The sequence below is a fragment of the Rhizobium sp. BT-226 genome (genome assembly GCF_025847085.2).
GTDB lineage: Bacteria > Pseudomonadota > Alphaproteobacteria > Rhizobiales > Rhizobiaceae > Rhizobium > Rhizobium sophorae.
In genome coordinates this window covers 224,815-281,003 of the sequence record NZ_JAOYTI010000002.1, presented here as the reverse complement: position 1 = coordinate 281,003, position 56,189 = coordinate 224,815, and the positions used below count along the sequence as shown (strand labels likewise).

55 protein-coding genes (2 of these 55 only partly in view) are annotated in these 56,189 nt (G+C 61.7%); 21 read left to right on the top strand and 34 right to left on the bottom strand.

Going from position 1 to position 56,189, the window contains the following annotated elements:
* On the top strand, positions 1-235 hold the end of the coding sequence (locus tag OIU37_RS11490) for a LysE family translocator (protein ID WP_264257550.1). Its footprint begins 401 nt before the window's first position; the window shows 235 of its 636 coding nt (coding positions 402-636); its start codon lies off the left edge, out of view; it ends in the stop codon at positions 233-235.
* A gap of 9 nt (positions 236-244) precedes the next feature.
* On the opposite strand, the gene alr is transcribed toward OIU37_RS11490, so the two are convergent.
* The 7 genes from alr to OIU37_RS11455 all read right to left on the bottom strand — a co-directional run bounded on the left by alr (position 245) and on the right by OIU37_RS11455 (position 7,209).
* Positions 245-1,414, bottom strand: coding sequence for an alanine racemase (gene alr, locus OIU37_RS11485; protein WP_264258463.1), 1,170 nt, complete (start codon positions 1,412-1,414; stop codon positions 245-247).
* Positions 1,415-1,503: 89 nt separating this feature from the next.
* Positions 1,504-3,000, bottom strand: coding sequence for a replicative DNA helicase (locus tag OIU37_RS11480; protein WP_180694226.1), 1,497 nt, complete (start codon positions 2,998-3,000; stop codon positions 1,504-1,506).
* Positions 3,001-3,374: 374 nt separating this feature from the next.
* A complete protein-coding gene (gene rplI / locus OIU37_RS11475; protein ID WP_017990922.1) occupies positions 3,375-3,953 on the bottom strand; it encodes a 50S ribosomal protein L9 in 579 nt (192 codons plus the stop codon).
* Positions 3,954-3,975: 22 nt separating this feature from the next.
* A complete protein-coding gene (locus OIU37_RS11470) occupies positions 3,976-4,962 on the bottom strand; it encodes a DUF2232 domain-containing protein (protein ID WP_264257549.1) in 987 nt (328 codons plus the stop codon).
* Between the two features lie 157 nt (positions 4,963-5,119).
* On the bottom strand, positions 5,120-5,368 hold the full coding sequence (gene rpsR, locus OIU37_RS11465; protein ID WP_168309793.1) for a 30S ribosomal protein S18: 249 nt from the start codon (positions 5,366-5,368) through the stop codon (positions 5,120-5,122).
* A 14-nt stretch (positions 5,369-5,382) separates the two neighbouring features.
* On the bottom strand, positions 5,383-5,850 hold the full coding sequence (gene rpsF, locus OIU37_RS11460; protein WP_003547040.1) for a 30S ribosomal protein S6: 468 nt from the start codon (positions 5,848-5,850) through the stop codon (positions 5,383-5,385).
* A gap of 315 nt (positions 5,851-6,165) precedes the next feature.
* Entirely contained in the window at positions 6,166-7,209 is a 1,044-nt protein-coding gene (locus tag OIU37_RS11455; protein WP_264257548.1) for an aldo/keto reductase, read from the bottom strand.
* A 213-nt stretch (positions 7,210-7,422) separates the two neighbouring features.
* Here OIU37_RS11455 and fabD point away from each other — a divergent pair, with 213 nt between their 5' ends.
* The 7 genes from fabD to gmk all read left to right on the top strand — a co-directional run bounded on the left by fabD (position 7,423) and on the right by gmk (position 13,986).
* Entirely contained in the window at positions 7,423-8,367 is a 945-nt protein-coding gene (gene fabD, locus OIU37_RS11450; protein ID WP_264257547.1) for an ACP S-malonyltransferase, read from the top strand.
* A 30-nt stretch (positions 8,368-8,397) separates the two neighbouring features.
* The gene (fabG, locus tag OIU37_RS11445; RefSeq protein WP_264257546.1) at positions 8,398-9,135 is read left to right on the top strand and encodes a 3-oxoacyl-[acyl-carrier-protein] reductase; all 738 of its coding nucleotides are present in this window, start codon (positions 8,398-8,400) and stop codon (positions 9,133-9,135) included.
* A gap of 286 nt (positions 9,136-9,421) precedes the next feature.
* On the top strand, positions 9,422-9,658 hold the full coding sequence (locus OIU37_RS11440; RefSeq protein ID WP_003547058.1) for an acyl carrier protein: 237 nt from the start codon (positions 9,422-9,424) through the stop codon (positions 9,656-9,658).
* A 93-nt stretch (positions 9,659-9,751) separates the two neighbouring features.
* A complete protein-coding gene (fabF, locus tag OIU37_RS11435; protein WP_018447415.1) occupies positions 9,752-11,014 on the top strand; it encodes a beta-ketoacyl-ACP synthase II in 1,263 nt (420 codons plus the stop codon).
* 182 nt (positions 11,015-11,196) lie between these two features.
* The gene (gene mltG / locus OIU37_RS11430; protein WP_171600974.1) at positions 11,197-12,414 is read left to right on the top strand and encodes an endolytic transglycosylase MltG; all 1,218 of its coding nucleotides are present in this window, start codon (positions 11,197-11,199) and stop codon (positions 12,412-12,414) included.
* A gap of 18 nt (positions 12,415-12,432) precedes the next feature.
* The gene (locus OIU37_RS11425; RefSeq protein ID WP_171600973.1) at positions 12,433-13,320 is read left to right on the top strand and encodes a YicC/YloC family endoribonuclease; all 888 of its coding nucleotides are present in this window, start codon (positions 12,433-12,435) and stop codon (positions 13,318-13,320) included.
* A gap of 3 nt (positions 13,321-13,323) precedes the next feature.
* Positions 13,324-13,986: a guanylate kinase gene (gene gmk, locus OIU37_RS11420; RefSeq protein ID WP_171600972.1), complete on the top strand. Its 663-nt coding sequence runs from the start codon at positions 13,324-13,326 to the stop codon at positions 13,984-13,986.
* Positions 13,987-14,033: 47 nt separating this feature from the next.
* Here gmk and rsmA read toward each other — a convergent pair whose 3' ends face one another.
* The 7 genes from rsmA to OIU37_RS11385 all read right to left on the bottom strand — a co-directional run bounded on the left by rsmA (position 14,034) and on the right by OIU37_RS11385 (position 22,492).
* Positions 14,034-14,861 (bottom strand): 16S rRNA (adenine(1518)-N(6)/adenine(1519)-N(6))-dimethyltransferase RsmA, encoded by an 828-nt coding sequence (rsmA, locus tag OIU37_RS11415; RefSeq protein WP_264257545.1) that lies wholly within the window; start codon positions 14,859-14,861, stop codon positions 14,034-14,036.
* Positions 14,861-15,889, bottom strand: coding sequence for a 4-hydroxythreonine-4-phosphate dehydrogenase PdxA (pdxA, locus tag OIU37_RS11410; protein ID WP_264257544.1), 1,029 nt, complete (start codon positions 15,887-15,889; stop codon positions 14,861-14,863). The genes rsmA and pdxA overlap by 1 nt, the downstream gene beginning before the upstream one ends.
* A 6-nt stretch (positions 15,890-15,895) precedes the next feature.
* On the bottom strand, positions 15,896-16,840 hold the full coding sequence (locus OIU37_RS11405; RefSeq protein ID WP_168309802.1) for a peptidylprolyl isomerase: 945 nt from the start codon (positions 16,838-16,840) through the stop codon (positions 15,896-15,898).
* Positions 16,841-17,024: 184 nt separating this feature from the next.
* A complete protein-coding gene (locus OIU37_RS11400) occupies positions 17,025-19,352 on the bottom strand; it encodes an LPS-assembly protein LptD (protein WP_180693289.1) in 2,328 nt (775 codons plus the stop codon).
* Entirely contained in the window at positions 19,352-20,440 is a 1,089-nt protein-coding gene (lptG, locus tag OIU37_RS11395) for an LPS export ABC transporter permease LptG (RefSeq protein ID WP_171600968.1), read from the bottom strand. Before lptG ends, OIU37_RS11400 begins: the two co-directional genes overlap by 1 nt.
* Positions 20,437-21,618, bottom strand: coding sequence for an LPS export ABC transporter permease LptF (gene lptF, locus OIU37_RS11390; RefSeq protein WP_171600967.1), 1,182 nt, complete (start codon positions 21,616-21,618; stop codon positions 20,437-20,439). Before lptF ends, lptG begins: the two co-directional genes overlap by 4 nt.
* A 100-nt stretch (positions 21,619-21,718) precedes the next feature.
* On the bottom strand, positions 21,719-22,492 hold the full coding sequence (locus tag OIU37_RS11385) for a phosphatase PAP2 family protein (RefSeq protein ID WP_180693288.1): 774 nt from the start codon (positions 22,490-22,492) through the stop codon (positions 21,719-21,721).
* A 144-nt stretch (positions 22,493-22,636) separates the two neighbouring features.
* On the opposite strand from OIU37_RS11385, the gene OIU37_RS11380 reads away from it, so the two are divergent.
* On the top strand, positions 22,637-24,127 hold the full coding sequence (locus OIU37_RS11380) for a leucyl aminopeptidase (protein WP_264257543.1): 1,491 nt from the start codon (positions 22,637-22,639) through the stop codon (positions 24,125-24,127).
* Positions 24,127-24,576 (top strand): DNA polymerase III subunit chi, encoded by a 450-nt coding sequence (locus OIU37_RS11375; protein ID WP_171600964.1) that lies wholly within the window; start codon positions 24,127-24,129, stop codon positions 24,574-24,576. The genes OIU37_RS11380 and OIU37_RS11375 overlap by 1 nt, the downstream gene beginning before the upstream one ends.
* Positions 24,577-24,691: 115 nt before the next feature.
* Here OIU37_RS11375 and OIU37_RS11370 read toward each other — a convergent pair whose 3' ends face one another.
* From OIU37_RS11370 to OIU37_RS11345, 6 genes are all read right to left on the bottom strand, one after another.
* Positions 24,692-25,195: a hypothetical protein gene (locus OIU37_RS11370; RefSeq protein ID WP_240602448.1), complete on the bottom strand. Its 504-nt coding sequence runs from the start codon at positions 25,193-25,195 to the stop codon at positions 24,692-24,694.
* Positions 25,196-25,267: 72 nt separating this feature from the next.
* Positions 25,268-26,194, bottom strand: a complete 927-nt coding sequence (locus tag OIU37_RS11365) for a Gfo/Idh/MocA family protein (RefSeq protein ID WP_180693285.1) — start codon at positions 26,192-26,194, stop codon at positions 25,268-25,270.
* Between the two features lie 98 nt (positions 26,195-26,292).
* The gene (locus tag OIU37_RS11360; RefSeq protein ID WP_264257542.1) at positions 26,293-28,335 is read right to left on the bottom strand and encodes a prolyl oligopeptidase family serine peptidase; all 2,043 of its coding nucleotides are present in this window, start codon (positions 28,333-28,335) and stop codon (positions 26,293-26,295) included.
* A 149-nt stretch (positions 28,336-28,484) separates the two neighbouring features.
* Entirely contained in the window at positions 28,485-30,368 is a 1,884-nt protein-coding gene (abc-f, locus tag OIU37_RS11355) for a ribosomal protection-like ABC-F family protein (protein WP_180693283.1), read from the bottom strand.
* 136 nt (positions 30,369-30,504) lie between these two features.
* A complete protein-coding gene (locus tag OIU37_RS11350; RefSeq protein ID WP_182209691.1) occupies positions 30,505-31,554 on the bottom strand; it encodes a GGDEF domain-containing protein in 1,050 nt (349 codons plus the stop codon).
* A 190-nt stretch (positions 31,555-31,744) separates the two neighbouring features.
* Positions 31,745-32,254 (bottom strand): DinB family protein, encoded by a 510-nt coding sequence (locus OIU37_RS11345; protein ID WP_182209692.1) that lies wholly within the window; start codon positions 32,252-32,254, stop codon positions 31,745-31,747.
* Positions 32,255-32,394: 140 nt separating this feature from the next.
* Here OIU37_RS11345 and OIU37_RS11340 point away from each other — a divergent pair, with 140 nt between their 5' ends.
* Both OIU37_RS11340 and ndk read left to right on the top strand, forming a co-directional pair.
* On the top strand, positions 32,395-33,084 hold the full coding sequence (locus OIU37_RS11340) for a glutathione S-transferase family protein (protein WP_264257541.1): 690 nt from the start codon (positions 32,395-32,397) through the stop codon (positions 33,082-33,084).
* 81 nt (positions 33,085-33,165) lie between these two features.
* Complete coding sequence (gene ndk / locus OIU37_RS11335) at positions 33,166-33,588, top strand: nucleoside-diphosphate kinase (RefSeq protein WP_003547097.1); 423 nt, start codon at positions 33,166-33,168, stop codon at positions 33,586-33,588.
* An 84-nt stretch (positions 33,589-33,672) separates the two neighbouring features.
* Here the strand turns inward: ndk and OIU37_RS11330 are convergent, their stop codons facing one another.
* Positions 33,673-34,278 (bottom strand): hypothetical protein, encoded by a 606-nt coding sequence (locus OIU37_RS11330; RefSeq protein ID WP_264257540.1) that lies wholly within the window; start codon positions 34,276-34,278, stop codon positions 33,673-33,675.
* Complete coding sequence (locus OIU37_RS11325; RefSeq protein ID WP_264257539.1) at positions 34,275-34,820, bottom strand: CGNR zinc finger domain-containing protein; 546 nt, start codon at positions 34,818-34,820, stop codon at positions 34,275-34,277. Before OIU37_RS11325 ends, OIU37_RS11330 begins: the two co-directional genes overlap by 4 nt.
* A gap of 65 nt (positions 34,821-34,885) precedes the next feature.
* On the opposite strand from OIU37_RS11325, the gene OIU37_RS11320 reads away from it, so the two are divergent.
* Positions 34,886-35,782, top strand: coding sequence for a branched-chain amino acid ABC transporter permease (locus tag OIU37_RS11320; RefSeq protein WP_264257538.1), 897 nt, complete (start codon positions 34,886-34,888; stop codon positions 35,780-35,782).
* A gap of 1 nt (position 35,783) precedes the next feature.
* On the opposite strand, the gene OIU37_RS11315 is transcribed toward OIU37_RS11320, so the two are convergent.
* The 5 genes from OIU37_RS11315 to OIU37_RS11295 all read right to left on the bottom strand — a co-directional run bounded on the left by OIU37_RS11315 (position 35,784) and on the right by OIU37_RS11295 (position 40,347).
* Positions 35,784-36,245 (bottom strand): molybdenum cofactor biosynthesis protein MoaE, encoded by a 462-nt coding sequence (locus tag OIU37_RS11315; RefSeq protein WP_264257537.1) that lies wholly within the window; start codon positions 36,243-36,245, stop codon positions 35,784-35,786.
* A 261-nt stretch (positions 36,246-36,506) separates the two neighbouring features.
* Positions 36,507-36,761 (bottom strand): molybdopterin converting factor subunit 1, encoded by a 255-nt coding sequence (gene moaD, locus OIU37_RS11310; protein ID WP_017959832.1) that lies wholly within the window; start codon positions 36,759-36,761, stop codon positions 36,507-36,509.
* On the bottom strand, positions 36,758-37,348 hold the full coding sequence (gene pgsA / locus OIU37_RS11305) for a CDP-diacylglycerol--glycerol-3-phosphate 3-phosphatidyltransferase (RefSeq protein ID WP_003547103.1): 591 nt from the start codon (positions 37,346-37,348) through the stop codon (positions 36,758-36,760). The genes moaD and pgsA overlap by 4 nt, the downstream gene beginning before the upstream one ends.
* Before the next feature lie 192 nt (positions 37,349-37,540).
* Positions 37,541-39,583, bottom strand: a complete 2,043-nt coding sequence (gene uvrC, locus OIU37_RS11300; protein ID WP_264257536.1) for an excinuclease ABC subunit UvrC — start codon at positions 39,581-39,583, stop codon at positions 37,541-37,543.
* The gene (locus OIU37_RS11295; RefSeq protein WP_264257535.1) at positions 39,580-40,347 is read right to left on the bottom strand and encodes an SDR family oxidoreductase; all 768 of its coding nucleotides are present in this window, start codon (positions 40,345-40,347) and stop codon (positions 39,580-39,582) included. The genes uvrC and OIU37_RS11295 overlap by 4 nt, the downstream gene beginning before the upstream one ends.
* 364 nt (positions 40,348-40,711) lie before the next feature.
* On the opposite strand from OIU37_RS11295, the gene OIU37_RS11290 reads away from it, so the two are divergent.
* Positions 40,712-41,347: an outer membrane protein gene (locus OIU37_RS11290; RefSeq protein ID WP_025570209.1), complete on the top strand. Its 636-nt coding sequence runs from the start codon at positions 40,712-40,714 to the stop codon at positions 41,345-41,347.
* Positions 41,348-41,595: 248 nt separating this feature from the next.
* Here OIU37_RS11290 and OIU37_RS11285 read toward each other — a convergent pair whose 3' ends face one another.
* Together OIU37_RS11285 and OIU37_RS11280 are read right to left on the bottom strand one after the other, a co-directional pair.
* A complete protein-coding gene (locus OIU37_RS11285; RefSeq protein WP_182209699.1) occupies positions 41,596-42,192 on the bottom strand; it encodes a glutathione S-transferase in 597 nt (198 codons plus the stop codon).
* A gap of 60 nt (positions 42,193-42,252) precedes the next feature.
* On the bottom strand, positions 42,253-43,122 hold the full coding sequence (locus tag OIU37_RS11280) for a 23S rRNA (adenine(2030)-N(6))-methyltransferase RlmJ (protein ID WP_240602467.1): 870 nt from the start codon (positions 43,120-43,122) through the stop codon (positions 42,253-42,255).
* A gap of 16 nt (positions 43,123-43,138) precedes the next feature.
* Here OIU37_RS11280 and OIU37_RS11275 point away from each other — a divergent pair, with 16 nt between their 5' ends.
* Positions 43,139-45,343, top strand: coding sequence for a molybdopterin oxidoreductase family protein (locus tag OIU37_RS11275; protein WP_182209700.1), 2,205 nt, complete (start codon positions 43,139-43,141; stop codon positions 45,341-45,343).
* Positions 45,340-45,930 carry an NUDIX domain-containing protein gene (locus OIU37_RS11270; protein ID WP_182209701.1) on the top strand — a complete coding sequence of 197 codons (591 nt, stop codon included), beginning with the start codon at positions 45,340-45,342 and terminating at the stop codon, positions 45,928-45,930. The genes OIU37_RS11275 and OIU37_RS11270 overlap by 4 nt, the downstream gene beginning before the upstream one ends.
* Here OIU37_RS11270 and OIU37_RS11265 read toward each other — a convergent pair.
* Positions 45,927-46,331, bottom strand: coding sequence for a type II toxin-antitoxin system VapC family toxin (locus tag OIU37_RS11265; protein ID WP_182209702.1), 405 nt, complete (start codon positions 46,329-46,331; stop codon positions 45,927-45,929). The genes OIU37_RS11270 and OIU37_RS11265 overlap by 4 nt on opposite strands.
* Complete coding sequence (locus OIU37_RS11260) at positions 46,331-46,570, bottom strand: type II toxin-antitoxin system Phd/YefM family antitoxin (protein ID WP_182209703.1); 240 nt, start codon at positions 46,568-46,570, stop codon at positions 46,331-46,333. Before OIU37_RS11260 ends, OIU37_RS11265 begins: the two co-directional genes overlap by 1 nt.
* Positions 46,571-46,751: 181 nt before the next feature.
* Between OIU37_RS11260 and OIU37_RS11255 the strand changes: the two genes are divergently transcribed.
* Complete coding sequence (locus OIU37_RS11255; protein ID WP_264257534.1) at positions 46,752-47,921, top strand: alpha-D-ribose 1-methylphosphonate 5-triphosphate diphosphatase; 1,170 nt, start codon at positions 46,752-46,754, stop codon at positions 47,919-47,921.
* On the opposite strand, the gene purN is transcribed toward OIU37_RS11255, so the two are convergent.
* Complete coding sequence (gene purN / locus OIU37_RS11250; RefSeq protein ID WP_182209705.1) at positions 47,918-48,589, bottom strand: phosphoribosylglycinamide formyltransferase; 672 nt, start codon at positions 48,587-48,589, stop codon at positions 47,918-47,920. The genes OIU37_RS11255 and purN overlap by 4 nt on opposite strands.
* Positions 48,586-49,659: a phosphoribosylformylglycinamidine cyclo-ligase gene (gene purM / locus OIU37_RS11245; RefSeq protein WP_182209706.1), complete on the bottom strand. Its 1,074-nt coding sequence runs from the start codon at positions 49,657-49,659 to the stop codon at positions 48,586-48,588. Before purM ends, purN begins: the two co-directional genes overlap by 4 nt.
* Before the next feature lie 245 nt (positions 49,660-49,904).
* On the opposite strand from purM, the gene OIU37_RS11240 reads away from it, so the two are divergent.
* The 4 genes from OIU37_RS11240 (at position 49,905) to ppx (ending at position 55,539) form a co-directional block, all read left to right on the top strand.
* Positions 49,905-51,029, top strand: coding sequence for an AI-2E family transporter (locus OIU37_RS11240; RefSeq protein ID WP_182209707.1), 1,125 nt, complete (start codon positions 49,905-49,907; stop codon positions 51,027-51,029).
* Complete coding sequence (gene hdaA, locus OIU37_RS11235; protein WP_018241492.1) at positions 51,022-51,735, top strand: DnaA regulatory inactivator HdaA; 714 nt, start codon at positions 51,022-51,024, stop codon at positions 51,733-51,735. The genes OIU37_RS11240 and hdaA overlap by 8 nt, the downstream gene beginning before the upstream one ends.
* Before the next feature lie 66 nt (positions 51,736-51,801).
* Positions 51,802-54,006 (top strand): RNA degradosome polyphosphate kinase, encoded by a 2,205-nt coding sequence (locus OIU37_RS11230; RefSeq protein ID WP_182209708.1) that lies wholly within the window; start codon positions 51,802-51,804, stop codon positions 54,004-54,006.
* Positions 54,007-54,018: 12 nt separating this feature from the next.
* Positions 54,019-55,539: an exopolyphosphatase gene (gene ppx, locus OIU37_RS11225; RefSeq protein ID WP_180693270.1), complete on the top strand. Its 1,521-nt coding sequence runs from the start codon at positions 54,019-54,021 to the stop codon at positions 55,537-55,539.
* A 122-nt stretch (positions 55,540-55,661) separates the two neighbouring features.
* On the opposite strand, the gene OIU37_RS11220 is transcribed toward ppx, so the two are convergent.
* A protein-coding gene (locus OIU37_RS11220; protein WP_182209709.1) for an esterase-like activity of phytase family protein crosses the window boundary here: on the bottom strand, positions 55,662-56,189 show its 3' end. 831 nt of this gene lie beyond the right edge of the window; 528 of the gene's 1,359 nt are visible here — the last part of the coding sequence; its start codon lies off the right edge, out of view — the gene reads right to left on this strand; it ends in the stop codon at positions 55,662-55,664.

The window sequence follows — 56,189 nt, the reverse complement described above, 5'->3', positions numbered from 1 at the left end:
GGCCTTCCTGCCGCAATTCGTCGTCGAAGGGGCAGGGCCGGCATGGGCGCAGCTCATGCTGCATGGCGGGCTTATCATCGTCGTCGCCGCCTTCATCGAACCGCCGCTCGTCCTTCTCGGCGGGCGCCTTGCGGATGCAATCAGGCATAATCAAAAAATCGGCCTCTGGCTCGATCGCGGCCTCGGTGCACTTTTCGTGGCGCTCGGCGTCCGTCTCGCCCTCAGCAGCCGCTGAATAGGAAGGCTATTCCTCGGCCAGGTAGCGCCGCTCGTGGCGCAGCCCCATGCTGGTCAGGATCTCATATCCGATTGTGCCGGATGTCCGCGCCACATCGTCCACCGGCAGGTTCTTTCCGAACAGCTCGACATAATCCCCGGCGCGCACGGCATTGTCAGGCAGGTCGGTGATATCGAAGATGGTCAGGTCCATGGTGATCCGGCCGGCAACTGGAACCGTGCGTCCGGCGATGAAACCTTGCCCGCCTTGCGGCACCACCTGGCGCAGCGGCACGCCGCCGCTCGACTGGCTGCGCATGTAGCCGTCGGCATAACCGGCAGAGGCGATCGCCAGCCGGCTTTCACGGCGAAGCTGCAGCGCTCGCCCATAGCTGACAGTCTCGCCGGCTTCGACGCTGCGCACCTGGATGATACGCGCTTCCGCCGTCGCCACCGGCCGCATCGGGTTCGCCATGCCGCAGACCGCTTCGCCGCCATAGAGCGCGATGCCGGGGCGGGTCAGGTCGAAGTGATAATCCTCGCCGAGAAAGATGCCGGCCGAGGCGGCAAGGCTTGAATCGATGCCTTCATAAGCGGCGCTAACCCTGTGGAATGATTCGAGCTGCTGCCGGTTCATCGCATGGGTGGGATCGTCGGCACAGGCGAGGTGGCTCATGACAAGCACGGGCGCGAAGCTCGCCGGCCGCGAGACGTCGTCGGCGAGCGCGATCGCATCGTCGATATGCAGTCCGAGCCGATTGAAGCCGGTATCGACATGCAGCGCGCAGGGGTAGTCGCCGTAATCGGCAAGCACCGCCATCCAGAAGGCGAGCTGTTCGTCGGAGGAAATCACCGGCACCAGATCATTGTCGAAGAAGCGCCGCTCGGTGCCCGGCCAGATTCCGGAAAGCACGAAGATGCGCGCCTCGGGCGCATAGAGGCGAAGCGTCACGCCCTCGTCGACGGTCGCGACGAAGAAGTCGCGCGCGCCTGCCATATAGAGCGCTTCGCCGGCATCCTCGATGCCCATGCCATAGGCATCCGCCTTGACGACCGCAGAGGTGCGCGCCGCACCGGAGCGGCGCGCCATGTCGTGCCAGTTCTCCGTCAGGGCGGTCAGGTCGACGGTCAGCCGCAGGCCTGCCGAGGCAAAATTGTCATCTTCGGGGGCGTCGAAAAATTCGCTCATGATCCGCATCGAAAAGAGGCCGGAGAAGGATTCTCCGGCCAGTTTAAAGGTCAACTATGTCAAGGGAAAGCCCGGCGCTGCACGCAGCATCCGCGCGATCAGTGCTCTTCATATTGGGTGAAGGAGGGATCGGCGAGATCGGCAAAGCGCGTGAATTCCGACTGGAAGGCGAGCTTCACGGTGCCCGTCGGCCCGTGGCGCTGCTTGGCGATGATGACGTCGGCCGTGCCCTTGACCTTGTCGAACAGCGCTTCCCATTCCGGATATTTGGGATCGTGGATGTCGCGCGGCTCCGAATTCTTGACGTAATATTCCTCGCGGAACACGAAGAGCACGACGTCGGCGTCCTGCTCGATCGAGCCGGATTCGCGAAGGTCGGAAAGCTGCGGCCGCTTGTCGTCGCGGCTTTCAACCTGGCGCGAGAGCTGAGACAGCGCGATGATCGGAACGTTGAGCTCCTTGCCGAGCGCCTTCAGGCCGGTGGTGATCTGGGTGATTTCCTGCACGCGGTTGTCGCTGGATTTGCCCGAGCCGGTCATCAGCTGAATGTAGTCGACCACAAGCACGTCGAGGCCGCGCTGGCGCTTCAGACGGCGCGCGCGGGCCGAAAGCTGGGCAATCGAGATACCGCCGGTCTGGTCGATATAAAGCGGCACCTTCTGCATCATCATCGAGCAGGCGACGAGCTTTTCGAAATCGGCATCGTTGATATCGCCGCGGCGGATCTTCGAGGAGGAGACTTCGGTCTGCTCGGAGATGATACGTGTGGCGAGCTGTTCGGACGACATTTCGAGCGAATAGAAGCCGACGACGCCGCCGTTCTTCGCCTTCATGGTGCCGTCCGACTGGACTTCGCCTTCGTAGGCGGCGGCGATATTGTAGGCGATGTTGGTGGCAAGCGAGGTCTTGCCCATGCCGGGGCGTCCGGCAAGCACGATCAAGTCCGACCGCTGCAGGCCGCCCATCTTGGAATCCAGCGAATGGATGCCGGTGGAAATGCCGGAAAGCCCGCCGTCACGTTCCTTGGCGACGGCCGCCATGTCGATCGCCAGCGCAACCGCATCGTTGAAGGCTTGGAAGCCGCCGTCGTAGCGGCCGTTTTCCGCCAGTTCGAAGAGGCGGCGTTCGGTATCCTCGATCTGCGACTGCGGCGGCATGTCGAGCGGCGCGTCATAGGCGATGTTGACGACGTCCTCGCCGATGGTGATCAGCGCCCGGCGCAGCGCCAGGTCGTAGATCGCCCGGCCGTAATCCTCGGCATTGATGACGGTGACGGCATTGCTGACCAGGCTCGCCAGATATTGCGAAACCGTCATGTCGCCGACCTTCTCGTCGGCCTTCAGGAAGGTCTTGATCGTCACCGGATTGGCGATCTTGCCCATGCGGATGATATCGCCGGCAACCTCGAAGATCTTCCGATGCAGCGGTTCATAGAGATGGATCGGCTTCAGGAAATCCGACACCCGGTAATAGGCGTCGTTGTTCATCAGGATCGCACCCAGAAGCGCCTGCTCGGCTTCGATATTGTTGGGTGCTTCGCGATAATGCTGCTCCGACGGGGCAACAGCTGTAATCTTTCGAGCGGCGTCGTTCATCATCATCCGTTCTGTCTTTTTCCAGCTCCGGATTTGCAATTCCGGACGCGAAAATCAAGAGGCTACGAAAGGAGCGGGGGCTCGCTTCGCCTAAATCCTGAACGCTGTGCACGTTGTTCGACTTCTCCACAGTCTTGGGCGACACAAAGGAGAAATACTGGCAGTGTCACCCGCACGACACGGTATGGCGCCGACTCAGCCCATCCGTTTCGGAGAATGTCATTTTAGCGCGATGCGATAAGGCACGCAGCAAAAACATCCGGAAGATCCCCTTAAAAAAGCGAACCGATCGGCAGCTCATATCGAAGGGTTGGAAACGAAAAAGCCCGGCGCGGTGGCCGGGCTTTCCTTCACGCGGATCGCTCCGACGAGAATTATGCTTCGTCTTCGTCGACGCCGTCAGCTTCCGGATCGAAGAAGTCTTCCGGACGCAGCGCGTCTTCGTCGACGCCGTAGATCGCGTCGACCGAGGTGAGTTCTTCGCCCTTGGACTGGCGCTCTGCCTCTTCGGCAGAACGCGCAACGTTCAGCTCGACGTGGATTTCGACTTCGGCATGCAGCTGCAGCTCGACCTTGTGCAGGCCGATCGACTTGATCGGCGTGTTGAGGTGAACCTGGTTGCGGCCGATGTTGAAGCCTTCGGCGGCGAGAATCTCGACGACGTCACGGGCAGCAACCGAACCGTAGAGCTGGCCGGTTTCGCCGGCGGAACGCACGACGATGAAGGACTTGCCGTCGAGAACGTCGGCGACCGTCTGGGCTTCCGACTTGCGCTCGAGATTGCGGGCTTCGAGTGTCGCGCGCTCGGCTTCGAAGCGGGTCTTGTTGGCGGCGTTGGCGCGTAGCGCCTTGCCGAGCGGCAGCAGGTAGTTGCGGGCAAAGCCGTCGCGAACCTTTACGGTTTCGCCCATCTGGCCGAGCTTGGAGATGCGTTCGAGAAGGATGACTTCCATTTTCTTTTTCCTTTCTTGTGTCTCAGATTTTCGTATCGGATTGTTTGGGGGCGTCAGCATCTTTCGTCGGGGTCAGTGCGATCGCCTTGCGCGTATCGCTGAGACCGAGGACGAGGATGAGCAGAGCTGGCAGCAGCATGAGCGTCGAGGCCAGATAGCAGAGGATGAGGGCCGGTATGCGCCAATCCTTGCCGCGCGTGCGGAAATGCAGCGAGGCGAAACCGGAAAGCATGAAACCGGCGCCGAAGGCGCCGATCACGGTCGCACCGACCAGCGCCGGGACGCCGCCGAAGAAGCAGGCGGCAAGCCCGGCCAGGAAGATGAAGATCGAGTTGCGGTTCATCCGCAGCGACGAGGGAATATCCTCGCGCGGACGAAGGCCGCGGCCGGAGGCTGCAACGATGCGCACGGCAAAATAATAGGCGGCAAACAGCGTGCTGACCCACATGCCGCCCTGCAAAGCCGGCAGCATCAGCAGGATCAGCGACTTGGTCTGCGCGGTCGCTGCCGGATCGGGCATGAATTCCGGCTGCTGCTGCTTAAGCGAGGTGATCAGCAGATCGACGATCGGATCGGTGATCTCAGGTCCGTAGCCGATGATCACACCGATGACGATGACGGCGAGCGTCACCAGACCGCAAAGATGCAGCAGGATATCGGAGAGCGGGTACCAGGCAAGCAGATGGTCGGGTCCGCCGAGTTCGGCGGCCGGACGCGCCAGATTGGCGAGATGGCTGAGCCAACCGGCCGGCAGCAGCGTCACCATCGTCATGATCAGCGCGAAGGAAGGCGAGATCAAGATCGCGCCGAGTGCTGCGGCGCTGACGACGGCCGAGACCGCGGCGGTATTGCCCCAGCCAAGCCCGACGATCAGGATCGGCAGAGCCGAGGCGGTGTAGAGAAGCGCGCTGAAAAACGACGGCTGCATGCTCGCGCCCAGCACCAGCAGGGCGGCGGTCAATCCGGCGAGTGCGCCGATCAGCAGCGTTTTAATGTTCGGTCGTTTCAAGGTCGCTGTCCTGCTTCATCAAGCAGTTAGAGGATGTTGCTGAATCGAATTCAGAAACGTCTCAACATGGGTTTTAAGAGTTCCGATCCGCGCCCATCGCGGAAGGGAGAAGGGAAGGCACGAGTGCCTTCCCTCATGACTTGGTCACGTCAGCCGATCAGGCGACGACGTAGGGCAGCAGGCCGAGGAAACGGGCGCGCTTGATCGCCTGGGCGAGTTCGCGCTGCTTCTTCTGGGAAACGGCCGTGATGCGGGACGGAACGATCTTGCCGCGCTCGGAAATGTAGCGCTGCAGCAGGCGTACGTCCTTGTAGTCGATCCGCGGCGCGTTGGCGCCGGAGAACGGGCACGTCTTGCGGCGGCGATGGAACGGGCGGCGAACCTGAGCGGAGGAAGTTTCAGACATATCTCAGATCTCCCTTATACACGGTCTTCGCGCGGACGGCGCGGACGGTCGTCGCGGTCGCCGAAGCCACCTTCACGCGGCGGACGCGGGCCGCGGTCACGATCGCCGAAGCCGCCTTCACGCGGGCCACGGCCGCCTTCGCGCGGACGGTCGTCACGGTCGCGCTTCTGCATCATGGCAGACGGACCTTCTTCATGCTTCTCGACGGCAATGGTCATGTAGCGAAGAACGTCTTCGCTGATGCGCATCTGACGTTCCATTTCCTGGACGGCAGCAGCCGGTGCATCGATGTCCATCAGGGCGTAGTGCGCCTTGCGGTTCTTCTTGATGCGGTAGGTGAGGGACTTGAGGCCCCAGTTCTCGATACGCCCGACCTTACCGCCATTCGCTTCGATCACACCCTTGTACTGTTCTACGAGGGCATCGACCTGCTGAGCGGAAATATCCTGCCGGGCAAGGAATACATGTTCATAAAGAGCCATGACAGCTTTGCCTTTCTTGCGTTTGGTTCAACCCGATATTCGGCGGCTAAGCCTCAACGACTGCTCCTGATTGGGCGGGCCCAGGCAAGAAAGCGTTTCCGAGACGGTCGAGAGCGGAGACACGGGAGGCTGGAACGCTTCCGTTCCGAACGATTTCCGTGAGGAAACCGGCCCTCCGTTCAGCCACCAGCCAGAAGACCGGGTTAACGAACAGGGCGGCTTATACGGATTTTTTGGGCAAAGGCAAGCGCAATCGGACACCCGAACCCGATGCAGGCCAATGGTCGGCATCGGGCAGGCGCCAAACAAATATGATCAAAGCGTCAGCGGATACTGCCGGTGCACCTTGGCGATTTCCGCCAGGATCTCGTTCGAAAGCGTAATGTCGGCCGCGCCGATATCGATTTTCAACTGCTCCATCGAGGTGGCGCCGATGATGACCGAGGCCATGAAGGGACGTGACAGGCAGAAGGCCAGCGCCATTGCTGCCGGGTCGAGGCCATATGTTGCGGCGATCTCCAGATAGGCTTTAGTCGCGGGCTCCTGCAGCGGCTGCAGGCGACCGCCGATATCGTGGTTGATCGAGCCGCGCGAACCTTTCGGCCTGCCGCCGTCGATATATTTGCCGGACAGGATGCCGCCGGCGAGCGGCGAATAGGCGAGCAGCCCGACATCCTCGTGATGCGAGAGTTCGGCGAGATCGAGATCGAAATGGCGGTAGAGCAGGTTGTATTCGTTCTGGACGCTGGCGACCCGCGGCAGGCTCTTCTGTTCGGAGAGCGTCAGATATTTCTGTATGCCCCAGGTGGTTTCGTTGGAAAGGCCGATCGCGCGGATCTTGCCTTCCTTCACCAGAGCGCCGAGTGTTTCCAGGATGTCGAGCATATTGGCGACGGCCTTGTCGCGATCCTGGGTGAACGGATTGTAGCTCCAGTTCTGGCGGAAATGGAAATGGCCGCGGTTCGGCCAGTGGATCTGGTAGAGGTCGACATAGTCCGTCTTCAGCCGCGTCAGGCTGGCCTCGAGCGCCAGGCGGATATTCTTCGCATCGGCACCTTCGCCGCCGCGCAGATAATCGCGGCCGCGGCCGGCGACCTTGGTGGCGAGCACGATATCGCCGCGCTTGCCGGTCTTCTCGAACCAGCTGCCGATATAGTCTTCCGTCCAGCCCTGTGTCGCGGCCGAAACCGGGGTCGTCGGATAAAGTTCGGCCGTATCGAAGAAATTGACGCCCTTTTCGACGGCGTAATCCATCTGCGCATGGGCATCGGCTTCGCTGTTCTGCGAGCCCCAGGTCATGGTGCCAAGGCAAATCTCTGAAACGGAAATCTCGGTGCGGCCTAGTGAATTGTACTTCATGGAGAAACCTTGGGAGAGAGGTGAAAGCCTTGGGAAGGTCTGCGCAAATCTAGGCTGGATTTGGCGGAGCGCAAGAGCAAAAACCGGGCTTTCGCGCGCGCGCGAAAGGCTTTGCGGAGAATGAGCCGCCACTTGACTCTGCCGGAAAGAATGTCAATTGGAGGCAAAACAGCCTTAAGGGGCGCAATCAGGGCATCAGCCAGGGACATGAGAATGACCATTGCTTTCACTTTTCCCGGTCAGGGCAGCCAGGCCGTCGGCATGGGCAAGGATCTCGCCGAAAATTTTACCGAAGCCCACGCCGTTTTCCAAGAGGTCGATGAGGCGCTTGGTGAAAAGCTATCGGACGTCATGTTCAACGGTCCCGAGGATACGTTGACCTTGACGGCGAACGCCCAGCCGGCGCTGATGGCCGTCTCCATCGCCGTTATCCGCGTTCTCGAAGCCAAAGGGCTGGATCTGAAGTCCAAGGTCGCCTACGTCGCCGGCCACTCGCTCGGCGAATATTCGGCACTTTGCGCCGCCGGCACCTTTTCGCTCGCCGACACCGCGCGGCTGTTGCGCATCCGCGGCAATGCCATGCAGGCCGCCGTCCCCGTCGGCGTCGGCGCCATGGCCGCGATCATCGGCCTCGAACATGCCGACGTCGTTGCCGTCTGCGAGGCAGCGGCCGCCGTCGGCGCCTGCCAGATCGCCAACGACAATGGCGGCGGCCAGATTGTCATCTCGGGCGAGAAGGCAGCCGTCGAAAAGGCGGCGGCCCTTGCGACCGACAAGGGCGCCAAGCGCGCCATTCTGTTGCCGGTCTCTGCTCCGTTCCATTCGACGCTGATGGCGCCCGCCGCCGATGCCATGCGCGAAGCGCTGGCAAAGGTCGCCAAGTCCGATCCCGTCGTGCCCGTCATCGCCAATGTCCGTGCCGCCCCGGTGACCGGCGCCGACGAGATCGCCGGCCTGCTGGTCGAGCAGGTGACCGGTCAGGTCCGCTGGCGCGAGACGGTGGAATGGTTCGCCGGAAATGGCGTGACGACGCTTTATGAACTCGGTTCCGGCAAGGTGCTGACCGGCCTTGCCCGCCGCATCGACAAGACGATCAACGGCATCTCCGTCAACGGTCCGGCGGATATCGACGCGGCCATCGCCGCCCTCATGGCCTGATTGGTATCTCCAGATATAAGGAACGTTTCTATGTTCGATCTTTCCGGCCGCAAGGCTCTCGTCACCGGCGCATCGGGCGGTATCGGCGAGGAAATCGCCCGCCTTCTTCATAAGCAGGGGGCCGTCGTTGGCCTGCACGGTACCCGCGTCGAAAAGCTGGAAGCGCTGGCCGCCGATCTCGGCGAGCGCGTCAAGATCTTCCCGGCCAACCTCTCCGACCGCGACGAGGTCAAGGCGCTCGGTCAGAAGGCCGAAGCCGACCTCGAAGGCGTCGACATCCTCGTCAACAATGCCGGCATCACCCGCGACGGCCTGTTCGTGCGCATGAACGACGAGGATTGGGACAGCGTCATCGAGGTGAACCTGACGTCGACCTTCCGCCTGACGCGCGAATTGACGCATCCGATGATGCGCCGCCGCTATGGCCGCATCATCAACATCACCTCCGTCGTCGGCGTCACCGGCAATCCGGGCCAGGCCAATTACTGCGCCTCCAAGGCCGGCATGATCGGCTTCACCAAGTCCCTGGCGCAGGAGATCGCCACCCGCAACGTGACGGTCAATTGCGTGGCGCCCGGTTTCATCGAAAGCGCCATGACCGGCAAGCTGAACGACAAGCAGAAGGAAGCGATCATGGGAGCGATCCCGATGAAGCGCATGGGCACGGGCGGCGAGGTCGCTTCGGCAGTCGCTTACCTTGCGTCCTCCGAGGCCGCTTATATGACGGGCCAGACGCTGCACGTAAACGGCGGCATGGCGATGATCTGAAACGACAAACTGTTGGCATGGGAATATTTCCGCCAATAGCATGTTGAGCAATCACGAAGCGTTGATTTTCTGGCTTTGCGGCAGACATAAAGCATGTTAAGCGGGCCATGACTGTCAACAGTCGTCCCGAGAAAGCAGACGGACCGGCGGGCTTTTTGCAAGCCTGGGACATCTCTGAAGCCGGGTAAACGAGTTTGCCGAGGATGTCTGAAAACATCGCAGGCTGAAACAGGGTAGGGGTGCCGCAACGGCATTCCGATCAGGACATAAGGTCGAGGAAACCGACATGAGCGATATCGCAGAACGCGTAAAGAAAATTGTTATTGATCATCTTGGCGTTGATGCCGACAAGGTCGTCGAGAGCGCCAGCTTTATCGACGATCTGGGCGCTGACTCGCTCGACACGGTCGAACTTGTCATGGCTTTCGAAGAAGAATTCGGTGTTGAAATTCCTGACGACGCTGCCGACTCGATCCTGACGGTCGGCGATGCCGTGAAGTTTATTGAGAAGGCCCAGGCCTGATCCTGTAAATTTGAGAAAGGGCGGGCTTGGAGTCCGCCCTTTTCTTTTCGGCATATTTCTCCATAGAACATAAGAGACGGGGGAAAGCACGCGATGAGACGTGTCGTCATCACCGGTACCGGCATGGTATCACCCTTGGGATGCGGAACCGAGGTGACGTGGTCCCGGCTGCTTGCCGGTCAGAACGGCGCCCGCCTCGTCACCGAATTCGAGGTCGACGACCTTCCCGCCAAGATCGCCTGCCGCATTCCTATCGGTGACGGCACCGACGGCACCTTCAATGTCGATCAGTGGATGGAGCCGAAGGAGCAGCGCAAGGTCGATCCCTTCATCATCTACGGCATGGCCGCCGCCGACATGGCGCTTGCCGATGCCGGCTGGCATCCTGAAACTGATGAGGACCAGATCGCCACCGGCGTGCTGATCGGCTCCGGCATCGGCGGCATCGAAGGCATCGTCGAAGCGGGTTATACCCTGCGCGACAAAGGCCCGCGCCGCATCTCCCCCTTCTTCATTCCCGGTCGCCTGATCAACCTCGTCTCCGGCCAGGTCTCGATCCGCCACAAGCTGCGCGGACCCAATCATTCGGTCGTCACCGCCTGCTCGACAGGTGCGCATGCGATCGGCGATGCGGCGCGGCTGATTGCGCTGGGTGATGCTGACGTCATGGTCGCCGGCGGCACGGAATCCCCTGTCAGCCGCATTTCGCTTGCAGGCTTTGCCGCCTGCAAGGCGCTGTCGACCCAGCACAACGACGATCCGCAGAAGGCGTCACGCCCCTATGATCGCGACCGCGACGGCTTCGTCATGGGCGAGGGCGCCGGCATCGTCGTGCTCGAGGAACTGGAACACGCCAAGGCGCGCGGCGCCAGGATTTACGCCGAAATCGTCGGCTATGGCCTGTCGGGCGACGCCTATCACATCACCGCGCCGTCCGAAGATGGCGAGGGCGCCGGCCGCTGCATGGCGATGGCGCTGAAGCGCGCCGGGCTGACGCCGGCCGATATCGATTACATCAATGCACACGGTACCTCGACCATGGCCGACACGATCGAACTCGGCGCCGTCGAGCGGCTGGTCGGCAATGCGGCGTCGAAGATCTCCATGTCCTCGACCAAGTCGGCGACAGGACACCTTCTCGGTGCTGCAGGCGCCATCGAGGCGATCTTCACCACGCTCGCCATTCGCGACAATATCGCGCCGCCGACGCTCAATCTCGACAATCCCGAACGGGAGACGGCGATCGATCTTGTTCCGCACAAGGCGCGTGAACGAGAAATCAACGTGGCGCTGTCCAACTCATTCGGATTCGGCGGCACGAATGCATCGCTCGTACTGCGCCGTTACGCGCAATAAGAGTTCTGCAAGCGGTGTGACGGGCCTCCCTTGCACCGCAGACCGGCCGTCCTCTACGTTGCGTAAGCGGGCGTGCGAAAGCATAACGACCGTCAGCGGCTCGTTGAACGGCGGCAGAACCTGCTTTTGCCGCATTGCTTCGCGAAATAGCGAAGTGAGGGTCAAGTTTTAGAGGATTGCCGGTGAGCGATACGACGAACCAGAGCAACGATACCCAGGCGCAGAAGGGACCGATTATCCCGAAGTCGCCGAGCGAAGCCCTGCGTCCGGAGCGCGTTCCGGAGCCGCCGAAGCGGTCCAAGAAAGCCCGCGGCCAGGTCGTTCTTTTCCTGAACTTCATCATGACGATGGCGGTTCTGGTCTGCGTTGTCGCCGTCATCGGCTTCTACTATGCCACATCGACCTATCGGAACCCGGGTCCGCTGCAGACCAACACCAATTTCATCGTCCGCAACGGCGCTGGTCTGACCGAAATCGCCTCAAACCTCGAGCGCAACGCGATCATCAGCGATGCCCGCATCTTCCGCTATCTCACGGCAACGCATCTTTCTGCCGGTGAGAGCTTGAAGGCGGGTGAATACGAGATCAAGGCGAGGGCCTCCATGAGGGATATCATGGAGCTGCTGAAATCGGGCAAGTCCATTCTTTATTCCGTTTCCTTCCCCGAGGGGCTGACGGTCCGCCAGATGTTCGATCGTATGCTGCAGGATACCGTGCTGGAAGGCGATTTGCCGGCGGCACTGCCGACCGAGGGCAGTCTGCGTCCGGATACCTACAAATTCTCGCGCGGCACCAAACGCTCGGAGATCGTCGAACAGATGGCGGCTGCGCAGCAGAAGCTCGTCGATCAGATCTGGGACAAGCGCGACTCCTCGCTGCCGCTGCGATCCAAGGAGGAGTTCGTGACACTCGCCTCGATCGTCGAAAAGGAAACCGGTGTTCCCGACGAGCGTGCCCATGTCGCCTCCGTTTTCCTGAACCGGCTCGGCAAGGGCATGCGCCTGCAGTCCGACCCGACGATCATCTACGGCCTCTTCGGCGGCGAGGGCAAACCGGCTGACCGGCCGATCTACCAGTCGGACCTGAAGCGGGACACGCCTTACAACACCTATGTCATCAAGGGTCTGCCGCCGACGCCGATCGCCAATCCCGGCAAGGATGCGCTGGAAGCCGTCGCCAATCCCTGGAAGACGCAGGATCTCTATTTCGTCGCCGACGGTACCGGTGGCCATGTTTTCGCTGCGACGCTCGAGGAGCACAATGCCAACGTCAAGCGCTGGCGCAAGCTCGAAGCTGACAAGGGTTCGGACCCGAACATCGCAGTCGACGGCCAGCCGGAAGAGCAGCCGGCGGATAATGGCGCGACCGTAGCGCCGCCGAAGAAAAAGAAGATCAACTGAGACTTTCGGGAGGCTCGCATGGCTTTGCAGTCCATGACCGGTTTTGCGCGGCGCGAGGGAACGAGCGGCCGCTGGCGCTGGGCATGGGAACTGCGCTCGGTCAACGGCAAGGGCCTCGACCTGCGTCTGCGCCTACCGCCCGGCCTCGAGCGTATGGAGGCAGAGGTCCGGCGCCTTGCCGGTGAAAGCTTCAGCCGCGGCAACCTGCAGGCATCCCTATCCGTCACCGCCGACGAGAACCGTTTCGAGGCGGTGCTGAACAGGCAAGCGCTTGCCGCCGTGCTGGCCATGCGCGAGCAGCTGGACGGTGTCATCGATCCGGCGCCGCTGAAGCTCGATACGCTGCTTCTAGTGCGCGGCATCGTCGAATTCCGCGAAAGCGAGGATGGCGAGGAGGCGCTTGCTGCCCGTGACGCCGATATCGCCGCCGGCCTGCTGGCCGCGCTTGCCGATCTGAGAGCAATGCGCGAACAGGAAGGGTCGGCGCTGGCCCGCATTCTTCACGACCACGTCACGACGATCGAAGGCCTGACGCGGACGATCGAGGCCGATCCGTCGCGCTCGCCACAGGAGATCGCGGCCCGGCTTGCCGCGCAGGTCGCCTTGTTGATGGACGGCATGGCCGCGCTCGACCGCGAAAGGCTGCACGCCGAAGCCGCGCTGTTGGCGACCAAGGCGGATCTGCGCGAGGAAATCGATCGTCTGAAGGCTCATATCGCCGCAGCGCGTGATCTCCTGGTGAAAGGTGGCCCCGCCGGGCGCCGGCTGGACTTCCTTGCACAGGAATTTAACCGCGAATCGAATACCATCTGCTCGAAGTCGAATGCCTCGGCGGTCACCGCCGCCGGCATCGAGCTGAAAGTCGTGATCGACCAGTTCCGCGAGCAGGTCCAGAATTTGGAGTAAGACATGAAACCGGCGAACTCCTCGCCCGTGCAGATCGCCCGCCGCGGTCTGATGCTTGTTATCTCGTCGCCGTCCGGCGCCGGCAAGTCCACCATCGCGCGCACGCTGCTGGAGACCGACAGGCAAATCGGCCTTTCCGTCAGCGTCACCACGCGCCAGCGCCGCCCGAGCGAAGTCGAGGATGTGCATTACCACTTCAAGAGTGTGCGCGAGTTCGAGCGGCTGCGCGATAGCGACGCGCTGCTCGAATGGGCCGAGGTGCATGGCAATTTCTACGGCACGCCGCGCGAGCCGGTCGAGCAGGCCATGGCCGAAGGCCGCGACATGCTCTTCGACATCGATTGGCAGGGCGCCCAGCAATTGCAGGAGAAGATGTCGGCCGACGTCGTCTCGATCTTCGTGCTGCCGCCGACCATGACCGAGCTTCAGTCGCGGCTGCACCGCCGTGCCGAGGATTCCGAAGAGGTCATCCAGACGCGCCTCGCCAACAGCCGCGCCGAGATCGCCCACTGGCGCGAATACGACTATGTCATCGTCAATGACGATCTCAACGCCGCCCTCGACGCCGTCCAGTCGATCGTCAAGGCCGAACGCCTGCGCCGCGACCGCCGCCATGGTATGTTCGACTTCGTCCGCGAGTTGCTGGAAGAGACGCCGTCGCTTTAAATTAGCGCATGTCCTGGGAAAGCCGCTTCAGACGTTGCTGGAGTTGCCTACAGGCTGTTTGCGAGAAGGCAGAATTCCTCGACGGACAAGGTTTCCGCCCGACGCGCCGGATCGATCCCGGCCTTGACGAGCAGGCTCTCGCCGCCAAGCGGTTTCAGGCTTTGGCGCAGCATCTTGCGGCGCTGGCCGAAGGCCGCCTGTGTCACCTTTTCCAGATTGCCGACAGCGCAGGGGATGGTATTTTCGCGCGGCGTCAGCTGCACTACCGTCGACGTCACTTTCGGCGGCGGCGTGAAGGCCTGCGGCGGCACGTCGAAGGCCATGCGTGCCTCCGTCCGCCAGCCACAGAGCACGCCGAGACGGCCGTAATGGTCGTCGTCTTCGTTGGCGACGATACGCTCGCCGACCTCCTTCTGGAACATCAGCGTCAGGGATTGCCAGAAGGGCGGCCAGGCTTTCGGCAACAGCCAGTTGACCAATAGCTGCGTGCCGACATTATAGGGCAGGTTGGCGATGATCTTGACCGGGCCTTCCGGCGCCAGCGCCTCGAAATCCGTCTTCAGCGCATCGCCTTCGATCACCTCCAGCCGGCCGGGATAGTGATCGGCAATTTCGGCGAGCGCCGGCAGGCAGCGCGCATCTCGCTCGATGGCGATGACCTTCTTGGCGCCGAGTGCCAGGATCGCGCGCGTCAACCCGCCGGGGCCGGGGCCGACCTCGAAGACGGTCGCATCTTCGAGCGCCCCCGCCGTGCGGGCGATCTTCTGCGTGAGGTTGAGGTCGAGCAGGAAGTTCTGCCCGAGCGCCTTGCGTGCATCGAGGCCGTGACGCTGGATGACGTCGCGAAGCGGCGGCAGGCCATCGAGTGCTGCCATCAGCGGCGGCTTTCCGCGCTGCGGCCGAGCTGGGCGGCGAGCTTCAGCGCCGCAACGAGGCTGTGCTCGCGCGCCAGTCCCTTGCCGGCAATGCCGAAAGCGGTGCCGTGATCCGGCGAGGTGCGCACGAAGGGAAGCCCGAGCGTCACGTTGACGCTGTCGTCGAAACCAAGTGCTTTGGCCGGGATCAGCGCCTGATCGTGATACATGCAGACGGCGACGTCGTATCGCGCCCGCGCCTCGTCATGGAACATCGTATCGGCGGGCAGGGGGCCGATCGCATCGATGCCCTCGTCGCGCAGGCGCTCGATCGCCGGACGGATGACGTCCTCGTCCTCCGTACCGATCGCCCCACCTTCGCCCGCATGCGGGTTGAGGCCGGCAACGGCGAGCCGCGGCGCCTCGATGCCGAAGCGCTGCCTCAGATCTTCATGGGCGATCCGGCAGGTTTCCGTGATCAGGTCGCCCGTCAGCGCCTGCGGCACGTCGCGGACCGGAATATGGATGGTGACGGGAATGGCCCGGAGCTTCGGTCCGGATAGCATCATCACCGGTATCGCCGGCCGGCCGGTCGCCCTGGCGGCGAGATCGGCGAGAAATTCGGTATGGCCGGGAAACCGGAAACCCGCCTCGTAAAGCACGGCCTTGGCGATCGGATTGGTAACGACTGCGAGCGCCTCGCCGTCAATGACAAGCGACACGGCTTTCTCGATCGACGCGATCGTGCCTTTCGCCGTTGCCGCATGCGGTTCGCCGGCCACGACCTCGATACCGGCCGGTATGGTCATGACGGGCAGCGCATCGGCAAACATGCCGGCGGCCCTGCCGGCTTCATCGGTCTCGCGGATCGAAACCGCCAGATTGAGCTGGCGGGCTCTCAACGCCAGAACATCGGGGTCGCCGATCAGGAAGAAAGGCGGCAGCCCGAGTTCACGCCGCCGGAGCCAGGCCATCAGAGTAATATCCGGCCCGATGCCGGCGGGGTCGCCCTGGCTCAGCGCAAGCGGTCGCGAAAACGGTATCGCCATTGTCGGTCAGCGATAGGCGATCTGCGCCTTTTTGCGCAGTTCATCCAGGTATTTCTTGCTGTTTTCGTTTTCCGGGCTGGCATCCTTGCCGGCCTTGGACTTGTCGAGATCTTCCTGGCGGAAGACCATTTCGGCGGCCTGGTCGTCGGAGACCTGCCGCTGGCTGCAGATCGCCAGATATTCGACGCCCTTGTCGGTGACGCGGGTCCCTGTCGTGTTGCCCTTGGCCTGCTCGACCAGCGGCTTCCAATCCGGCGGGATCTCGGGGGCGAGCATGCGGCCGAGATCGCGCACGGAAACGTCGCGCATCGTCGCCGCAAACACCTTTGCCTGATCGCAACCCGGAAATTTGGAGCGCGACGCCTCGGCCTCGCCCTTGCGCTTGCCGGTGATGGCGCCTCGCTTGGCTTGCGGAATGACGAAGATGATCTGCTGCAGCATATATTCCGTCGTCACCGGCTTCTGCTTGTTGTTCTGCATCATGCGCGAGACGAGATCATAGTTCGACAGCCGCGAGGTCGAGCCGTAGCGGGCGTTGACGACGCGCGGCCAGCTCATCTGCACGGCGATGAAACCCTTGAAATGATCGACGCCGACGCCGGCGCGATCGAGGATCTGCGACATCTGCTCGGGGGACAGCTTGTTGCCGCTCGAAAAGCGCGCGAAAGACGCATCGACGTCCTGCTGCGAAACCGACATACGGACGCGGGCGACTTCCTGCCGCTTGAGCGTCTCGTCGATCAATTGCTCCTGGGCGGTCTTGGCATCGGCCTTCGTATGCTGCAGGCGCAGGAAGGCCTGGCGCTTGGCGACATCGCCGCTGGTGATGGCGGTGCCGTTCACCACGGCCTTGACTTCACTGGCCGCAAGCGCTGGACCGGCAAGGCCCGTCAGCAATGCAAGCGCTGCCCCGGCGAGGAACTTGGTTATGGCTTTTTTCGCGTCAATCATCTGTTGACCTCCCGATAGCGCCGCGAGACGTTGTTCGCGGCGTTCTTACCACAGTGCGAGACACGCTGAAATCGCTTCCGTCACGGCGCGAAACCCCTATGCCTCAGATACCGACTGGCGGCAATGTCCTGCACAGGCTTACGGCGAAAGAATGGCTTCAGGCCATGTTTGCGCCGATCGCCCGTCATTCGAGGGTGTCGGAACCGATCTTGATGTCGCCGAGCGTGCGGAAGGTCAGCCGTGCGCCGATCGTCCAGTCGCTTCCCGACTCGTCGTCGGAATCTCTGCTGTCCGTATAGGCGATCGTGAAGATCGTGCATTCGTCGTCATAAGAGAGGCCGATCGTCCGCCGGCTGATCACATCATTGTTCAGATCCCAGGCAATGCCGCCGAAAATCGACCAGTAATCCTTGAACTTGACGCTGCTGTTGGTCTGGATCTCGTCATTGTCCTCGGCGAATCCATATGCCGGCTGGGCGCTGAGATGAGTGTAGGTCAGCTGCGTCGAGAAGGTGTCGTTCTGGTAGGCCGTCGTCAGATCGCCGCGGCGGAATTCGAAATCTTTTTCGTCGAGCCGGTAGGAGGCAGCGACGGAAACGCCGTACGGTGTTTCGACGCCGCCAAGGCCGACATAATCGGAGCGGTCGGTTTCGAGGCCCGAATCCGCGCCGACATTGACGAGGTCATCGGTCGCAAACGAGTTCTGGCCGGCGATCTGATAGGATTGGCCGAAGATGCCGTGCAGCTTGTAACCGCTGTCGAATGTACCGGTGTACTGAACGCCGACATTGGCGCGGGTACCGCCTTCGACCCGGTCGTAACCCGAGAACTTGTCGCGGTCGAACAGCGAGGTGGCGTCGAAGACGAAGCTTTGCGCATCCTCGTTCGGCAGGCGGCCTGCCAGCTGCTCGTCGGGGCGGGCATAGATCTGTGCGATCGGCTCGAGGATATGGGTGCTGTTTTCCGTCGTCATCAAGATCGGATAACGCATCTCCAGCCCGGCTGTGAACATCGAGCGGGTGGCGGAATTGCCGTCGACGTAATTGCCGGTATAGCCGGTCGGATCATCCATGTTCAACGCGAAGGCATCGCCGCGCGCGGCCAGCAACGGCGTGATCACCAGGCCGGTCGGCGTAACGTAGGTGCGCTTCCATTGCAGCTCGGCGGTCAGCCGCGAGGTCTGGCCTTTCAGGCCACGGAAGCGGTCGAAGCCGTCGACGGTATAGAAGTCATCATGTGTGCGCGAAATATTCGTCAGGTTGACATCCGCCGAAAGCTCGCCGCCGGCAAGCGGCTGCGGCGCCACATAGTGATAGTCGAGCGACGGATAGACGATTGCCTGCTGCTTTTCAGCGGTATTCGTCCGATCGGCATCCTGGACGTCGAAATAGAACGCCCGCATGTCGAAATAATTGCGTTTCCCGAGCCCTGTCAGGTAGATCTGGTTGGTACGATCCGTACCGGTCAGGCCCCGGAGCTTGTACGTTTTCGAGAAATTGTTGTCGCTCTGCATCATGACGTCCCAGCCGAACGTCCAGCGGGGATTGATGCGGAATTCGGCCTTCGAAGCCACCATGCCACGCTGGTCGGCTTCGGCATCGCTGGTGCCGGAGCTGAAGTTGCCCGGCTTTGCCTGGTCGATACCGGCGACGCGCAGAATATGCGTGCCATTTTCAAAGCGTTGGCGAAATTCGCCTTCGATGAGGAAGCCCTGGGCGGTGTAGCCCGTGGCGGTGACCGTCGCGTCCATGCTCGGCGAGATCACATAGTAATAAGGAACGGAAAGACCGAAGCCGAGATTCTGCGACAGGCTCATCGTCGGAAACAGAAAGCCGGACTTGCGTTTCACCGTATTGTCGGGAACTTCGATGAACGGCAGGAAGGCAATCGGATGGCCGAGCAGCTCGAAGCGCGCTCTCTCCAGCCGGATCGTATGCGTCTCGCCGTTCTGGATCACCCGCTGGGCCTTGACCTGCCAGAAGGGCGCGCGCTTCGGATCTTCGGCGCAGGGAAGGCAGGCCGTGTAGACGCCCTTGTTGAGAATCATCAACGTGCCGCCGACGCGCTCGCCGCTTTCGGCAACGATACGCGTGTTGTCGGCGGTCTCGATGCGCAGCGAGTTCAGGAACCCGTCGGCAAAATTGTCGGTCACGTCAAGGTTATCGGCATAGATACGATTGCCGTCGGGGCTGACGAGCTCGACATTGCCGAGCGCCATCATCCGGCCGGTCTTCTGATTGTACTCGACCTTCTGCGCGACCATTTTATAGCCGCCATAGTTGATCTGCACGCCGCCGACCGCCGACACCAGGTCGGCGTCACGGTTATAGACGAGTTCATTGGCCGAAAGCAGGAGCTTGGCCCCTTCGGGAATATTCTTCTCTATATTTTGTTCGGGCGCGCTGGCCTGGCCGAAAGAGGCCGGGGCGCTGCCGAAATAGGAACATAAAGCCGCACCGACAAGCAGGGCAACCAGCTGTTTACTAAAATACTTGCGGTCGCCTGCCGCCACTAGCCGTCCTCCTGATGAAGCAGAATAGTCGCACCCAAGGCCAGCGCGACGACCACCGGTATCCACGTCGCCACGAAGGGAGGCACGACTCCACTGCTTCCGAATGCCTTTACAAGCACGGTGATGACATAAAGCATGAAGCCCGAAAGGATGCCACCCAGAATCACGGAGCGGGATTGGTTGAACCGGCTAAATTTTAGGGACACTGTTGCGGCTATGAAAGTCATGGCCACCAGCAGCAATGGCTGGGACAACAGGGAGTTGAATTGCGTCTCCAGCGCCTTGGTCGAGATGCCGAAGGATTTGGCCGCCGCAATCCGGTTGGAAAGGTCAAAGAAACCAATTGTTTCCGGCGCTGTCAGCCGCTCCTGGACGAAGTCCTGTTTCAGATTGGTGCGAAGTTGAACCGAAGCTTTACGCACGGGGATTTCGCCAGGCTTGCGCTCGACAACGGTGTTAAGTTGCCAGTAACCATCTTCCAATTTTGCCGTGGCGGCGTCCTGTCTCAGAATGACCTGACCGCGTGAATCGAAATGGATCAGCACCGCGTCGATCAGCTTGGTTCCGTTCTCCTGAACCGTCTGGGCGCCGATGATGACATCGTCCCGGCCGCTGATCTGGCGCAGCCACGGGATCTGCGGCGCCTTGCGCAGAACCGCGTTCTCGCCGCGCCAGTCGGATTCGACCAGCAGCGCCTGGCGCTGTCCCCAGGCGGCAAGCGGGTTGAGTGCCGTCATCGTCAGCAGGCCGAGCAGCAGCGAGCCGGCGATGAAGGGGAACATGAACTGCCAGACCGAAATACCGGCGGCGCGCGTCACGACGAGCTCATATTTGCGGTTGAGCCCGATCAGCACCGTCATGCCGACGAACAGCGCGATGAAGGGTACTGTTTGCTGCAGGATGAGCGGCAGGCGCACGGCGGTCATCAGGATGCCGCCGCCGATCGTGTAGCCGGGAAGGCCGGACATGCGGCCGGCCGTCTCGCTGAAATCGAGGAGGAAAGAAATCGCCGAGACGCCGATCAGGAACCAGCCCATCGTCACCAGGTAGCGGCGAAAGAAATAACGCGACAATGTCCCGAACATCATTGGGCAGCGCCCCCGCCGGTCCGGCCGGTTGCGGCAAGCAGCCTTTCCTGCATCCGTCTCCAGAACGACGAAATCCGGTCGCGGATGAACGAAGGCATGACCAGTCGTTTGTGCAGGCCGAGGAAGACGATCGAGACGATGCTGCTGACGATCGGGATGGCGTAGAGGACGGCGATATATTCAGGGTCGGTGTCGATCTGATTGGCCGCGTAGAAGGCCGCCCATCGCATCGCGAAGGCATAGGCGAGAGCGCTCACCATCGGATGCAGCCGCGCTTCGCGGTGCGAGCGCGCATCGCCGGCGATCGCCAGTGAAAACAGCGCAAAAACGACAGGCAGGATCCAGTCGGTCAGCCGCCGATGCAGTTCGGCGCGATAGCTTTGCGGCCGGATCGTATAGTCCTTGTCGGTGGGATCCGGATTGAACAGGAACCACAGGTCACGGTCGCTGGCGCGCAGCGTCGCCTGACCGCGATTCTCCGTCATGTCCGAGAGGTCGAAGGAATAGGAATCGAAATTGATGACCGAGACGTTGCCATCGGGCGTTTTGCGATGCACTTCGCCTTCATGCATGATCAGCGTCGTGCCCGTGTCGTCGACGGCGCCTTCCTTCGCATAATAGATCAGTTCGTAGGCCGGGTCGCGCTCGTCGGCGACAAAAAGCCCTTTCAGCATGCGGCCCGCCATCCGCTGCGAGATCTGCACATAGAGGCCTTCATCGAGCTTGCGGAAGGTCTTTTCTTCGATCACCGAAGAGAGGAGGTCAGCATAGGTCTCGGCGATCATCTGGCGCACGACGGTCTTTGCGCGCGGCTCGACGACGTTGTCGACGAAGAAGGAAAAGACGCTGATGACAGCGGCGAGCAGCAGGATCGGGCGGATCAGCACGCTGCGCCGCGCCCCGGCCGCGTCGATGACGGTGAGCTCGGAATCATTGTTCATCGTCGTCAGCGTCTGGGTGATCGCGATAACGAGGGCGAAGGGCAGCACGACAGGAATGATCGACGGCAGAATCATCGTCGCCAGCTTGGCGAACGAGCCGATCGACTGGCCGCTGTCGGTGACCAGATTGATGCGCTGCAGAACCTGAGTCGTCCAAATGATCGCCAGAACGGGCAGGAGCGCCACGAGAAACATCTGGCCGACGCGCCGCAATATGTATGTTTCGAGTAGTTTCATGCCTGCCCTTGAAAGCACCTGCACGCCCAAACGGCTTTGCAGGAGAATCCCTCTACGCTCTTTGTCGCGCTTTTGCGACAAGCTGGTGTCAAAAATTCATTCAAATTTCAGAATTTTTTTGGTGCTGTTGCGACTCAGTTAACGCCAGCAATGCGGCGAAGACGACAAGCGAGGAAAGCCATCCAAGAACGACGTCGGAAAGGTAGTGTGCGCCGAAGGATAGCCGCATCGCCGGGGTGAGGATCGAGATCGCCGCCACGGGCGGCGCCAGCGCATAACGCAGGGATTTCGGAACGAAGAGCAGAAGGCAGAGGAGCCAGCCGGCACTCGCCGCCTCGCCGGAGACGAACGAGCAGTTCGAAACGCATTTTCCGGCAAGCGAACCGGCCTCGACGAAATGCAGCGCACCGCCGAAAATGTCCGTCTGTATCGGTCGCGGCCGGCCCCAATGTTCCTTCAGGACGACATTGACGAGCAGCACCGGCCCGATCAGCAGCGTTCCGAGCGCGACTTTGAGCTTTTGCGCGCGCTGGGCGTTGAAGGTCGCGCCATGCTGCTGGTAGCATTCGACGAGTTTCCACACCATCACGATCGCCACCACATAGGGCAGGCGGAAGAAGACGGTGCGCAGCAGGTCGAAGGTCGCAACGTCGCGATAGGGAAAGCCGCCGCAGATGCTCCCGGCAGCAGCAGTCGCGTCGCAATCTGCGCCCACGAAAAAAAGCTGGGAAAAATAGATGTCTATTCCGGGAAAGGCGCGGAAGACGGCAAGCAGCGCCCACCACATCCAAAACAGCAGCATGAATGCGCCGAAAGTCGTTTTCGGCAGGCGGATTGCCGGACCCCGCCATCGATTTTTCGAAAAAACTGTCAACGCGAATATCTACGAAACTGACGAAAACATGAGAGCCCTGATGGCTGCGGGCGACCATAACAATTGTCGCAAGCCATTGACAGACCCGCCAAACGCGAAATTATCCGCGAGGGACGGATTTCAAAGAATCCCAGCGGAGAAGACATGTCAGTAAGGTTGGAAATTTCATTCTCGAAGTCGGCAAAGCTCAATGGCGGCCTGGCGATCCTGTTGAAGACTGCGGAGGCCGACAGCGCTGCCGGCGCTGAAACAGTCGACCCGGCAGGTGTGATCGCCAAGGCTGCGAGGATCGCCCGATTCTCCGCAAAATCCATGAGCGGGCTCGATATTGTTGCCCCCGAAGGCGCGCCCGTCGAGCGCATCGTCGTCATCGGGCTCGGCAAGACCGCCGAACTCACCGCCCATGACTGGCTGAAGGCCGGCGGCGCTGCGGCCTCGAAAATCAAGAACACCGACAAGGCCGCTGTCTTCATCGACGTGCCTGGCCTCGAGACCAGCGCGCGGGCAGCCGCCGATTTTGCGCTCGGCATGCTGCTGCGCGCCTATAGCTTCGATACCTACAAGACGAAGAAGAGCGACGAGGAAGAAAAACCAGTGAAGTCCGTCAAGGTGACGATCGTCACCGCCGATCCGAGTGGTGCCAAGAAGGCGTTTTCCGATTCCGAAGCGATTGCCGGCGGCGTCAATCTTGCCCGTGACCTCGTCAACGAACCGCCGAACGTGCTCGGTCCCGTCGAGTTCGCCGCCAAGGCGAAGGAGCTGGAAAAGCTCGGCGTCGAAGTGGAAATCCTGACCGAGAAGGAGATGCGCCGTCTTGGCATGGGCGCCCTTCTGGGCGTCGCCCAGGGCTCCGTGCGTCCGCCGCGCCTGGCGGTCATGCAGTGGAAGGGCGGCAAGGGCAAGGATCGCCCCGTCGCCTTCATCGGCAAGGGTGTCGTCTTCGATACCGGCGGCATTTCGATCAAGCCGGCCGCCGGCATGGAAGACATGAAGGGCGATATGGGCGGTGCGGCAGCCGTCACTGGCCTCATGCATGTGCTCGCCTCCCGCAAGGCCGCCGTCAACGCCGTCGGCATCATCGGCCTGGTCGAGAACATGCCTGACGGTAACGCCCAGCGTCCTGGTGATATCGTCACCTCGATGTCCGGCCAGACGATCGAGGTGATCAACACCGATGCCGAAGGCCGCCTCGTGCTCTGCGATGCGCTCTGGTACTGCAACGACCGCTTCAAGCCGCAGTTCATGATCAATCTTGCCACGCTGACCGGGGCGATCGTCGTGGCGCTCGGCAATGTGCATGCCGGCCTGTTCTCCAATGACGACCAGCTTTCCGCCCAACTGACGGCAGCCGGTCTTTCGAGCAACGAAAAACTCTGGCGCATGCCGCTCGGCAGGGATTACGACAAGCTGATCGACAGCAAGTTCGCCGATATGAAGAACACCGGCGGCCGACAGGCCGGCTCGATCACGGCCGCGCATTTCCTCAAGCGCTTCGTGCAGGACACGCCTTGGGCGCATCTCGATATTGCCGGCACGGCGATGGGCTCGCCGCAGGACGAGATCAATCAATCCTGGGGTTCCGGCTTCGGCGTGCGCCTGCTCGACGAGCTCGTTCGCGCCCATTATGAATCCTGATGACGGACGTTCTCTTCTATCATCTGACCGAATCCAGGCTGGAGGACGCGCTTCCGCCGCTCATCGACAAAAGCGTCGAGCGCGGCTGGCGCGTTGCCGTCCAGACGCGCGAGCCGGCGCGGCGTGATGCTCTCGATCAGCATCTTTGGACTTTCCGCGAGGAGAGCTTCCTGCCGCACGGCACCGACGAGGCGGATTTCGCCGAAAGCCAGCCGGTGCTTTTGACGGTGACGCCGGACAATGCCAATGCGGCGACCGTGCGTTTCATCGTCGACGGCGCCGAGCCGCCGCCGGCTGATGCCTATGAGCGCATCGTCTTCATGTTCGACGGTCACGACCAGGAGCAACTCGAAGCCGCCCGTGCGCAGTGGAAGAAGCTGAAAGGCGAGGGGCATAACCTCACCTATTGGCAGCAGACACCGGAAGGGCGGTGGGAGAAGAAGGCCTGAGCGTTTCGCCACGACGCTACAGCGCCGCGCGTCGTTTCGAGAGCCGCAAAGGACGCTGTAACTTTGAATTGCTGCATGAAGCCGTCCAACTTCGCTCTCCCGGCCAGCGACACCGCTACCGTTTCGAACCTTTGTCCTCGTCGAGGTTCGTCAGGATATTGAGGGGTACGATCCCGCCAGCACTTTCCGACGCGTCGAGCGCCTCGACTGCCAAAACCTGCTTTCCATTCGGACTGACAAAAGCGAATGCCCACGCCTTGTCGGCAAAGGTGCTGACCGGCATTTCCGCCCAGCCGGCTTGATGGACAAGGCGTTCGGCATAATAAGTCTTGATGGTCTGCGGCTCGGTGGTGCTGGCGAGATTGCGCGCCAGGATACGCACGGACTTCTCTCCGAACCGCCCTTCCAGTTGGCCCAGCACCTTGCTGGTGGCCTGCCAATCCTGGGCCTGGGTCGCCGATCCGAAGGAATATTCCTCGGAGCGGGAAACGCCCGGTGCATCAGGCGGCATGACGACCTCTTCGCCCCAACATGCTGCAAGGCCGAGAAGCGGCACCACAAGGATGCCAATCTTCAACACGCGGAAAAATCGGCCCTTGCGGCCAATTCTGTTGCTCATGAGCGGCTGCCCCCGAACACTATTGCCATAGGCCGGCAAATCTTGCCGGTTTCTATGACGTTATTGCGACGCTCAGTCGTGGAAGGCGTCGACGAATTTCCGCTTGCCGAGCATGAAGGCGTCGGCGACATGGCGCAGCGGCGCGAGGTCGACATCCGATTTGCCGGCCTTGATGATTTCGGCGAAGCGACGGTAGAGCGAAGGATATTCCTGCTCCGGCTCGGCGAATCTCAGCGCGCCGTCGATCAAAAGCTTGGCGCCGCCCTCGGCGAGCACCATCTGGCCGGCTGCCGTCTCCGCGACGATGTCCCAGCTCTGCTTGCCGGTCTGGCGCCAGTCGAATTCGGCGTGAACCGGCAGGCCGTCAGCATTGCGGAAGTGAATGTCGGCCGCGATCGGCGCGTCGCGGTTGTCGGGAAATTCGAGCACGGCCTCGGTGATGAAGATCGGCCGCGGCAGGATATGGGTGACGATCGACAGCGCGTTGATGCCGGGATCGAAAACGCCGAGGCCGCCGGCCTGCCAGATCCATTCCTGGTTCGGATGCCAATGGCGGACATCCTCCTTCCAGATCACATGCACGCTTTTGATCGTCGTCGAGGCAAGAAACGCCTTGGCCGCCTCCACGCCCGGTGCATAGCGCGAATGCCAGCTGGCAAAGAGCGACGCACCCTGCCTGTTTGCCAGCGCTTCGAGATCGGCCACTTCGCTGAGCGTCGCGCCGGGGGGCTTTTCCAGGAAGACGTGCTTGCCGGCGACGAGCGCCTTATAGGCCGCCTCGTAGCGATATTGCGGCGGCATGCAGAGCGAAACGGCATCGATCGAGGGCTCTGCATCGAGCATCGCTTCGATCGTCGTATAGCTCTTGACGCCTTCGACCGTGCCGTGGCGGCTTGCCGTGGCGACGAGTTCGAAATCCGGGTTCTTGGCGATGGAGGGAAGGTGCTGGTCGCGGACGATCTTGCCGACGCCGACGATGGCGAGGTTGATAGGAGACATGGTGTTTCGCTCGAGCCTGTATGAAAAGTATGATTATTGACGCGTTTGTATCAGAAAGAGGCGTGCCGACAAGCTCTCCTCCTCCATTCTATGGCATCCTATCGCATGATGGTTTGGCGAAGGAAGCTGTAACCCATCGCCGCGCGGGCGGCGCGCTCTTCGGAATTGCCGTCGCCGCCATGCCCGCCGGAGCCGAATTCATGGAAGAGCGGCCGGTGTCCTTCTTCCTCCAGCCGCGCGGCAAAGCGGCGCGCGTGCGAGGGATGCACGCGGTCGTCATTGGCGGAGCTTTCGACATAGATCGGCGGATAGCTGACCTCGGTCGCCGGCTTGACATTGTGAAGCGGCGAATAGCCGAGCATAAAATCCCGGTCCACCGGCGTCTCCGGATCGCCGTATTCGTCCATCCAGGCTTGCCCTGCGCTGAACAGGTGGAAACGGGTCATGTCAAGGACCGGCACCTGGCACCAGACGGCGCCGAAATCGTCGGGATAGCGCGTCAGCATCACGCCGGTCAGCAGACCGCCATTGCTGCCGCCCTGGCAGGCGATCCGCGACGGCACTGTATAGCCGCGGGCGACGAGATCGCGAGCGATGGCGACGAAATCGGCAAAGGCCCGGTCTCGCCCCTGCCGCTTGGCACTGCGATACCAGTCAGGCCCGAATTCGCCGCCGCCGCGAATATAGGCCTGCACATAGGCGCCGCCTTGTTCCAGCCAGCGTCCTGTCACGCCGGAATAGTTTGGCGACAACGGGACATCGAAGCCGCCATAGCCGTAAAGCAATACCGGCAGCGCGCCCTTGGTCCACTGCTTCGGCAGGACGAGCCGATAGGTAACCCTCGTTCCGTCCTCGGAAACAGCCTCCAGCAGTTCGGATGACATATCGGTCGCATCGAAATAGCTCGGCGCCGCGGCGACGAAAATCGGCTCGGCCTGCTTGCTGCGATCCGACAGCGCGAGGCGGTAACAGACGGGCGGCTGCAGGAAGCCCTGGCCGACGATGTGGAGCGTATCGTCGCCAAGATGCAGATCCGCATGGAGTGGCCTGAAGTGAACCGTCTGCATATCCGCCGGCAGTGCGATCTCGCGCTGTTCGGCATCGGGCCTTGTCAGGTCCAGCACCATGAGACGCGGACGCAGCCGATCGGAGATGATGAAGACGCACCACTCCTGCATCAGCATCATCTGCGCGATGGACTGGCCCTCGGCAGGCTGAAACAGGATCCGCTCCGGCCCGAGCAGGGCCGTCTCCGAGGCGGGATCGAAGCGTTGCAGCACGAGGCTGCCGGTCGCAACGCGCTCATCGGTCTTTGCCCGCCAAAGGCAATGATCATGATTGAACTGGAAATCGGCTTCCTTAGGCAGATCGATGCGCCGCTGTGTGCCGTCGCTGGCGATCAGGAAAGCGCTCGCGACGCCGATCTCGTGGGCGGCGACGAAAATATCGATCAATCCGCGATCCGTCGAAGCGCCTGGTAGGGCAGGGTCGATGACGAGATTGAAGCCGTAAACGTCCTCGTTTGCGGCTTCGAACATGACGGCGGCATCTTCCGGTCGCTGCCCGCGCTTCAATCGACGCCCGACGCGCGGCCATCCGGAGCGGGTTGCCGAAAACCGGTCGATGGAGCCGAAATAGCAGATCTCGTCGCGGCTCAGCCAGGTGGCATGCGATCGCGCGGCAGGCGTATCGAAGCCTCCCTCCACGATCTGCTTCCTCTCGGCGTCGAATTCGAGCAGCCGGAGAAGGTCGGAGCCGCCGTCCGAAAGCGTGAGCAGCACCCGCGTCGGCTCCCATGGGCAGGTGACGGCGCCGCGCCAATTCCAGCGCTTGCCTTCGCTGACGCAGAAGGCGTCGAGATCGAAGACCGGCTCCCAGGCGGCGTCCGGCAGCGGCTCCTGATCTGCCGGCAGGCGCAGCCAGATGCCAAGGGGATTGTCCTTGCTCTGGCGGAAATCGAACAGCCACTCGCCTCGGCGCATCGGAACGATCAGCCTGTCCTGCCGCTCGATCAGCGCCTTGATCGCGTCGCGATCCCTCTCGAATTCAGGTGTTCTCAGTGCCGCGTCGGAAACCCGGTTGTGCTCGTCGATGAACTGGCGGGTGCGCGGATCGTCGTCCGTTTCGAGATGAAGGTTCATATCCGACCTGCCGGCTTCCGTTGACGTCGGACAGATCTAGGCAGCCGGTCCCGATTTGGCAACCCGCCTTAGCGGATCGTCACGAAGTCGGCCGAGGCGACGACGGTGTTGGGCACATCGGCTTCTTGAACTTCAGCGTCACCCTGTGGCTAACCCGCCATCGCTTCTTCGTATTCGGCAGACAGCATCAGCCAGTCTTCCTCGGCGGCAGCCAATTTCGCCGCAGCTTCGCCGCGCTGCTTTGCCTTCTCGGCCGCCTTGGCGGGCGTCTTCTCATAAAGGGCCGGATCCGCAAGTTCCGCGTCAAGCGCCTGAATCTGTTTCTCCAGCTTCGCCGTCAAGGATTCGATTTCGTTGATCTTTTTCCGGAGCGGCGTCAAAGAAGCGCGACGTTCGGCATTGAGCTTGCGCTGGTCGGCCTTCGATGTCGCGTCTTCAGTTAGCTGCGGCTTTTCTTCTTTTTTTTTACCGGATGTGACGATGAGGTCGCGATATTCATCCATGTCGCCTTCGAAGGTCGTCACCGTGCCGCCATTGACCAGCCACAACCGATCGACCGTCGCCTCGATCAGGTGACGATCATGCGAAATCAGGATGACGGCGCCTTCGTAGTCGTTCAGCGCCTCGATCAGCGCGCGGCGGCTGTCGATGTCGAGGTGGTTGGTCGGCTCGTCGAGGATCAGCAGGTTGGGTGCATGGAAGGCGGCAAGCCCCATCAGCAGTCGGGCTTTTTCGCCGCCGGAGAGATCCTTGGCGGCCGTCGCCATCTTCTCGGTCGCAAGCCCCATCTGGGCGACGCGGGCGCGCACCTTGGCTTCCGGCGCGCCGGGCATCAGCCGGCGCACATGCTCCACCGGCGATTGCTCGGGAATGAGGTCGTCGAGCTGGTGCTGCGCGAAGAAGCCGATCTTCAGGCTCGGCGCGAGCTTCACTTCGCCGCTCTCAGGCGCAAGCCGGCCGGAGATGAACTTGGCGAAGGTCGATTTGCCGTTGCCGTTCGAGCCAAGCAGGGCGATGCGGTCGTCATTGTCGATGCGCAGATTGAGGTTCTTGAGAATCGGATTGCCGGGCTCGTAGCCGACGGCGCCGCTCTGGATCGCGACGATCGGCGAGGCCGGCTGCTTTTCCGGCTCGGGAAAAGTGATCGGCTGTACGTGGTCCTCGATCACCGCCGCAACCGTTCCCATGCGCTCGAGCGCCTTGACGCGCGATTGTGCCTGCCGGGCCTTGGAAGCCTTGGCCTTGAAGCGATCGATGAAGCTCTGTAGGTGCTTGCGCGCCGCGTCGTTCTTGGCCTTGGCCTTGGTCTGCAACTCGTCGGCTTCCGCCTTTTGTCGCTCGAACTGGTCGTAACCGCCGCGATAGAAGGTGAGCTTCTTCTGGTCGAGATGGACGATCGCATTGACCGCGTTGTTCAACAGGTCGCGATCGTGGCTGATGATGATGACCGTGTGCGGATAGCGCCTGACATAGTCTTCCAGCCACAGCGTGCCTTCGAGGTCGAGATAGTTGGTCGGCTCGTCGAGCAGGAGCAGGTCCGGCTCGGAAAACAGCACGGCGGCAAGGGCGACGCGCATGCGCCAGCCGCCGGAGAAGGAAGAGGCGGGGCGGGCCTGCGCCGCCTTGTCGAAGCCGAGGCCGGCAAGAATGCTCGCCGCGCGCGCTTCGGCCGAATGCGCGTCGATATCGACAAGGCGCATCTGGATTTCGGCGATGCGATGCGGATCGGTTGCCGTTTCCGCCTCGGCAACGAGGGCGGTGCGTTCCTTATCCGCGGCAAGCACGATTTCGATCAGAGCGTCTTCGGTTGCCGGTGCCTCCTGCGCCACCTGGCCGATGCGTGCGGCCTTGGGGATCGACACCGTCCCGCTCTCCGAGCCGAGATCGCCGGTGATGACGCGAAAAAGCGTGGACTTGCCGGCGCCGTTGCGCCCGACGAGCCCGGCCTTCGTGCCTGAAGGCAGCGAAACGCTGGCATTGTCGAGAAGCAGGCGCCCGGCGATGCGGGCGGAAATATCGGTGAGCGTGATCATGGCCGGCGTTTTGGCCGAAAGCGCTCGCCAAGGCAAGAGCGCTTATCCAGGGACAAGCTTGCTTGTCCCACCGCAAGCTTGCTTGTGCGCTGACAAGCTTGCTTGTCCCCGGGACAAGCTTGCTTTGTCCGCCGCCTCAGCGGCCGAAAGCCTGCACCGGTTGCCGGGGGTTCGACTGCGCGGCGAGAAGCGCCACGCGGGCATTGGCCTGCAATTGTCCCGGCGTTGCCGCATCGGTGCTGAGCGCCACGCCGATCGAGATGGTGAGCCTGCCGGGATCGGCTTTGTCGGATGTCGCAAAGACCAGATTGTCTTCGACGGAGGCGCGCAGGCGCTCGGCAATCGTCATCGCATCCTGCATGCCGACATTGGAAAACAACAGGGCGAATTCGTCAGCCTCTGTGCGGGCGACGAAATCGTTTTTCTTGACCGACTTGCTGAACAGGCCGGCGAGCTTCTTCAGGAGCTTATTGCCAGCCTGGGTGCCGTATTTGTCGTTGAGATCGGTGAAATTGTCGATATCGACCATGATCAGCGCGCTACCGGCGGCACCTTCTTCACGCGCGTAGAGATCGGCCATCGTCCGGTTCAGCGCGATGCGGTTCGGAAGCCCGGTGATCCTGTCGGCGATCGCCGCCGATTGCATCGCCGAAATGCCGCGCTCTAGCGTTTCCAGCGTCTTGATATCGTCCTGCAGCTTCGCGCCGATTTCCATCTCCGCTGCAAGAACGGTCGAAAGCGAGGCAGTGAGATAGTCGATCTCGCTGAGGAAGGCGGCAAGGCTCTGATCGTCATGGCCGGAAACGGATTTCAGGATAGTGCCGCAGGCACGCGCAAAGGCATTCTTGTGCTTCAGCCCTTCGGCAAGCCTTTCCGCCACGTCGCGCAGCATCCGGCTCGCCTCGTTTCGGGATGTCTCGCCCGCCAGCCCGCAATGGCCGACGAGGCGGTATTTCAGGCCGAGTTCGTCGAGCATCGGCTGTTGTGGCTGGGACCCGAGTGCGGCGATATCCTGCGCAAGGCCGGCATTGAGCCCGACGATCGCCTCGTGAAAGAGTTCGTAATTGCGCGGCAGCGCGGCGACGTTCAGGCGCGCCATGTGCTGGGCGATCTTCTGAATATCTGCCATCGGGGCGGCGCGCGCAGCCTCGCGCGGCACCAATGCGTTTGCGCTTGCATTCTGCATGACGATCCCTCGCGGCCGGCCTCATCTTTCACACCGCTATGCCCGCAAGCTTTTAAGAGAGGCTGAATTTCCAACAGGGAAACGCCGGATTGGCGGCAGAACCGGCAAAGGCGGTTAATTCAGTGTTGATCGCCAGAACATGATGCCGAAAGGGCGAGCGGTTTTCGGATGACGTCATGTGGATCGGGCCTCACATCCACTCGCGGCCCTCGTTGCGCAGGAAGTAGATGAGATCCAGCATGAGGCTCGGCTTGCCGAGCGCCGTCAGCGTCATGTGGCACTGGCCGCGATGATGGGTCTGGTGGTTGAAGAGATGCGCGAGTGCGCTCGACAGCGGCTGGGTGATCTCGGTCGGCTGTACCACCGTGACATAGGTAAAGTCGGCGGCAAGCGTCGCCTTATCAAGCATGCCCGTCCAGGCAATGATCCGCTCGTCCTCTGCCTTGCGGGCGGCGGCCAGCGTGTCCAACTCTTCGAAGAGCACGGCATCGAGTGTCGTCGGCGCTTCGCCGGTGCCGGTGAAGCGCTTCATCCATATCCGGTCGGCGACGAGCAGATGATTGAGCGTGCGATGCAGCGAGCCGAAGAAAGCGCCGCGGTCGCTGCGGAAGTCTGCATCGCTGAGTTCGGCTGCGGCCGTATAAACTTGCGTGTTGGCCCAGCGATTATAGGCGGCAAACATCCTGTAATGTCTGAGCATTCCGTCCCTCCCGGATTGGTCGCGGCAGTCTAGCCCGTTTTCCCCGCAAATCGCAGTGATGTGCCCATGAAATTTCCTGATTTGATCGCCGGCGCTTTCTGTCGTGGAATGGATGGAGCCGTGATCTCGAAAGGACTGTCATGACCAGAGCCCTCTATTCCCTCTGCGGCGCCGACGAGCGGCGCTTCTTTTCGCCCCATTGCTGGAAGGCGGTGATGGCGCTGGCGCATAAGGGGCTCGATTTCGAGGAGATTCCGACGACCTACGCCCGCATCCGCGCGATCGGCGGCGGCGTCTCGCCGACCGTGCCGGTGCTCGACGACAACGGCCGGCTGATCCCCGACAGTTTTGACATCGCCCTTTATCTGGAGGAGGCCTATCCCGAGCGGCCGTCACTGTTTGGCGGCGAGGGCGGCAAGGCGCTGTCGCGGATGGTGGAAGGTTATTCGCAGATGATCATCCATCCGGCGATCATGCGCATCGCCCTTCTCGATATTCATGCGAACCTCGACGAGGGAGATAAGGCCTATTTCCGCGAAAGCCGCGAGGCTCGGCTCGGCAAGCCGTTGGAAGTGGTTGCCGCCGACAGCGAGGCGGAGAAGGCAGCCTTCGGCGCCAAGCTGGAGCCGCTCCGGCACATGCTGAAGTTCCAGCCCTTCATCGGCGGGCAGACGCCGCTCTTTGCCGACTATATCGTCTTCGGCGCGCTGCAATGGCTGCGTGTGTCGGCCGGCCTTGCCATGCTGGCCGCCGACGATCCCGTCATGGCCTGGTTCGAACGCTGCCTCGATCTTCACCAAAGCCGCGGCAGGACTGTGACAGCGGCGTGAAATTGCCGCCTACCTCTTGTTTTCGGGCGTTGGGGCGGGTAAAGACCGCCCACTTTTCCCGCGAAAACAGAGGATTTGACTATGGCGATTGAACGCACCTTCTCGATGATCAAGCCGGACGCAACCAAGCGCAACCTGACAGGCGCCATCACCAAGATGCTCGAAGATGCCGGCCTGCGTGTCGTCGCTTCCAAGCGCGTCTGGATGAGCCGTCGCGAAGCCGAAGGCTTCTACGCCGTTCACAAGGATCGTCCCTTCTTCGGCGAACTGGTCGAAGGCATGACCTCCGGCCCGACCATCGTCCAGGTGCTGGAAGGCGAAGGCGCGATCCTCAAGAACCGCGAGATCATGGGCGCGACCAACCCGGCAAACGCTGACGAAGGCACGATCCGCAAGGTTCACGCTCTGTCGATCGGCGAAAATTCCGTTCACGGCTCGGATGCTCCGGAGACGGCTGCCCAGGAAATCAAGTACTGGTTCTCCGATACCGAAATCGTCGGCTGAGGCCACGCTTCGGCATTCGCCGGCAATACCTTGAATTGACTCTCGAAAGCCGGGGCCTTGCTCCGGCTTTTTCCATGCATTTCTCTATGCCGGGCATTTGTCGGTATTCGAGAAATCGACGCTGCCGTCGGGCTTGAAGACCTCCGGATTTTTTTCATAAAGCGCGCCGACGACGAGCGGCTTGCTCGGCAGGACGGTCTGGTCGAGGTCGGATCGGAACTGCGTCTTCAATTCCTGCAGCACCTTGCCATCCTTGTCGACCAGCCGGACGCTCACGGAATAGGGACGATCCTTGCGCACGCAGTGCAGGTTTTCGCTCTGCAGCGCAATCTTGTCGTCGATCGGATAGATCTTCTGGTTCAGCACCAGCGGATCGCCGCCTTGTGGATTTTCGAATTCGGCGATGATGACCGAACCGTCGGGGATAGGCCCCGTCTTCTTCAGCGTCAGCAGATAGGTGGCGCTCGCCACCCGATAGTTGAAGACGAAGAGATGGCCGGTGACCTCGACCAGGTTTTCAGCCTGGCGCTGGCAGGCGGACAGCGTCAGACCGGCTGCCAGAGCAATTCCAGCAAAAGTGTGCAGCGGTTTTGCGTCCGGAATTGCGGAAAGACAAAAAGATAGAGCATTTCCGTGCCGCGCAGAGAAACGGAAATGCTCTAGCACCATCACGATCCAATGCTTTCTCATGGCGTCTCCTCCTTCTTGCGGCGATAGTGACGGTTCGCCTTGGCGCGGTTGCCGCAGACCGCCATGTCGCACCAGGTCCGGCTTCTGTTCTTGCTGCGGTCGATGAACAGCCAGCCGCAATTGCCGCAGATCTTCATGCGCTCCGGGTCGGGCATGGAGATCAGCCGCAGGACCGAATGGGCGGTCGCAGCGGCCAGGCTGTCGGAGCCTGCTTCGCGCAATGTCTTCGCCAGCGCTTCCAGCAACCTGGCCAGCAATCTGTCGTCGCCGCCATTCAGTATACGCTCGCGGAAATAGCGGTCGATTGCTTCCCGCAGCGTGATGAAATCCGCCTCGTTTTCCGCCGCCACCGGCGCGATGTCGCCGAAGAGGGCGCGCTCGGCGCAGAATTCGGCCGCGGCTCTTGGAAAACTCCGCATCTGGTCCCTGACCGCGAAGCGGTCGATCCGCCGCGCTGCATCGTGGCGCAGTACGACGCTGTTGACGACATCGAGCGCCAGTGCGCCGCCGGCAAAGCGGTGAGGGGTCCAGGAGAAGCTCATGTTGAAATTATAACTGGTGAAATAGGTTTTACCAGTTATAATTTTGGTGACGCGGAGTGTCTGGAATGGCTTATCTTCTGCAGCAACTGGCGAATGCGGTTCCGCTGGCCGCCCTCTATGCCGCGCTTGCCTTCGGTTATGCCGTAGCCTTCGGCGTGACGAAGCGGGCCGACATCACCTATGGGGCGATCTTTGCCTTCGCGGGCCAGATCCTGCTGCTCTTCACCGAACTCGCCTATGTCAGGTTTTGGCTGGTGCTGCCGGCCGCCCTAGCCGTCGGCGCCTGCGCTTCGATCGTCTATTCGCTGGGCGCGGGCCTATGGATCGGCCGCTCGATCATGCTGCCGCTGGTCAGCAAATCGCCGAATACGGTCATCGTCGCTGCCCTCGGCATCATGATCGTGCTGATGGAGACCGCTAGGCTTGCCGCCAATACCCGCGCCATCTGGCTGCCGCCGTTTTTGAACGACACGGTCGTCTTCTGGAGCGACGGCCCATTCAAGGTGACGCTCACCCATATCCAGTTGATCGACACGGCACTGATGTGCGCCATCGTCGCAGTGGGTACGCTGATCCTCAGACGCACGGCCTGGGGCCGCATCTGGCGCGCCGTCACCGATGATCCGCTGGCAGCCGAACTCTGCGGCACCAGCGCCGACCGCGTCTTCCTCGTCGCCTATGCAGCCGCCGCCCTCGTCGCCACGATCTGCGGCATCCTCGCCACCTTCTATTACGGCTCGATGGATTTCGGTGCCGGCCTGATGTTCGGGCTGAAGGTGCTGCTGATCGCAGCAGTCGGCGGCTATTCCGATCCGCTGCGCTCGGCAGGCGGCGCCGCCGGGCTCGCCGTCGTCGAAACCCTATGGGGTGCCTACGGCCCCTTCGTCTGGCGGGATCTGGTTGTCTTCTCGCTGCTCGTCCTGCTCTTGGTCATGAGCCGCAGGGAGCGTGTCGTTCTCTAACTTATTTCCACTTGTCGCGGGCTGCGTCGTCGGCGTCCTTCGCCGAGACCCAGTCGCCGGTGGCGCCATCCCTGCAGTGCTCCTTCTTCCAGAAGGGGGCTGCAGTTTTCAGGAAATCCATGACGAAATTGGCGCCGTCGAACGCCGCCTGCCGGTGCGGCGCGGCTGCGACGACGAGCACGATATTCTCGCCCGCTGCGATCTTTCCGTAGCGGTGGATGGCGGTCAGCCCGAGAAGCCCGAAACGGGCGATGGCGAGATCGCCGATGCGCCGCATCTCCGCTTCGGCCATGCCGGGATAATGCTCGAGCTCGAGTGCCGCCAGCGTCCCGCCTTCATCGCGGCAGAGGCCGGAAAAGGTGATGACGGCGCCGATGCCGGCTTTGCCCTTCGAGAGGCGATCGACCTCGGCTTGCAGGTCGAAGTCTTCATGCTGGACGCGGATGGTGGGGGTGATGGTCACAGCGAAATCCCCCGCTGCTTTGATGTTGCTGCAAAGAATGCCGAAAGGCTGTGCCGTGGAAGCCCCCCTCTGGCCTGCCGGCCATCTCCCCCACAGGTGGGGAGATCACAAGTGGCGCACTCTTCATGCCCACTTACCGTTTCGCCGGGCTGAAACGCCGATTGTTTGGGGAAGCCGGTGCGCCCAGCCAATCTCCCTCCTTGTGGGGGAGATGCCCGGCAGGGCAGAGGGGGGTAGCGACACGGCATCACGGTCACCGCCTCATCCCCCCGTCATCGGCGGAAATATCCCGATTTCCCGCGCCCCTGATATTGGTTCGTCATGCTCGACATGCTCCATGTCGAGCGCCACGCGGATCACGTCGGGATATTGAAGTGCGGTCTCATATTCCTCGCCCAGCGTCTTCAAATGATTCAACAGATCGGCGACAGTGACGACGGAGGAGGGGAGGTCGATCTCCTCCTCGCCCTTGCCGATGCGCTCGCGCACCCAGGCGAAATAGACAAGCCGCGTCATTCCTCGTCATCCACGATATGTTTCACTCCGGCGCGGAAATAATCATAGCCGGTATAGATCGTCAGCAGCGCCGCGATCCACAGCAGCGCGATGCCGGTCTGCGTCGTATAGGGGAAAATCTCGTCGCCGGCCGGGCCGGCGAGCAGGAAGGCGATGGCGACGAGCTGCAGCGTCGTCTTCCACTTGGCAATCCGCGTCACCGGTACGCTGACCTTCAGCGCCGCCAGATATTCGCGCAGTCCCGACACCAGGATCTCGCGGCAGAGAATGGTGATCGCCGCCCAGATCGACCAGCCGGCGATGGTCTGGTCGGCCGCGACAAGGAGAAGGATCGAGGCGACCAGCAGCTTGTCGGCGATCGGATCGAGCATGCGACCGATATTCGACGTCTGGTTCCAGATGCGCGCGAGATAACCGTCGAGGAAATCGGTGAGCGAGGCGATGACGAAAATCCACAACGCTACCCAACGCGCCGTATTGCTGATCGACAGCCTGCCCTCGATGAAGAAGCAGAGAACGATCAGCGGCACGGCGAGGATACGGCCGTAGGTCAGAAGATTGGGAATGCTGTACGCACGCGATGCCATGGGATCGTTTCTCTGAATTGATGCGCTGCTACAGCGCCGCGCGGCTTTTCAGACGCGCAAAGGACGCTGTAACACTCTAGAACCTCCGCATCATGCTCGGGCCGATGCGGTAGATGACGGCTTTGGCTGCGGACCGTCAATATTCTTTCTGTCTTTTCACCGCCTTTGCGTGGAATTTGCGACGGACGCCGGTTATTTCGCGGCGTCGTCGTGGAAATGGTTATAGACCTGTCTGGCGACGGCTTCCGATATGCCTTCGACCGCCATCAGGTCGGACAGCGCGGCGCGCGAAACCGCCTTCGCCGTACCGAAATGCTGGAGCAGCGCGCGTTTGCGCGACGGGCCGATGCCGCCAATCTCGTCGAGCGGGTTCTTGATCATTTCCTTCTTGCGCCGTGCCCGGTGCGAGCCGATCGCGAAACGGTGCGCCTCGTCGCGCATGCGCTGGATGAAATAGAGCACCGGATCACGCGGCGGCAGCGTGAAGCTCTCGCGTCCCGGCGGGAAGAAGCGCTCGCGCCCGGCATCGCGATCGACGCCCTTGGCGATGCCGATCGCCGTCACGCTATCGGTGATGCCGAGTTCGCTAAGGATGGCGCGCACCGCCGTCATCTGCCCCTGGCCGCCATCGATGAGGATCACATCGGGCCATGTCGGGAAGGGCATGTCGGCTGCATCGGGCGTGGCCACCTGCGCCGTCCGGTCGGGAATGCCTTCCTCCTTGATCAGCCGCGAGAACCGCCGCGTCATCACCTCCTTCATCATGCCGAAGTCGTCGCCGGGGGTGATGTCGGTCGATTTGATGTTGAACTTGCGGTACTGGTTCTTGACGAAACCTTCCGGCCCCGCGACCACCATGCCGCCGACGGCATTGGTGCCCATGATATGCGAGTTGTCGTAGATCTCGATCCGCTGCGGTGCATAGGCAAGCCCGAACGTCTCCTTGAAACCCTCGAGCAGCCGCGACTGCGACGCCGTTTCGGCAAGCTTTCGTCCATGCGCCTCGCGTGCATTGCCGACGACATGGTCGACCAGATCCCGCTTCTCGCCGCGCTGCGGCACGAGGATAGAAACCTTGTGGCCGGCCTTTTCGCTGAGTGCTGCGGCAAGCAGTTCCAACTCCTCCACCGTCTGCGACAGCATGATCTGCTTCGGCACCGGCTTGTCGTCGTAGAACTGCGCAAGGAAGGAATTCAGCACTTCGGCACTCGAAAGCTGCGGATCGGCCTTCGGGAAATAGGCGCGGTTGCCCCAGTTCTGGCCGGTTCGGAAGAAGAAGACCTGGATGCAGGAGATGCCGCCCTCATGGTGGATGGCGAAAACGTCAGCCTCCTCGACGCCGGCCGGATTGATGCCCTGGTGGCTCTGCACATGCGACAATGCCGCCAGGCGATCACGATAGATCGCCGCTCGCTCGAAGTCGAGATCCTCGGCAGCCTGGTTCATGGCCTCGGCCATGTGCGACTTCACCTTTTGGCTCTTGCCGGACAGGAAGTCCTTCGCCTCCTGCACCAGTTCGCCGTAACCCTCATCGCTAACCTCATGGGTGCACGGCCCGGAACAGCGCTTGATCTGGTAGAGCAGGCAGGGTCGCGTGCGTGTTTCGAAGACGCTGTCGGTGCAGGTGCGGATCAGGAAGGCGCGTTGCAGCGAGTTGATCGTCCGCCCGACAGCACCGGCCGAAGCGAAAGGTCCGAAATAGTCGCCCTTTCGCGCTCTCGCACCGCGATGCTTGAAGATCGCTGGCGCCCGGTGGTCGCCGGTGATGAGAATATAGGGAAACGACTTGTCGTCGCGCAAAAGCACGTTAAAGCGCGGCCGCAAGCGCTTGATCAGATTCGCTTCCAAGAGCAGCGCTTCGGTTTCCGTGCGCGTCGTCACGAATTCCATATTCGCCGTCTGGCGCACCATCTGGGCGATGCGATTGGAATGCACGCGGCCGACGGCGTAGTTGTTGACGCGCTTCTTCAGGCTGCGCGCCTTGCCGACATAGAGCACGTCGCCCTCGGCATTGAACATGCGGTAGACGCCGGGGCTGTTCGGCAGCCGCTTGACGAATTCGCCGATCAGTTCCGCGCCGATGAGCCCGGTTTCATTGAGGCTGCCCGCATTCCAGTCGACCGTCGCCGCAAGTGGAGCGGCGGCGGAAACGTCGCCTTCCACTTCGATATCGTCTTCGCTTTCATCCGTGTCGTCGTAGAGAACGCCGCCATCCGGCAGCTTTCGTCCGTTCATTCCGTAATCTCCGCCACATCGGGCGTCTGCCAGGCGAGGTGCTGGCCGCCGTCGAGGGCAATCATCTGGCCGGTGATCGAGTGCGTGTCGTAAAGGAAGCGAATCGTTTGTCCGAATTCCTCCAGCGCCGGCCCTCGCTGCAAGATAAGGGCTGAGACCTGCGCTTGGAAGTCCTCCATCGCCTGCCGCTCGCTCGGCATCGAGGGGCCGGGGCCGATGGCATTGACGCGGATGCGTGGCGCCAATGCCTGTGCAAGCGTCTGCGTCGCCGTCCACAGCGCGGATTTGGAGAGGGTATAGGAATAGAAGCTGGGCCTCAGCGCCCAAACCCGCTGGTCGATGATATTGACGATCAGGCCTGCCGCCTCATTGGGCATCTGCTGAGCGAAGTCCGCCGCAAGGACAGAGGGTGCCCGTACATGCAGGTCGAAGTGCAATGCCCATGTGGCGGCATTGAAACTACGCGCTGAATCATGCTGGAAGACCGACGCATTATTGACGAGCAGATCGAGCGGCCCGAGCGCTTCCGACGCCTTCGCGACCAACGCGCCCGTTTCGCCGAGATCGCTAAGGTCGGCCTGCAGGGCGACCGCCCGATATCCCTTCCGCCGCAATTCCGCCACCAACTCTTCGGCCTCACCGATAGAGCCGTTCGCGTGGATCGCAACGGAAAAGCCATTTGCAGCAAGGTCTTCGGCGATTGCCCGGCCTATTCTTTTAGCAGCCCCTGTTATAAGGGCCGAGCGAAGTCTTTTGTGCTTCAAAATCTTGCCTTCTGATCCCGCGAGTCTGTCTGCAGACTATATAGGGGCCGACGGAGATTATATAAATAGGCCGTTGCGGTTGCGTCCAGAAGCCGATATTCTATGTATTATTTAAGAATGCGATTTCTTAAAATAAGTATTTTCAGTTTAACGCTTCAGTAGGGTTAATGAAGTGTATGTTGCGCCAAAGCAACATCGAATTTCGGCCTTGCGGCAGCCACAATGATATCACAATTTGGCTCTTTCAAATCCGCATTTCAGTTCCAATTTCAGTCTCGATCCGGAAGGGACATCTGGCAATATCCCGCCAATGCTTCACTGATAGACAGATGACTAGCGGCGCGGGACTGAAAGGAGACTAAGTATGCGTGTACTCATTGCTGGCCTCATGGCCTCCGTTTTTGCAATTGCGGGCGTCTCGGCAGCTCAGGCGGCCGATGCCGTCGACCAGGTTCCGGAAGCACCGGTCGCCCAGGACGCTCCAGTCAAGCCGGCAGGCAACTGGGAAGGCTTTTATCTCGGCGGCGCCGGCACCTACAACATGGGTGACTTCGGTTCCGACCGCCACACCTATGGTTTCGGCGGCCAGGTCTTCACCGGCTACAACTGGCAGGCCGGCCAGATCGTCTACGGCGTTGAATCCGACCTCGGCTACAGCGGCGACGACGTCTCCTCTGGCGGCGTCAAGAACAAGTATGGCTGGAACGGCTCCGTCCGTGGCCGCGTCGGCTACGACATGAACCCCTTCCTGCTCTACGGCACGGCTGGTCTTGCCATCGGCGACGTCAAGGTTTCCGACGACACCTCGGACGAAAGCAAGACGAACTTCGGCTATACGGTCGGCGCCGGCGTCGAAGCCTTCGTGACCAACAACATCACGACGCGCCTCGAATATCGCTACACCGACTACCAGAGCAAGGATTACGACCTCGACTCCGGCAGCTTCTCGCGCGGTTACGACGAGAACAGCGTCAAGCTCGGTATCGGCGTCAAGTTCTAAGCCGATCGAATATCCTGATATGGAAAAGCCGGGCACGTCGCCCGGCTTTTTGCTGCCGACGAACCGCTGCAAAACCCGCGACGTCATCCTCGGCCTTGTGCCGAGGATCTGCGCACGTCAAAATAAGCATCTGAAAATAAATGTTTTCCGCCACAACAATTGGGGTGGTTAGATGCTCGGCACAAGGCCGAGCATGACGGAAGAGACTTTGTCAGCAAATTGAAGCCGGGCACGTTGTTTCCGGGAGCTCACCCCTGGGACTTGAGCTCGCTATGGGCAGGAAATTTCTTGTCGAACTGCCGCAGCCAGTCGGTGAGCGGCGCATGATCGGCTTCCCACTGGTCCTTGAAGCGCAGCTCGAGATAATCGAGCGTCGCCGCCAGCGCGAAATGTCCGCCATTGAGCTTCTTGCCTGTTTTCGGCGGATTGGCGCTGAGATGAGCGAGCCCGCTCGTCGCCTTCTTCCACTGGCGGTCTATCCACGGCTGATGAACCTTTTCCTCGTCGCGGAAGCGCCGCTCGTAGACGATCGCCAGCAGGCAATCGCAGATGCCGTCGCAGAGCGCCTCGAGGATTTCCGCATCCGTACGCTTGCCCTTCTTGGAAGGGTAGAGTCCGCCCTTCGTCACCCGGTCGAAATAATGCATGATCGCCACGCTGTCATATATCGAGACCCCGTCATCGGTCAGCAGCGTCGGGATCTTGCCGAGCGGATTGTTGTCCACCAGGATCGCCGGTCCGGTATTGGTGTCGACCCGGATGGCGTTCAACTCCAGGCCCAGAAAATGCGCGGCCATCCGCACCTTGTTGGAATAGGGCGAGGCGGGCGAACAAAGGAGCTTCATGGGACACCTGATGAGATTGTGGAGCTGCGGCGCGGACTATTCCGCAAGCAGCTTAAGTGGTCAATCGTCCTTGACGGCCTTGTTCTCTCCGCGCAGCCAGAAGGCCCGATGCGAGGCGAAACGGTCCTGCGCCAGATGGTCTTTCAATGCGGGCAGCAATTGGTGCAACTCGTCCTTCAGCGTGAAGGGTGGGTTGACGATGACGAGGCCTGAGCCGGTCAGTCCGGTAATGCCGCGGTCGCTGCGAACGGCAAGTTCGGCGCAGAGCATCTTCGGGATATCGAGCGCCTGCAGCGTCTCATGGAATTCCTTGATCGGCGCGCCCTTCTTCAGCGGATACCACAGGCAATAGGTACCGCCGGGAAAGCGCCGATAGGCCTTTTCCAGCCCTTCGGCCAGCCGCTGATATTCGTCCTCTTCCTCGAAGGGCGGATCGACGAGCACGATCCCGCGCTTCTCCTTCGGCGGCAGATGTGCGCCGAGCGCCAGCCAGCCGTCAAGCTCGGTGATGCGGGCATGGTGATCGCCCTCGAACAGCCGGTGCAGCCTGACGTAATCCTCGGGATGCAGTTCCATCGCCGACAGCCGGTCTTGCGGCCGGAACAGCATGCGCGCGAGTTTCGGCGATCCGGGATAGAAGCGGATGCCGCCCTGCGGATTGAGTTCGCGGATTGCCGAGAGGTAGGGCTCCAGCAGTTCGGAAACCTGAGGGCCGAGGTCTGCCTCCATCAGCTTGCCGATGCCATCGACCCATTCGCCGGTTTTCTGCGCTTCTTCTAAGGAGAGGTCATAGAGGCCGATGCCGGCATGCGTGTCGAGCACGCGGAACCCGCCATCTTTTTTCTGCATGTAACGGATCAGCCGCGTCAGCACGACATGTTTCAGCACATCGGCAAAGTTGCCCGCGTGATAGATGTGGCGGTAGTTCATTTTCGCTGATGTCCGTATGAATTCGCGTCATGGGAAATTTTTGTGGCTTTTGGCCGTGCAAGCCTTGGAATATACAAATGCCATGAACATTGCGACCCCCATCCACGCCAAATCAGAAAAGCCGGACAACAGGGTAGGCCACACGGCCTGTCCGCATGACTGTCCCTCCACCTGCGCGCTGGAGGTCGAGATATCGGAGGATGGCCGCATCGGCCGTGTGCGCGGCGCGGGCGACCATTCCTACACGTCGGGCGTCATTTGCGCCAAGGTCGCCCGTTATGCCGAGCGGCTCTACCATCCCGACCGCCTGATGCAACCGTTGCGCCGCACCGGCGCCAAGGGGGCAGGGCAGTGGCAGCAGATTTCCTGGGACGATGCGCTGGATGAGATCGCCGACGCCTTTGTGAAGGCCGAGGCAAGGGACGGCAGCGAAGCGATCTGGCCCTATTTCTACGCCGGCACCATGGGCTGGGTGCAGCGCGATTCGATCGATCGCCTGCGTCATGCCAAGCGTTACTCCGGCTTCTTCTCCTCGATCTGCACCAACCCCGCCTGGACCGGCTTCACCATGGCGACCGGCACGCTGCGCGGTCCCGATCCACGCGAGATGGGCCGCACCGATTGCGTCGTCATCTGGGGCACCAACGCGGTGTCGACGCAGGTCAACGTGATGACCCACGCCATCAAGTCGCGCAAGGAGCGCGGCGCGAAGATCGTCGTCATCGACATTTACGACAATCCGACGATGAAGCAGGCCGACATGGCGCTGATCGTCAGGCCGGGCACCGACGCCGCACTGGCCTGCGCCGTCATGCACATCGCCTTTCGGGACGGTTACGCGGATCGCGAATACATGGCGAGATATGCCGATGATCCCGAGGGTCTCGAAGCGCATCTGAAGACGAAGACGCCGCAATGGGCCGCCGCTATCACCGGCGTTTCGGTGGAGGAGATCGAAGCCTTCGCCAGCCTCGTCGGCACGACGAAGAAGACTTTTTTCCGCCTAGGCTATGGCTTCACCCGCCAGCGCAACGGCGCGGTCGCCATGCACGCGGCCGCCTCGATCGCCACCGTTCTCGGCTCCTGGCAATATGAGGGCGGCGGCGCCTTCCATTCGAACAGCGATATCTTCCGCATGAACAGTGCCGAACTGACCGGCCGGTCGATGAAGGATGCCGATATCCGCATGCTCGATCAGTCGCAGATCGGCCGCGTGCTGACCGGCGACGCCGTGGCGCTGCGCCATCGCGGCCCGGTGACGGCTATGCTGATCCAGAACACCAATCCCGCAAACATCGCCCCCGAGCAGCGCCTCGTCAGACGTGGCTTTGCCCGTGCCGACCTCTTCGTTGCCGTGCACGAGCAGTTCATGACCGAAACGGCCGAGATCGCCGATATCGTCATCCCGGCGACGATGTTCGTCGAGCATGACGACATCTACCGCGCCGGCGGCCAAAACCATATCCTGCTGGGGCCGAAGCTGGTCGAGCCGCCGCAGACCGTGCGCACCAATCTCTTCGTCATCGAAGAACTGGCCAAACGCCTCGGCGTCGCCGATCGCCCCGGCTTCGGCTTCACCGCCCGCGAGATGGTCGACCGCATCCTGGAATCGAGCGGCCTGCCGGATTATGACCATTTCCTCGAACATAAATGGTTCGATCGCCAGCCTGCTTTCGAGGAAGCGCATTACCTGAACGGCTTTGCCCATCCGGATGGCAAGTTCCACTTCCGCCCTGACTGGATCAATCAGCCGGCGCCGAACAAGCCGCCGGCGGCGATCGGCGCACTCGGTCCGCACGCCGCGCTACCGGCCTTCCCCGATCAGGTCGATGTCATCGAAGTCGCCGATCCCGAGCATCCCTTCCGTCTCGCCACGTCGCCGGCCCGCAATTTCCTGAATTCGAGCTTCTCCGAGACCAAGACCTCTCGCCAGAAGGAAGGCCGGCCCGAGGTGATGATCAACCCGGCCGATGCCGAAGCCAACGGCATCGCCCACGGCGATCTCGTCCGCATCGGCAACAGCCGCGGCGATCTGCGCATTCACGCCCGCGTCACCACCGAAGTGAAAGCAGGCGTGCTGATCGCCGAGGGGCTTTGGCCGAACAAGGCGCATGTCGACGGCGAGGGCATCAACGTCTTGACCGGCGCCGACCCCGTCGCGCCCTATGGCGGGGCGGCCGTGCACGACAACAAGGTCTGGCTTCGCAGGGATGCAGCATGATGCAGCCGAAATCACGCGTGAAGATCGCCGGCGAGGAAACCCTGTCGAATGGGTGGACGCGGCTGAGCAGCTATCTCCTCGACTATATCGACCGCAAGGGCGCAACCCAGCGGTTGAAGCGGGAGGTCTACCACCGCACGCCTGCCGCCTGCATCCTGCTTTATGATCCCAGGCGCGACCTCGTTGTTCTCGTCCGCCAGTTCCGCCTCGCCGTTCATCTCAACGGCGATCCCGCCTGGATGATCGAGGTGCCGGCCGGCCTTCTCGACGACGACCATCCCGAAGCGGCAATCCGTCGCGAGGCGATGGAGGAGACCGGCTATCGCCTGCGCGATGCGCGCTTCCTGTTCAAATCCTATACTTCGCCGGGTGCCGTCACCGAAGTCGTGCATTTCTTCGCAGCCCTCATCGACACTGCCGATCGCGTGGCCGAAGGTGGCGGCCTGGACGAGGAGCACGAGGATATCGAAGTCCTCGAGATCCCGCTCGACGAGGCGGCGGCGATGATCGAAACCGGCGAAATCTTCGACGCCAAGACGATCATGCTTCTGCAATGGGCGCTGTTGAACAGGGGGAAGCTTTCCTAACCCCGAGCGAAGGCGAGATTTTCCGCTGACGCGGCACGTTCCAGTTTGGCGTCCAGCGTCGCAAGCGATACGTTTTCTGCGACCGCAAGCGCCAGATAAGCGGCGTCATAGGCCGATAGCTGATATTTTCCGGCAAGTCGCAAGATCGGAAGATGGTCTTCGCTTGAGACAGTGCGCAGCGGCAGACTGGTGAGGCGCATGAGGCAAGCGAGCACATCCTCGTTGGAGATGCGTTTCCGCCGTTCCGCGGTCGCCAGGATGTTGCGTATCTCATGCCAGAAGAGATCGGGCACCAAGGCATCTTCCGTTTCGAGAAACGACAAGGCTACTTCGGCGGCCCGGCTTTCCTCATCGGCCAGCAACCAAGCCGCCGCAACCGAAGCATCGACCACGAACGGCATCAGCGCTGGCCTTCGCGCCGCCAGCCCTGAATTTCAGCCGCGGTCGCTCCAGCGCGTTCTGCCCGTTCGCTGCGGAGTGCACGGATGGCGTCGAGCCTCTGGCGACGGTCATCGATCTTGATCATGCGGGCGACCGCCTTGTTACCGCGTGATATCACCACATCTTCGCCTGCTTCCACCTTTGTCAGAAGCTCCGAGAGATGCGTTTTTGCCTCTGCCACTTTCACTTTGATCGTCATAGCCACCGTCCACTTCTCTCTCCAATGTAATGTCGCGCCAAAACTTGGTCAACTGATTGGTCAAGTATGGCAAAGCCGGAACGGAAAGAGTAAGAAGTTTGGAAATTCTTCATGCAGTTGTCATGAAGCAGTTCTATGCGCTGCGGTTTATCAATCATCGGATGCGGTCAGGAGAAAGCCCATGTGGCTCAGCAATTTCACCCTCGTTCTCCCAAACGAGGTGGTGAGGGAAGGTGCCGTGCGTGTTGAGGATGGCGTCATCGCCGAGATCAGGCCGGAGCCGGTCGCGGGTGCTGTTATCGACGGCGGCGGACGGCTACTGATGCCCGGATTCGTCGATCTGCATGGCGACATGATCGAGCGCGAAATCGCCCCTCGGCCGAATGCGCATATGCCGATCGATTTCGGCATCCACGAACTCGACAAGAAGCTTGCCGCCTCCGGTGTCACGACGGCGTTTGCCGCCGTCTCCTTTGCGACCGAAAGCGTCTACGGCCACGTCCGCTCGCTGGAGACGACATCCGCGGTGATCGAAGGCATCAACCGCCTGCGTGACGATCTGCTGATCGACCACCGTGTCCACGCCCGTTACGAAATCACCAATGTCGGTGCAGCCGCGGCACTCGAGCGCCTGCTGAATGCCGATCAGATCGACATGGTTTCGCTCACCGACCACACGCCGGGCCAGGGCCAGTACAACAACCTGCAGAGCTACATCCTCAGCATTTCCGAGCGCCGTGCCATCTCCGAGGACATGGCGGCGGAGATCGTTGCCAAGCGCATCGCCATGCGTAGTAATCCTGAGATCGAAGCCAAGCTGAAGGAGATCGTCGCGCTGTCGCTGAAGCACAAGCTGTCGCTTGCCTCGCATGACGACGACAGCGTCGAAAAAGTCGCCGAAATGCACGATCTCGGCGTCACCATCAGCGAGTTTCCGGTCACCGCACCTGCGGCGGAGGAGGCGCGCCGTCGCGGCCTCTGGACGTTGATGGGCGCGCCGAACGCGTTGCGCGGCCAGTCGATGTCAGGCAATCTGAGTGCCCTCGACGCCGCCAGGGCCGGCCTGCTCAGCGTCATCGCCGCCGATTACCATCCGGCGGCCTTCGTGCCCGGCATCTTCAAGCTTGCCGATATGGTGGAAGGCGGCCTGCCGGCAGCCGTCGGCTTGGCGACCGGCAACGCGGCCCGCTCCGCCGGGCTTCTGGACCGCGGCGAGATCGCCGTCGGCCAGCGCGCCGATCTGGTCGTGGTCGAGCCGGGTGATATAAATCGCATCCGCGCCACCTTCCGCGCCGGCCGCTTCGTCTACAGCGACGGCACGCTGCATCCGTTGCGGGCGCTGGCGGCTTAAGCGCGGTCGCCGATCAGCGAAATCAGTTGGGCCTTGGGTGCGGCGGTCGAAGCCTCCGCACCGACGGCCTTGCCGCCGTCCATCGTCACTCGCCCTTCGGCAAAGAGCCGCAGGGCCTGCGGATAGATCTGATGTTCGACGGTGAGCACACGTGCGGCAAGGCTTTCGGCCGTGTCGCCGGAAAGAACCGGCACGGCTGCCTGGCCGATCACCGGCCCCTCATCCATGCCTTCGGTGACGAAATGCACTGTGCAGCCGGCAATGCGCATGCCGGCGTCGATCGCGCGCTGATGCGTATGCAGGCCGGGAAACAGCGGCAGCAGGGAAGGGTGGATGTTGAGCATCCGGCCCTCGTAACGCTGGATGAAGGTCGGCGTCAGCAGCCGCATATAGCCTGCCAGGCAGAGAATGTCGGGCGAAAGCTCATCGAGCGCTGAAAAGATCGCCGCCTCATGCGCGTCCTTGCTGGCATAGTCCTTGCGGGGAAAGGCGAAGGTGGCGATGCCTTCGGCGGCGGCCTTGGCAAGCCCGCCGGCATCCATCTTGTCGGAGATCACCCCAACGATCTCGGCCGGGTAGTCGGCCGCCTTCGCCGCCGCAACCAGCGCCATCATGTTGGAGCCGCTGCCTGATATGAAGACGACGGCGCGTTTGCGCGGCGAGCTCATATAGCAAGCGTGCCCTTGTAGACCGTGCCGGCAGCGCCGTCGGCGCGGGCGATCATGCGGCCGAGCGTGATAACCGTCTCGCCCTCGGCTTCGAGTGCGGCCGAAACCGCCGCGACATTCTCACCGGCGACGACGGCGATCATGCCGACGCCGCAGTTGAAGGTGCGCAGCATCTCCTTGGCCTCGACGCCGCCCGTCTTGGCGAGCCATGAAAACACCGGCGGCACCGTGACGGCGGCAAGATTGATCTCGGCCGCCAGATGCTTCGGCAGCACGCGCGGAATATTTTCCGGGAAGCCGCCGCCGGTGATGTGCGCCAGCGCCTTGATGGCGCCGGTCTCGCGGATCGCCTTCAAAAGCGGCTTCACATAGATACGGGTCGGCTCGAGCAGCGCTTCGCCGAGCTTCTTGTCTTCGGTAAACGGCGCCGGCGCATCCCAGTCGAGGCCGGACAATTCGACGATCTTGCGCACCAGCGAGAAACCGTTGGAATGGACGCCGGAGGAGGCAAGGCCGAGGATCACGTCACCCTCGGCAATATCGCCAGACGGCAGGAGCTTGCCGCGTTCGGCCGCGCCGACGGCAAAGCCCGCGAGATCGTAATCGCCGGAGGAATACATGCCGGGCATTTCGGCCGTCTCGCCGCCGATCAGCGCGCAGCCGGCCTCACGGCAGCCGGCGGCAATGCCGCCAACAATGGCCGCGCCCTGATCGGGGTCGAGCTTGCCGGTCGCGAAATAATCGAGGAAGAACAGCGGCTCGGCGCCCTGTACCACGAGATCGTTGACGCACATGGCGACGAGGTCGATGCCGACGGTGTCGTGATAGTCGGCATCGATCGCGATCTTCAGCTTGGTGCCGACGCCGTCATTGGCGGCGACCAGAACCGGGTCGGTAAAGCCTGCCGCCTTGAGATCGAAAAGTCCGCCGAAGCCGCCGATCTCGCCGTCGGCGCCGGGACGGCGGGTCGAGCGCACCGCCGGCTTGATCTTCTCGACGAGGAGGTTGCCGGCATCGATGTCGACGCCCGCGTCGCTATATGTCAGGCCGTTTTTCCCAGACTGGCTCATGCTGGTCTCCGATGGCTATTTCAGGCGGCCAACGTGCCGCGTCATCTGCCGGTCGCAATTGCATGACAGGGGCTTTTATGCAAGCGTTGCATGGCGAAAGCCCCCAATTTCCCGCGTCTTCTTCCGGCCTTTCCGGGATTTGGCGCGACAGGGTTGACCATCTTTGCGCCTGCATCCTATGTGCTGAATGGCCGCTTCGGATCGGATGCGGCATCAGGCAGCGGCAAGCGATCAGCGGGGAAGCAATGCCACAGCAAGTCAGCGGCAACAGTCTCAAGCGTCAGATTTTCTTCTGGCTGGCGGTGCTCGTCTTCTTCATCGTCTTTCTCTATATCTTCAGCTCGATCCTGCTGCCCTTCGTGGCCGGCATGGCGATTGCCTATTTCCTCGATCCGGTGGCAGACAGGCTACAGCGGCTGGGCCTGAGCCGCATGATGGCGACGATCGTCATCCTGATTGCCTTCATCGTCATCTTCACACTGGCGCTGATGATCCTCATCCCCGTGCTCGTCAGCCAGTTCAACGATTTCGCCGAGCGGCTGCCCGGTTATATCAGCCAGTTGCAGCAGTTCATCGACAATTCGAAGAACTCGCTGCTGCCGGAATGGATCAGGAGCCAGGCCGGCACGATCAAGGACAATTTCTCCGGCATCCTCTCCGAAGGCATGGGCTTTCTGACCGGTCTTTTCGCGCAGATCTGGAATTCCGGCAAGGCGATCGTCGACGTCATATCGCTGCTCGTCGTCACCCCCGTCGTCGCCTTCTATATCCTGCTCGATTGGGATCGCATGGTCTCCAAGGTCGATCAGTGGATCCCGCGCGATTATGTCAGCGATGTCCGCCAGATCGCCAGGGAAATCGACCAGGCGATCGCCGGTTTCATCCGCGGCCAGGGCTCGCTCTGCCTGATCCTCGGCATCTATTATGCCGCCGGCCTCTCTCTCGTCGGCCTGAATTTCGGCCTGCTGATCGGCCTCTTCGCCGGCATGATCAGCTTCATTCCCTATGTCGGCTCGCTGGTCGGTCTCGTTTTGTCCGTTGGCGTGGCGCTCGTGCAGTTCTGGCCGGATTATCCCTGGATCGGCCTGGTGCTCGTCGTCTTTTTCAGCGGCCAGTTCCTGGAAGGCAATATCCTGCAGCCGAAGCTCGTCGGCTCCAGCGTCGGCCTGCATCCGGTCTGGCTGATGTTTGCGCTGTTTGCCTTCGGCGCGCTCTTCGGTTTTGTCGGTCTTCTGGTTGCCGTGCCGGCTGCTGCTGCCGTCGGCGTCCTTGTTCGTTTCGCGCTTTCACGCTACCTTCAGAGCGATCTTTATTTTGGCGGGTCGCCTAGCGGCCGCGTTCAGAAGACGAAATCAGTTCCCAATGAATGACGTGAAAAACGCTGATCCGAAGCGCAAGGCCGGAGAGCAGCTGCCGCTGGTCTTTTCGCACGATGCCGCAAGCGGGCGCGACGACCTCCTGATCTCGGAGCGTCTCGCTGCCGCCGTTTCGATCGTCGATGCCTGGCCGGCATGGCCGTCGCCGGTCGTCGTGCTCGCCGGCCCCGTCGGCTCGGGAAAATCGCATCTCGCCCGGATCTGGCGGGAATTGAGCGGTGCCGTCGACATACATCCCGAGCTTGGCTCGGATGCTGCGGTTGCCGCCGCCGCCGGACCGGTGCTGTTCGAGGATGCCGACCGCCTCGGCTTCGACGACAATGCGCTGTTCCACGTCATCAACAGCGTGCGCGAAAACGGCACCAGCCTGTTGATCACCAGCCGTCTCTGGCCAATGTCGTGGCCGGTTTTGTTGCCCGATCTTCGCTCGCGCCTGAAGGCTGCGACCGTCGTCGAGATCGGCGAACCCGATGAGGCGCTGCTGTCGCAGGTGATCGTCAAGCTCTTTGCCGACCGGCAGCTTTATATAGATGACAAACTCGTGCTCTATATCGTTAACCGGATGGAGCGGTCGCTGAACGCGGCCCAGACAATCGTCGAAAGGCTTGACCGGCTGGCCCTGTCGCGGGGCACGAAAATCACCCGGTCTCTTGCTGCCGAAGTATTGAATGAATTGGGAAATTCGGAACCAGCCGATTGACTGTCACAGTTCCGTCGTGAAACTGATATAATTGCCTTCGGCGATTGAAAACGGGGTAAGCGGACCATGGATAGCGCAGTCGCAGAACATCAGGAACTCACTCCGGAAACCAACGACAACACCCCCTCGCTGGAAGAGCTGCTCAAGAGCCCCGAGCGCTTCATCAACCGAGAATTCTCCTGGCTGCAGTTCAACCGCCGTGTCCTGGAAGAGACGCTGAATACCGAGCACCCGTTGCTCGAGCGCGTCCGCTTCCTGTCGATCTCGGCCGCCAACCTCGACGAGTTCTTCATGGTGCGCGTCGCCGGCCTCGAGGGCCAGGTACGCCAGAATATCGCTATCCGCAGCCCGGACGGCAAGACGCCGGCAGAGCAGCTCGATTCGATTCTGCAGGAGATCGACCATCTGCAGATGGAACAGCAGGCCTCGCTCGCCGTGCTGCAACAATATCTCGCCAAGGAAGACATCCTGATCGTGCGCCCCGGCGCCCTGAGCGAGGGCGACCGCCAGTGGCTGGCCGCCGAATTCGAACAGGCGATCTTCCCGGTGCTGACGCCGCTGTCGATCGATCCCGCCCATCCGTTCCCCTTCATTCCGAATCTCGGCTTCTCGATCGGTCTGCAGCTTGTGAGCAAGAACGGCCGCGAGCCGATGACGGCGCTGCTGCGCCTGCCGGTGGCGCTCGACCGCTTCGTCCGCCTGCCGGATGAGGGAAACACAATCCGCTACATCACGCTGGAAGATGTCGCCAACATCTTCATCCATCGGCTCTACCCGGGTTACGAGGTGCAGGGCTCCGGTACGTTCCGCGTCATCCGCGACAGCGATATCGAAGTCGAGGAAGAGGCCGAGGATCTCGTCCGCTTCTTCGAAACGGCGCTGAAACGCCGCCGCCGCGGCAAGGTCATCCGCATCGAGACCGATTCGGAAATGCCAGCGTCGCTGCGCCAATTCGTGGTTCAGGCGCTCAATATCCCCGACAATCGCGTCGCCGTTCTGCCGGGCCTTTTGGCGCTGAACACCCTGTCCGAGATCACCAAGGCGCCGCGCGACGATCTCAGGTTTCTTCCCTACAATGCGCGATTTCCCGAGCGCGTCCGCGAACATGCCGGCGACTGCTTCGCCGCCATCCGTGAAAAGGACATGGTCGTCCATCACCCCTACGAATCTTTCGACGTGGTGGTCCAGTTTCTTCTCCAGGCTGCGCGCGATCCTGACGTCCTGGCGATAAAGCAGACGCTTTACCGTACCTCCAACGACAGCCCGATCGTTCGCGCGCTGATCGATGCCGCCGAAGCCGGCAAGTCGGTGACGGCGCTGGTCGAGCTCAAGGCCCGCTTCGACGAAGAGGCGAACATCCGCTGGGCGCGCGACCTCGAGCGCGCCGGCGTCCAGGTCGTCTTCGGCTTCATCGAGCTCAAGACCCACGCCAAGATGTCGCTGGTCGTCCGTCGCGAGGATGGCAAACTGCGCACCTATTGCCATCTCGGCACCGGCAACTATCACCCGATCACCGCGAAGATCTATACCGATCTCTCCTACTTCACCTGCAATCCGGTCATCGCCCACGACATGGCGAACATCTTCAACTTCATCACCGGCTACGGCGAGCCGGAACAGGGCATGCAGCTCGCGATCTCGCCCTATACGATGCGCTCGCGCATACTGCGTCACATCGAGGAAGAGGTCCAGCATGCCAGGAACGGCGCGCCGGCGGCGATCTGGATGAAGATGAATTCGCTTGTCGATCCCGACATCATCGACGCGCTCTATCGCGCCAGCCATGCCGGCGTCGAGATCGATCTCGTCGTGCGCGGCATTTGCTGCCTGCGTCCGCAGGTGCCCGGCCTTTCGGAAAAGATTCGCGTCAAGTCGATCGTCGGCCGCTTCCTCGAGCACAGCCGCATCTTCTGCTTCGGCAATGGCCACGGCCTGCCGTCCGACAAGGCGCTGGTTTACATCGGCTCGGCCGACATGATGCCGAGAAACCTCGATCGCCGCGTCGAAACCATGGTTCCGCTGACGAATCCCACCGTTCACGAGCAGGTCTTGTCACAGATTATGCTCGGCAACGTGATTGACAATCAACAAAGCTACGAGATATTGCCCGACGGTACGTCGCGTCGCATGGAAGTGCGCAGGGGCGAAGAACCGTTCAATGCGCAGCAGTATTTCATGACCAATCCGAGCCTGTCAGGCCGTGGTGAAGCTCTGAAGTCCAGTGCGCCGAAGCTGATCGCCGGCCTGCTCGAAGGCCGCAACAACAAGTAATACTGGACCTAAATGGTTGAATCTGAAGCCCAGGGGCGCCTTCCGGGAATCGCCCCGGTCTCCGTCGTCGATATTGGATCGAATTCCATTCGTCTTGTCGTCTACGAAGGCATGTCCCGTTCTCCGACCGTCCTCTTCAACGAAAAGGTCCTCTGCGGCCTCGGCAAGGGCGTCGCCCTTACCGGCAAGATGGATGAAGACAGTGTCGGGCGGGCTCTGGCGGCGCTGCACCGTTTCAAGGCTCTGTCCGACCAGGCGCGCGCTGCCACCATGTATGTGCTGGCGACGGCGGCCGCTCGCGAGGCGAGCAACGGCCCTGATTTCATTCATCAGGCGGAAACCATCCTCAACCGCAAAGTCCGCGTGCTCTCGGGCGAGGAGGAGGCGAAATTCGCCTCGCTCGGCATCATCAGCGGTTTCTACAATCCTGACGGCATTGCCGGCGATCTCGGCGGCGGCTCGCTGGAGCTGATCGATATCAAGGGCAAGGACGTCGGCAAGGGCATCACGCTGCCGCTTGGCGGCCTGCGCCTGTCGGAATATGCCGGCGGTTCGCTTTCCAAGGCACAGACCTTTGCCCGCAAGCAGCTGAAGACGGCAAAGCTGTTGTCGAAAGGCGAGGGGCGCACCTTCTACGCCGTCGGTGGCACCTGGCGAAACATCGCCAAACTGCACATGGAAATCACCCAATATCCGCTGCACATGATGCAGGGCTATGAGGTGTCTCTCGAAGCCATGATGTTGTTCCTCGAACAGGTGGTGACCGCGCGCGATTCCAAGGAGCCGGCGCTGCAGGCCGTTTCCAAGCACCGCCGTTCGCTGCTGCCCTTCGGCGCCATCGCCATGAAGGAAGTCCTGAGCGCGATGAAGCCGTCGTTGATTTCCTTCTCGGCGCAGGGTGTGCGCGAGGGATATCTCTATTCGCTGCTGTCGGAGTCCGAGCGCCGCCTGGATCCGCTGCTTGCCGCCGCCGGCGAACTGGCGATCCTGCGTGCCCGTTCGCCGGAGCATGCCCGCGAACTGGCGGAATGGACCGGCCGCATGATGCCCCTTTTCGGTATCCAGGAAACCGACGAGGAAAGCCGCTACCGTCAGGCCGCCTGTCTGCTGGCCGATATCAGCTGGCGCGCCCATCCTGACTATCGCGGGCTGCAGGCGCTGAACGTCATCGCCCACTCGTCCTTCGTCGGCATCAGTCATCCCGGCCGCGCTTTCATCGCGCTTTCCAACTATTATCGCTTCGAAGGCCTGCATGACGACGGCGCCACCGGCCCGCTGGCGCAGATCGCCACGCCGCAGCTGATCGAGCGCGCCAAGCTGCTCGGCGGCATGCTGCGCGTCGTCTACCTCTTCTCGGCCTCGATGCCCGGCATCGTCAAGAACCTGACCTTCCGCAAATCGTCGAACCCGGACCTCGACCTCGAATTCGTCGTGCCTCCCGAGTATCGCGACTTTGCCGGCGAACGCCTGGACGGCCGCCTGCAGCAGCTGTCGAGACTGACCAACAAGCGGCTGGCGTTTCGGTTCGAGTAGTCTCATTTGCGGTGTTGTGCCGTGCCGGGGAGTATCACACGGCATGCCGCCAATCGACCGCCATAAACCAAAAAGGGCGGCACCTTCGCGCCGCCCTCCGCATTTCATACCAGAACCCCGAATTACTTCGCGTTCAAAAACTCGCCGACCTCAAGCAGGCTGAATTCGTTATTGTCGGCCTTGTCGACCGCGCGGCCGGCCGAGAAGGGCAGGTTGTTGTCGTTGCCGATGATGATGTGGGTGGCGTCGACGCGGTCGACGTTTTCGATCGTCACGAACGGCATGTCGTAGACGCCGTCCTTGCTGCCGGCCTTCTTCTTGTTGTCGGGGTCCTGGATGTCCAGGAGGTCGATATAGCCGATCTTGCGGACGGCCTTGCCGACATTGGCATCGTTGAACTCGATCTTGTAGACGCGCTTCAGCACGGCCGGAGCTTCGAAGCAATCCGGCTTCGGCTGCTTCGGGTCGGCGCAGGCCTTGTCCGTCGTGCCGGCGCCGTTATCGCGCTCGATGACGAGAGCGGTCGTGTCGTCGAGCATGTTGAAGTCGCCGATCGACACGCCCTTGTCCTCGAACGGATAGAGCCAGCTGCGGCCGGTCCACTTCTTCGAAGCGACATCGAACTCGATGACGCGGACGGCGGTGTGGCC

Bases quoted from the DNA above. Each gene is read 5' to 3' on its own strand.
- OIU37_RS11345 (WP_182209692.1), bottom strand. From the start codon at position 32,254: ATGCTCAGACATTACAGGATGTTTGCCGCCTATAATCGCTGGGCCAAC.
- OIU37_RS11325 (WP_264257539.1), bottom strand. From the start codon at position 34,820: ATGAGCTTCTCCTGGACCCCTCACCGCTTTGCCGGCGGCGCACTGGCG.
- rpsR (WP_168309793.1), bottom strand. From the start codon at position 5,368: ATGTCTGAAACTTCCTCCGCTCAGGTTCGCCGCCCGTTCCATCGCCGC.
- rpsF (WP_003547040.1), bottom strand. From the start codon at position 5,850: ATGGCTCTTTATGAACATGTATTCCTTGCCCGGCAGGATATTTCCGCT.
- alr (WP_264258463.1), bottom strand. From the start codon at position 1,414: ATGCGGATCATGAGCGAATTTTTCGACGCCCCCGAAGATGACAATTTT.
- hdaA (WP_018241492.1), top strand. From the start codon at position 51,022: ATGAATGACGTGAAAAACGCTGATCCGAAGCGCAAGGCCGGAGAGCAG.
- rplI (WP_017990922.1), bottom strand. From the start codon at position 3,953: ATGGAAGTCATCCTTCTCGAACGCATCTCCAAGCTCGGCCAGATGGGC.
- fabG (WP_264257546.1), top strand. From the start codon at position 8,398: ATGTTCGATCTTTCCGGCCGCAAGGCTCTCGTCACCGGCGCATCGGGC.
- gmk (WP_171600972.1), top strand. From the start codon at position 13,324: ATGAAACCGGCGAACTCCTCGCCCGTGCAGATCGCCCGCCGCGGTCTG.
- OIU37_RS11270 (WP_182209701.1), top strand. From the start codon at position 45,340: ATGATGCAGCCGAAATCACGCGTGAAGATCGCCGGCGAGGAAACCCTG.
- OIU37_RS11375 (WP_171600964.1), top strand. From the start codon at position 24,127: ATGACGGACGTTCTCTTCTATCATCTGACCGAATCCAGGCTGGAGGAC.
- pdxA (WP_264257544.1), bottom strand. From the start codon at position 15,889: ATGGCGATACCGTTTTCGCGACCGCTTGCGCTGAGCCAGGGCGACCCC.
- pgsA (WP_003547103.1), bottom strand. From the start codon at position 37,348: ATGGCATCGCGTGCGTACAGCATTCCCAATCTTCTGACCTACGGCCGT.
- OIU37_RS11360 (WP_264257542.1), bottom strand. From the start codon at position 28,335: ATGAACCTTCATCTCGAAACGGACGACGATCCGCGCACCCGCCAGTTC.
- OIU37_RS11240 (WP_182209707.1), top strand. From the start codon at position 49,905: ATGCCACAGCAAGTCAGCGGCAACAGTCTCAAGCGTCAGATTTTCTTC.
- OIU37_RS11480 (WP_180694226.1), bottom strand. From the start codon at position 3,000: ATGAACGACGCCGCTCGAAAGATTACAGCTGTTGCCCCGTCGGAGCAG.
- OIU37_RS11275 (WP_182209700.1), top strand. From the start codon at position 43,139: ATGAATTCGCGTCATGGGAAATTTTTGTGGCTTTTGGCCGTGCAAGCC.
- rsmA (WP_264257545.1), bottom strand. From the start codon at position 14,861: ATGGCAGCACTCGATGGCCTGCCGCCGCTTCGCGACGTCATCCAGCGT.
- OIU37_RS11290 (WP_025570209.1), top strand. From the start codon at position 40,712: ATGCGTGTACTCATTGCTGGCCTCATGGCCTCCGTTTTTGCAATTGCG.
- uvrC (WP_264257536.1), bottom strand. From the start codon at position 39,583: ATGAACGGACGAAAGCTGCCGGATGGCGGCGTTCTCTACGACGACACG.
- OIU37_RS11255 (WP_264257534.1), top strand. From the start codon at position 46,752: ATGTGGCTCAGCAATTTCACCCTCGTTCTCCCAAACGAGGTGGTGAGG.
- OIU37_RS11340 (WP_264257541.1), top strand. From the start codon at position 32,395: ATGACCAGAGCCCTCTATTCCCTCTGCGGCGCCGACGAGCGGCGCTTC.
- ppx (WP_180693270.1), top strand. From the start codon at position 54,019: ATGGTTGAATCTGAAGCCCAGGGGCGCCTTCCGGGAATCGCCCCGGTC.
- OIU37_RS11425 (WP_171600973.1), top strand. From the start codon at position 12,433: ATGGCTTTGCAGTCCATGACCGGTTTTGCGCGGCGCGAGGGAACGAGC.
- OIU37_RS11365 (WP_180693285.1), bottom strand. From the start codon at position 26,194: ATGTCTCCTATCAACCTCGCCATCGTCGGCGTCGGCAAGATCGTCCGC.
- OIU37_RS11280 (WP_240602467.1), bottom strand. From the start codon at position 43,122: ATGAACTACCGCCACATCTATCACGCGGGCAACTTTGCCGATGTGCTG.
- OIU37_RS11320 (WP_264257538.1), top strand. From the start codon at position 34,886: ATGGCTTATCTTCTGCAGCAACTGGCGAATGCGGTTCCGCTGGCCGCC.
- OIU37_RS11350 (WP_182209691.1), bottom strand. From the start codon at position 31,554: ATGCAGAATGCAAGCGCAAACGCATTGGTGCCGCGCGAGGCTGCGCGC.
- ndk (WP_003547097.1), top strand. From the start codon at position 33,166: ATGGCGATTGAACGCACCTTCTCGATGATCAAGCCGGACGCAACCAAG.
- OIU37_RS11440 (WP_003547058.1), top strand. From the start codon at position 9,422: ATGAGCGATATCGCAGAACGCGTAAAGAAAATTGTTATTGATCATCTT.
- OIU37_RS11230 (WP_182209708.1), top strand. From the start codon at position 51,802: ATGGATAGCGCAGTCGCAGAACATCAGGAACTCACTCCGGAAACCAAC.
- abc-f (WP_180693283.1), bottom strand. From the start codon at position 30,368: ATGATCACGCTCACCGATATTTCCGCCCGCATCGCCGGGCGCCTGCTT.
- purM (WP_182209706.1), bottom strand. From the start codon at position 49,659: ATGAGCCAGTCTGGGAAAAACGGCCTGACATATAGCGACGCGGGCGTC.
- OIU37_RS11370 (WP_240602448.1), bottom strand. From the start codon at position 25,195: ATGAGCAACAGAATTGGCCGCAAGGGCCGATTTTTCCGCGTGTTGAAG.
- moaD (WP_017959832.1), bottom strand. From the start codon at position 36,761: ATGACGCGGCTTGTCTATTTCGCCTGGGTGCGCGAGCGCATCGGCAAG.
- fabD (WP_264257547.1), top strand. From the start codon at position 7,423: ATGACCATTGCTTTCACTTTTCCCGGTCAGGGCAGCCAGGCCGTCGGC.
- OIU37_RS11405 (WP_168309802.1), bottom strand. From the start codon at position 16,840: ATGATTGACGCGAAAAAAGCCATAACCAAGTTCCTCGCCGGGGCAGCG.
- lptF (WP_171600967.1), bottom strand. From the start codon at position 21,618: ATGAAACTACTCGAAACATACATATTGCGGCGCGTCGGCCAGATGTTT.
- lptG (WP_171600968.1), bottom strand. From the start codon at position 20,440: ATGATGTTCGGGACATTGTCGCGTTATTTCTTTCGCCGCTACCTGGTG.
- purN (WP_182209705.1), bottom strand. From the start codon at position 48,589: ATGAGCTCGCCGCGCAAACGCGCCGTCGTCTTCATATCAGGCAGCGGC.
- fabF (WP_018447415.1), top strand. From the start codon at position 9,752: ATGAGACGTGTCGTCATCACCGGTACCGGCATGGTATCACCCTTGGGA.
- OIU37_RS11380 (WP_264257543.1), top strand. From the start codon at position 22,637: ATGTCAGTAAGGTTGGAAATTTCATTCTCGAAGTCGGCAAAGCTCAAT.
- OIU37_RS11330 (WP_264257540.1), bottom strand. From the start codon at position 34,278: ATGAGAAAGCATTGGATCGTGATGGTGCTAGAGCATTTCCGTTTCTCT.
- OIU37_RS11285 (WP_182209699.1), bottom strand. From the start codon at position 42,192: ATGAAGCTCCTTTGTTCGCCCGCCTCGCCCTATTCCAACAAGGTGCGG.
- OIU37_RS11455 (WP_264257548.1), bottom strand. From the start codon at position 7,209: ATGAAGTACAATTCACTAGGCCGCACCGAGATTTCCGTTTCAGAGATT.
- OIU37_RS11265 (WP_182209702.1), bottom strand. From the start codon at position 46,331: ATGCCGTTCGTGGTCGATGCTTCGGTTGCGGCGGCTTGGTTGCTGGCC.
- OIU37_RS11260 (WP_182209703.1), bottom strand. From the start codon at position 46,570: ATGACGATCAAAGTGAAAGTGGCAGAGGCAAAAACGCATCTCTCGGAG.